43 protein-coding genes and 3 tRNA genes (1 of these 46 running past the window's edge) are annotated in these 57,671 nt (G+C 63.8%); 35 read left to right on the forward strand and 11 right to left on the reverse strand.

Annotated features, from left to right (window positions below):
• Positions 1-84: 84 nt before the first annotated feature.
• Together H6A15_RS07055 and H6A15_RS07060 are read right to left on the reverse strand one after the other, a co-directional pair.
• Positions 85-1,104, reverse strand: a complete 1,020-nt coding sequence (locus H6A15_RS07055) for a hypothetical protein (protein ID WP_204673051.1) — start codon at positions 1,102-1,104, stop codon at positions 85-87.
• Positions 1,095-1,979 (reverse strand): methylenetetrahydrofolate reductase, encoded by an 885-nt coding sequence (locus H6A15_RS07060; RefSeq protein WP_204673052.1) that lies wholly within the window; start codon positions 1,977-1,979, stop codon positions 1,095-1,097. Before H6A15_RS07060 ends, H6A15_RS07055 begins: the two co-directional genes overlap by 10 nt.
• Before the next feature lie 247 nt (positions 1,980-2,226).
• Here H6A15_RS07060 and H6A15_RS07065 point away from each other — a divergent pair, with 247 nt between their 5' ends.
• Together H6A15_RS07065 and H6A15_RS07070 are read left to right on the forward strand one after the other, a co-directional pair.
• Complete coding sequence (locus H6A15_RS07065; RefSeq protein ID WP_204673053.1) at positions 2,227-4,317, forward strand: glutamine synthetase III; 2,091 nt, start codon at positions 2,227-2,229, stop codon at positions 4,315-4,317.
• Positions 4,318-4,936: 619 nt separating this feature from the next.
• Positions 4,937-5,013, forward strand: a tRNA-Glu gene (locus H6A15_RS07070).
• Between the two features lie 521 nt (positions 5,014-5,534).
• Here H6A15_RS07070 and H6A15_RS07075 read toward each other — a convergent pair.
• The 5 genes from H6A15_RS07075 to H6A15_RS07095 form a co-directional block, all read right to left on the reverse strand.
• Complete coding sequence (locus H6A15_RS07075) at positions 5,535-6,314, reverse strand: 4Fe-4S binding protein (protein WP_239462439.1); 780 nt, start codon at positions 6,312-6,314, stop codon at positions 5,535-5,537.
• Positions 6,307-6,765, reverse strand: a complete 459-nt coding sequence (locus H6A15_RS07080) for an FKBP-type peptidyl-prolyl cis-trans isomerase (RefSeq protein WP_204673055.1) — start codon at positions 6,763-6,765, stop codon at positions 6,307-6,309. The genes H6A15_RS07075 and H6A15_RS07080 overlap by 8 nt, the downstream gene beginning before the upstream one ends.
• Before the next feature lie 138 nt (positions 6,766-6,903).
• On the reverse strand, positions 6,904-8,025 hold the full coding sequence (locus H6A15_RS07085; RefSeq protein ID WP_204673056.1) for a hypothetical protein: 1,122 nt from the start codon (positions 8,023-8,025) through the stop codon (positions 6,904-6,906).
• Positions 8,025-9,104 (reverse strand): hypothetical protein, encoded by a 1,080-nt coding sequence (locus H6A15_RS07090; RefSeq protein WP_204673057.1) that lies wholly within the window; start codon positions 9,102-9,104, stop codon positions 8,025-8,027. Before H6A15_RS07090 ends, H6A15_RS07085 begins: the two co-directional genes overlap by 1 nt.
• A 127-nt stretch (positions 9,105-9,231) precedes the next feature.
• Positions 9,232-9,621 carry a NusG domain II-containing protein gene (locus H6A15_RS07095; protein WP_204673058.1) on the reverse strand — a complete coding sequence of 130 codons (390 nt, stop codon included), beginning with the start codon at positions 9,619-9,621 and terminating at the stop codon, positions 9,232-9,234.
• A 358-nt stretch (positions 9,622-9,979) separates the two neighbouring features.
• On the opposite strand from H6A15_RS07095, the gene H6A15_RS07100 reads away from it, so the two are divergent.
• From H6A15_RS07100 to H6A15_RS07120, 5 genes are all read left to right on the forward strand, one after another.
• Complete coding sequence (locus H6A15_RS07100) at positions 9,980-11,194, forward strand: iron-containing alcohol dehydrogenase (RefSeq protein ID WP_204673059.1); 1,215 nt, start codon at positions 9,980-9,982, stop codon at positions 11,192-11,194.
• Between the two features lie 210 nt (positions 11,195-11,404).
• Positions 11,405-12,577 carry an N-acetyl-gamma-glutamyl-phosphate reductase gene (gene argC / locus H6A15_RS07105; protein WP_239462440.1) on the forward strand — a complete coding sequence of 391 codons (1,173 nt, stop codon included), beginning with the start codon at positions 11,405-11,407 and terminating at the stop codon, positions 12,575-12,577.
• Between the two features lie 96 nt (positions 12,578-12,673).
• On the forward strand, positions 12,674-13,942 hold the full coding sequence (gene argJ, locus H6A15_RS07110; RefSeq protein WP_204673060.1) for a bifunctional glutamate N-acetyltransferase/amino-acid acetyltransferase ArgJ: 1,269 nt from the start codon (positions 12,674-12,676) through the stop codon (positions 13,940-13,942).
• A 104-nt stretch (positions 13,943-14,046) separates the two neighbouring features.
• Positions 14,047-15,030, forward strand: a complete 984-nt coding sequence (gene argB / locus H6A15_RS07115) for an acetylglutamate kinase (RefSeq protein ID WP_204673061.1) — start codon at positions 14,047-14,049, stop codon at positions 15,028-15,030.
• Positions 15,031-15,225: 195 nt separating this feature from the next.
• Positions 15,226-16,506, forward strand: coding sequence for an aminotransferase class III-fold pyridoxal phosphate-dependent enzyme (locus H6A15_RS07120; RefSeq protein WP_204673062.1), 1,281 nt, complete (start codon positions 15,226-15,228; stop codon positions 16,504-16,506).
• Between the two features lie 536 nt (positions 16,507-17,042).
• Here the strand turns inward: H6A15_RS07120 and H6A15_RS07125 are convergent.
• Positions 17,043-17,118, reverse strand: a tRNA-Val gene (locus H6A15_RS07125).
• Positions 17,119-17,366: 248 nt separating this feature from the next.
• Here H6A15_RS07125 and H6A15_RS07130 point away from each other — a divergent pair.
• The 15 genes from H6A15_RS07130 (at position 17,367) to H6A15_RS07200 (ending at position 29,625) form a co-directional block, all read left to right on the forward strand.
• Positions 17,367-17,849, forward strand: coding sequence for an S-ribosylhomocysteine lyase (locus H6A15_RS07130; protein ID WP_204673063.1), 483 nt, complete (start codon positions 17,367-17,369; stop codon positions 17,847-17,849).
• A 128-nt stretch (positions 17,850-17,977) separates the two neighbouring features.
• Positions 17,978-18,883 carry an HAD family hydrolase gene (locus H6A15_RS07135; RefSeq protein WP_204673064.1) on the forward strand — a complete coding sequence of 302 codons (906 nt, stop codon included), beginning with the start codon at positions 17,978-17,980 and terminating at the stop codon, positions 18,881-18,883.
• A 15-nt stretch (positions 18,884-18,898) separates the two neighbouring features.
• Positions 18,899-19,870, forward strand: a complete 972-nt coding sequence (gene murI / locus H6A15_RS07140) for a glutamate racemase (protein WP_204673065.1) — start codon at positions 18,899-18,901, stop codon at positions 19,868-19,870.
• Positions 19,871-19,920: 50 nt separating this feature from the next.
• On the forward strand, positions 19,921-20,655 hold the full coding sequence (gene rph, locus H6A15_RS07145) for a ribonuclease PH (protein ID WP_428840700.1): 735 nt from the start codon (positions 19,921-19,923) through the stop codon (positions 20,653-20,655).
• 93 nt (positions 20,656-20,748) lie between these two features.
• The gene (rdgB, locus tag H6A15_RS07150; RefSeq protein ID WP_204673067.1) at positions 20,749-21,426 is read left to right on the forward strand and encodes an RdgB/HAM1 family non-canonical purine NTP pyrophosphatase; all 678 of its coding nucleotides are present in this window, start codon (positions 20,749-20,751) and stop codon (positions 21,424-21,426) included.
• Between the two features lie 6 nt (positions 21,427-21,432).
• On the forward strand, positions 21,433-21,879 hold the full coding sequence (gene dtd / locus H6A15_RS07155) for a D-aminoacyl-tRNA deacylase (RefSeq protein WP_204673068.1): 447 nt from the start codon (positions 21,433-21,435) through the stop codon (positions 21,877-21,879).
• 244 nt (positions 21,880-22,123) lie between these two features.
• Complete coding sequence (locus tag H6A15_RS07160) at positions 22,124-22,420, forward strand: Veg family protein (RefSeq protein WP_204673069.1); 297 nt, start codon at positions 22,124-22,126, stop codon at positions 22,418-22,420.
• A gap of 1 nt (position 22,421) precedes the next feature.
• Positions 22,422-23,315, forward strand: coding sequence for a 4-(cytidine 5'-diphospho)-2-C-methyl-D-erythritol kinase (ispE, locus tag H6A15_RS07165; protein WP_204673070.1), 894 nt, complete (start codon positions 22,422-22,424; stop codon positions 23,313-23,315).
• A gap of 37 nt (positions 23,316-23,352) precedes the next feature.
• Positions 23,353-23,429 (forward strand) — tRNA-Pro (locus H6A15_RS07170).
• Between the two features lie 238 nt (positions 23,430-23,667).
• The gene (locus tag H6A15_RS07175; protein ID WP_204673071.1) at positions 23,668-24,336 is read left to right on the forward strand and encodes a pentapeptide repeat-containing protein; all 669 of its coding nucleotides are present in this window, start codon (positions 23,668-23,670) and stop codon (positions 24,334-24,336) included.
• A gap of 315 nt (positions 24,337-24,651) precedes the next feature.
• Complete coding sequence (gene tatA / locus H6A15_RS07180) at positions 24,652-24,909, forward strand: twin-arginine translocase TatA/TatE family subunit (protein WP_204673072.1); 258 nt, start codon at positions 24,652-24,654, stop codon at positions 24,907-24,909.
• A gap of 107 nt (positions 24,910-25,016) precedes the next feature.
• A complete protein-coding gene (locus H6A15_RS07185; RefSeq protein ID WP_087409965.1) occupies positions 25,017-25,490 on the forward strand; it encodes a GreA/GreB family elongation factor in 474 nt (157 codons plus the stop codon).
• A gap of 116 nt (positions 25,491-25,606) precedes the next feature.
• The gene (gene lysS / locus H6A15_RS07190; protein ID WP_204673073.1) at positions 25,607-27,619 is read left to right on the forward strand and encodes a lysine--tRNA ligase; all 2,013 of its coding nucleotides are present in this window, start codon (positions 25,607-25,609) and stop codon (positions 27,617-27,619) included.
• A gap of 157 nt (positions 27,620-27,776) precedes the next feature.
• Entirely contained in the window at positions 27,777-28,244 is a 468-nt protein-coding gene (locus tag H6A15_RS07195) for a GNAT family N-acetyltransferase (protein ID WP_204673074.1), read from the forward strand.
• Positions 28,245-28,347: 103 nt separating this feature from the next.
• Positions 28,348-29,625, forward strand: coding sequence for an MFS transporter (locus H6A15_RS07200; protein WP_204673075.1), 1,278 nt, complete (start codon positions 28,348-28,350; stop codon positions 29,623-29,625).
• Here the strand turns inward: H6A15_RS07200 and H6A15_RS07205 are convergent.
• On the reverse strand, positions 29,590-30,588 hold the full coding sequence (locus H6A15_RS07205; protein WP_204673076.1) for a DMT family transporter: 999 nt from the start codon (positions 30,586-30,588) through the stop codon (positions 29,590-29,592). The genes H6A15_RS07200 and H6A15_RS07205 overlap by 36 nt on opposite strands.
• Before the next feature lie 296 nt (positions 30,589-30,884).
• On the opposite strand from H6A15_RS07205, the gene H6A15_RS07210 reads away from it, so the two are divergent.
• Positions 30,885-31,409: a DUF2798 domain-containing protein gene (locus tag H6A15_RS07210; protein WP_204673077.1), complete on the forward strand. Its 525-nt coding sequence runs from the start codon at positions 30,885-30,887 to the stop codon at positions 31,407-31,409.
• 170 nt (positions 31,410-31,579) lie between these two features.
• Here H6A15_RS07210 and accC read toward each other — a convergent pair whose 3' ends face one another.
• Both accC and accB read right to left on the reverse strand, forming a co-directional pair.
• Positions 31,580-32,935, reverse strand: a complete 1,356-nt coding sequence (gene accC, locus H6A15_RS07215) for an acetyl-CoA carboxylase biotin carboxylase subunit (protein WP_204673078.1) — start codon at positions 32,933-32,935, stop codon at positions 31,580-31,582.
• An 18-nt stretch (positions 32,936-32,953) separates the two neighbouring features.
• Entirely contained in the window at positions 32,954-34,849 is a 1,896-nt protein-coding gene (gene accB, locus H6A15_RS07220) for an acetyl-CoA carboxylase biotin carboxyl carrier protein (protein ID WP_204673079.1), read from the reverse strand.
• Positions 34,850-35,211: 362 nt separating this feature from the next.
• Between accB and H6A15_RS07225 the strand changes: the two genes are divergently transcribed.
• The 12 genes from H6A15_RS07225 to H6A15_RS07280 form a co-directional block, all read left to right on the forward strand.
• The gene (locus tag H6A15_RS07225) at positions 35,212-39,810 is read left to right on the forward strand and encodes an acyl-CoA dehydratase activase (RefSeq protein ID WP_204673080.1); all 4,599 of its coding nucleotides are present in this window, start codon (positions 35,212-35,214) and stop codon (positions 39,808-39,810) included.
• Positions 39,794-40,450 carry a TetR family transcriptional regulator gene (locus H6A15_RS07230; RefSeq protein WP_204673081.1) on the forward strand — a complete coding sequence of 219 codons (657 nt, stop codon included), beginning with the start codon at positions 39,794-39,796 and terminating at the stop codon, positions 40,448-40,450. The genes H6A15_RS07225 and H6A15_RS07230 overlap by 17 nt, the downstream gene beginning before the upstream one ends.
• 394 nt (positions 40,451-40,844) lie before the next feature.
• Positions 40,845-43,478, forward strand: coding sequence for an ATP-dependent Clp protease ATP-binding subunit (locus H6A15_RS07235; protein WP_204673082.1), 2,634 nt, complete (start codon positions 40,845-40,847; stop codon positions 43,476-43,478).
• A gap of 214 nt (positions 43,479-43,692) precedes the next feature.
• Positions 43,693-44,772, forward strand: a complete 1,080-nt coding sequence (gene disA, locus H6A15_RS07240) for a DNA integrity scanning diadenylate cyclase DisA (protein ID WP_428840701.1) — start codon at positions 43,693-43,695, stop codon at positions 44,770-44,772.
• A complete protein-coding gene (gene ispD, locus H6A15_RS07245; protein ID WP_239462441.1) occupies positions 44,769-45,611 on the forward strand; it encodes a 2-C-methyl-D-erythritol 4-phosphate cytidylyltransferase in 843 nt (280 codons plus the stop codon). Before disA ends, ispD begins: the two co-directional genes overlap by 4 nt.
• A 519-nt stretch (positions 45,612-46,130) precedes the next feature.
• The gene (locus H6A15_RS07250; protein ID WP_204673084.1) at positions 46,131-49,628 is read left to right on the forward strand and encodes a leucine-rich repeat protein; all 3,498 of its coding nucleotides are present in this window, start codon (positions 46,131-46,133) and stop codon (positions 49,626-49,628) included.
• Positions 49,629-49,718: 90 nt separating this feature from the next.
• Positions 49,719-50,084 (forward strand): hypothetical protein, encoded by a 366-nt coding sequence (locus H6A15_RS07255; protein ID WP_204673085.1) that lies wholly within the window; start codon positions 49,719-49,721, stop codon positions 50,082-50,084.
• A gap of 280 nt (positions 50,085-50,364) precedes the next feature.
• A complete protein-coding gene (locus H6A15_RS10450; RefSeq protein ID WP_239462442.1) occupies positions 50,365-53,781 on the forward strand; it encodes a right-handed parallel beta-helix repeat-containing protein in 3,417 nt (1,138 codons plus the stop codon).
• Between the two features lie 530 nt (positions 53,782-54,311).
• Positions 54,312-54,791 (forward strand): 2-C-methyl-D-erythritol 2,4-cyclodiphosphate synthase, encoded by a 480-nt coding sequence (gene ispF / locus H6A15_RS07265; RefSeq protein ID WP_204673086.1) that lies wholly within the window; start codon positions 54,312-54,314, stop codon positions 54,789-54,791.
• 242 nt (positions 54,792-55,033) lie between these two features.
• The gene (gene cysS / locus H6A15_RS07270) at positions 55,034-56,500 is read left to right on the forward strand and encodes a cysteine--tRNA ligase (RefSeq protein WP_204673087.1); all 1,467 of its coding nucleotides are present in this window, start codon (positions 55,034-55,036) and stop codon (positions 56,498-56,500) included.
• A gap of 295 nt (positions 56,501-56,795) precedes the next feature.
• The gene (locus H6A15_RS07275; protein WP_204673088.1) at positions 56,796-57,371 is read left to right on the forward strand and encodes a hypothetical protein; all 576 of its coding nucleotides are present in this window, start codon (positions 56,796-56,798) and stop codon (positions 57,369-57,371) included.
• Positions 57,368-57,671: the 5' portion of a type I restriction endonuclease subunit R gene (locus H6A15_RS07280; protein WP_204673089.1), read on the forward strand. The gene runs 2,924 nt beyond the window's last position; the window shows 304 of its 3,228 coding nt (coding positions 1-304); it begins with the start codon at positions 57,368-57,370; its stop codon lies beyond the right edge, outside the window. Before H6A15_RS07275 ends, H6A15_RS07280 begins: the two co-directional genes overlap by 4 nt.

Below are 57,671 nucleotides of genomic sequence, written 5' to 3' on the forward strand. Positions count from 1 at the left end.
AGATGTGTATAAGAGACAGAGATTGCAGGGGGCGTGGGCGCCGTTGCGGTCTCGAGGGGGATGCGAAGGGCGGCTGCGGCGTCACTACGTGCCAGGCGCGTGTAGGTCTTCTTGACGATAGCAGGTGGCGCCCCGCGCGCGGAACGAGCAGCCCGTCCTCAGGCGACAGGCCGCGCAGCCGCGCATGCCTGCCCGCGTCGGCTCCTGGTCAAAGATGCCGATGATGGCAGTGATGCTTTTCGTGGGCATGAGGAGGTTGGCGGGAGTGGTGGTGATGCCGCAGAGGCGCCCGGCGTTGACGGCGGCGAGCAGGGCTGGCTGCGCGTCGAGCGGAAGGTCCCCATAGCCAGGGCTAAACCTCCAAGTGGTAAAGAGCCCGGCGTCCCGCGCCCGGTCGGAGACGAGGTTATCCATGGCTTCGGCGGCAGCCTCGGCGTAGGCGGAGCATGCCGCGTCCAAAACGGCGCCCTCGAACGGTCGGCGACTTCCGGCAAGGCGAAGCATCCGCTCGCTCTCGTGTCCCAGGGTGCACGTGATGACGGCCGCCCATCGGGCATCTTTGAGATGGCGGAAGATATCGCGGCCTGAAAGGACGACCGTCGTTCCTCCGAGCCTGATGTGCGGCATGCCTTCCGGTGCGCTGTCGGCACCAGCCGCCACGGATGCATGGGGAGCTCCCGCGCCTTCTCGCTCGGGTGGGACGGGTCGCGGATTGGCGGCGCCGGCATCGCTGGGGGATACCTCCCCGGATCCGGTGGAGGCGATGACGGGGAAGACGCCCCAGGCCCCGCGCGGGGCCAGATCGCTCTCGACGCCCGCGGCGATGGCCTCGATGCGCGCTGCCAGTTCCGGCTCAAGATGCTGGCCGGTATGGCCTAGATAGCGGTACATCTCCTCGCGGTCGAGTCGCACGCCTCCATGCTCCGCAGCTCGCCATGGGGTGGGTGCCGCGGGCAGGGTCGCAGGCAGGCTCGCTGCCGGGGATGGGTATTGTCCGCTTTCTGGCGCGCGGGCGCGCGAGTGGGCGCCCGCGATGGCCGCCTCTCGGGGCAGGGCGTCGGCGTCGGTGCGGCCGTCTTCGCCGGGGCGCGTTATCACAGGCATCCGCCCCGGAGCGCCTGCACGGCGGCGCGCGCCACCGCGGGCCGGTTCATCGCGTAGACATGCAGTCCGTCCACGCCGTGCTCGGCAAGGTCTTCAAGCTGGCGGCAGGCATACTCCACACCTGCCTTCCTGAGGCTTTCCGGGTCGTCCTCGAAGCGCGCGAGGATCTTGATTACGGGCGAGGGCAGCGAGGCTCCGCACATGAACACCATGCGGCTGATCTGCTGCTTGCTCATGAACGGCATGATGCCCGCCGTCACCGGCACGGAGATGCCGGCTGCGTCCGCGAGCTCGCGGAATCGGTAGAAGTACTCGTTGTCAAAGAAGAGCTGGGTCACGAAGAAGCTCGCGCCGGCGTCTTGCTTCTGCTTGAGATGCTCCACCGAGCGCGCAAGGTCGTCGCAGTCGATATGCCCTTCGGGGTAGGCGGCCGCTCCCACGCAGAACCCGGCGTCGACGAGCTCGGGAATCAAATCCTTGGCGAAGGGGAAGGCACCTGTCGCCGCCTGGGCGGCATCGACGCCGGCGGGCAGGTCGCCGCGCAGGGCGAGCACGTTTTCCACGCCGGCGCGCTTGAGCTCGTTGATTTTCTCGGCCAGGTCATCATGCGTGAGCGACACACAGGTGAGGTGCGCCACGGAGGGCACGTCCAGCTCGTGCGAGATCATGGAGGCGATACGCGCCGTGGCGCCGGCGTTGCCCGAGCCGCCCGCGGAGTACGTCACGCTGATGAAGTCGGGGCCAAGCGCCGCGAGCTCGCCCGCGACGTCACGCGCCTGCTCAAGCGTGAGCTCGCCTTTGGGCGGGAACATCTCGAACGAGATGGGCGCGCGCCCCGTCGAGTCGGCCTGCTTGAAGATATCGTCGATGCGCATCGAGGTCACCCCTTCTGCCGTTGCGGGGCGTATGCCGGTGCGGTTGCGTACCGGGAAATCCCTGCAAGATGAGCGGATTGTCTTTACGCATGATACAGAATGGTCATGGTCCTGTTACACTTGCTTCTCGAAATGGTATCGAGCCGGCAATCCTCTGTTAATTCGGGTGAAACACGGTGTGACTAACCTGCTTGATATCCAATACGACCCCACCGGCGCCTCCGGTGTGCAGAGAAGGGAATTCCGCATGGCGAATCTTACCGACCGATTCGGGACCCTGGTGTTCTCCGAAAGCGTGATGAAGGAGTACCTCCCGAAAGAAGTGTATAAGCGCCTGTTCGCCACCATCGACGAGGGCGAGCCCCTTGACCTCGATGTGGCAAACGCGGTCGCTCATGCCATGAAGACCTGGGCGCTCGAGCACGGCGCCACGCATTACGCTCACTGGTTCCAGCCGCTCTCCGGCATCACGTCCGAGAAGCATGACAGCTTCCTCGAGCCGGTGGGCAATGGCACCGCCATCACCAAGTTCACCGGAAAGGCGCTCATCCAGGGCGAGCCCGACGCCTCGAGCTTCCCCAACGGCGGACTGCGCGCGACCTTCGAGGCCCGCGGCTACACCGCCTGGGACCCCACGAGCCCTGCCTTCATCAAGGACGAGGTGCTGTGCATCCCGACCGCCTTCTGCGGCTATAACGGCGAGGCCCTCGACAAGAAGACCCCGCTGCTGCGCTCCATGAAGGTGCTCGACGTCCAGGCGAAGCGCGTGCTGGCGCTGTTCGGCAAGACCCCGAAGCGCGTGGTGCCCAACGTCGGCCTCGAGCAGGAGTACTTCCTGATCAAGAAGGACGCCTATCGCCGTCGCCGCGACCTGGTCATCACCGGGCGCACGCTTTTCGGGGCGCCGCCCTGCAAGGGCCAGGAGCTCGAGGAGCACTACTTCGGCGCCATCCGTCCGTCCGTGTCCAAATACATGAAGGCGCTCGACGATGAGCTGTGGGCGCTCGGCATCCCTGCCAAGACCAAGCACAACGAGGTCGCGCCGTGCCAGCATGAGCTTGCGCCCGTGTATACCGAGCTCAACGAGGGCATCGACAACAACATGCTCGTGATGGAGAAGATGAAGCTCGTTGCGACGAACTTCGACCTCACCTGCCTGCTGCACGAGAAGCCGTTCGAGGGCATCAACGGTTCGGGCAAGCACAACAACTGGTCGCTCGGCACCGAGGACGAGAACCTGCTCGACCCGGGCGACACCCCCCTCGAGAACCTGCAGTTCCTGGTCTTCTTGACCGCGGTGATCGAGGCCGTCGACAAGTATCAGGACCTGCTGCGCATGTCTGTTGCGAGCTGCGGCAACGACCATCGTCTGGGAGCCAACGAGGCGCCGCCGGCAATCATCTCGATCTTTTTGGGCGACCAGCTCACCGAGGTCGTTCAAAAGATCATGGACGGCAAGGCGAGCGTGCACGCGCAGCACGGCGTTCTCGACCTGGGTGCCGACGTCCTGCCCAACCTGGAGCAGGACAACACCGACCGCAACCGTACCTCGCCGTTCGCCTTCACGGGCAACAAGTTCGAGTTCCGTGCGGTGGGCTCTGAGGCTAACCCGAGCGACCCCAACCTGGTGCTCGACACCGCCGTCGCCGAGACGCTCAAAGAGTTCGCCGACGCGCTCGAGGGCACGCCTGCGGACGAGTTCGCAAGCGCCGCGCTCGAGTACTGCAAGAAGACGCTGAACGACCATCGTCGCGTTCTGTTCTCCGGCGACGGTTACTCGGATGAGTGGCAAAACGAGGCGGAGCACCGCGGGCTCGACAACCTGCGCACCACCGCCGACGCGTTGCCTGCAATGGTCGCTCCCAAGAACCTGGCCCTCTGGACCAGCATGGGCGTGCTCTCTGAGACCGAGGCGTTCAGCCGCTACGAGGTGAAGCTCGAGAAGTACAACAAGCTCATGAACATCGAGGCAACGACCATGGTTCGTGAGGCTCGCCGCACCTATCGCCCGGCGATCACCGCCTACGCGACGAAGGTCGCCAAGGGCCTCGAGATCATCCATGGTGCCGGCGCCGACGCCGCGATGGACTGCGAGAAGAACACGCTCAACAAGCTGTGCCGCGGCATCACCGACATCAACGAAGGCATCAAGGCCCTCGACGCCGTCCATCAGAAGGCGGAGGGCATCCTCGATGCGCAGGAGCAGGCAAACTGCTATGCACATGAGGTGAATCCCGCCATGGAGAATCTCCGTGCAGCAGTCGACGCCATGGAAGAGATCGTCGCCGCCGACTACTGGCCGGTTCCCACCTACGACGACATCCTGTTCTACGTGTAAGGTTGGCGCCGGCAGCATCAGGAGGGGCTAGCATCAGGAGAGTCCTCCCGCGCTGAGGGCGATAGCTAAGCGAGCCGCCTCCCATCCCTTGGACTGAAAGCCAGCTTCAAGGGATGGGAGGTTTTGTCTCGGCGTTCCGTCCTGGGCCGATGGCGCCTGCTGCGATTTGAGTGCGTGTTGCCTGCGTTTGCGCAGGCGCTGCCTGCGGCATTCGTGTCCCTTGCATCTTCTGGTGCAAAATGGACGCCTTGTAGAGACTTCTGATGCACAATGGCCGCTAAGCCCCTCTTTTCTGGCCCTTATCGTCCGTTTTGCAACAGAAGTTTTTCAGGTGAGGCCATTCTGCACCAGAAGTTCTCCGCTAGAGATGTGGACGCCTCCAGTGGGCGGCAAGGGGTCCCAGTCGCCGCCGACCCTCTGCTCAAAAGATCGGTCCGGCGTGGACGCCACGGCCTGAGCGAGCGCGGGCGCCGCGTATGGCGAGATGGCCGGCAGTGGTGTCGGCCACGGTCGGAGCGCAACAGGAAGCTGCCCCGGCGGCGAGCGCGACAGGGCCATTTTCTCGGATGATTATGTTGTCTGTGAGAATTCCCCGGGGTCTGTTATACTTTTCTGCGCTGTCCCCATCGTCTAGCGGTCTAGGACGTCGCCCTTTCAAGGCGAAGATCGCGGGTTCGAACCCCGCTGGGGGCACCATCGAAGTTTCGGCCCGGTCTCCCTTTGGGAGGCCGGGCATTTTTCTGCCGAGACGCCGGGGTTCGAACCGAGAGGTCGCGAGACTGAGCAAACGCGTTCAAGCGTTTGCCAGCGAGCGTGCGAGGGCGCGAAGCGCCCGGAGCTGCGGCTGCCGCAGGCAGGCGCGAACCCCGCTGGGGGCACCATCGAAGCTCCAGCCCGGTCTTCCCTTGGGAGGCCGGGCTTTTCTCATGCCGTGCGCCGGGGTTCGAACCGAGAGGTCGCGAGTTCCGGGCGCGCTTTTCGCCGAAGCTCGGTTTTTTTACAGAATCGGGGCCCAAAATTGAAAATAACCGAGCAACGGCGAAATCGTTCTTCGTCGTTGCTCGGTTATTTTCGAAGTCTCTATTGAGGCGCCCGTGGCGCGACGTGCGATGGGCGCCGCACCACGGATGCAGCATCCAGGGCGAGGCACCTAGAGCGTGACATGCCGCGGGCATCGCGGCGGACGCAGCACCCTAGTCAAAACGCCGTCGGGCGCATCAGCAGCGTGCGGCCTCATAGCGGTTGGCGCGGCGCTCCTGGGGGGTCATGCGGGCTCGCGGCGAGAGAATCACATGCGTGCGGCAGTAGTCCACGCACAGGTCGCATCCCATGCAGGCGTCAGCGTCGATTGCCGCGCTGGGCGGCATGAAAGAGAGCGCGGGACAGCCGGTGATTTGGACGCAGCGCTGGCAGCCCACGCAGGAGAGGCGGTCGACCTCGGCGGGCTCTGCGGGGCGCGCGGTCTGCAGCCGCGCGCAGGGAGAGGCGAACACAAGGGCATGCACGCCGGCGACGTCGAGCATCTCGCGCACGATGTGCTGGCAGCCAAGCGTGTCGAAGGGGTCTGCAACCGTGACATCGGCTGCACCCGCCGCGCGTGCGGCCTCTCCGAGCTGCTCGATGGCCGAGTCCTCGAGATATGCCTTGCTGGAGGCCAGGATGCAGAGCAGCACGACCTCGCCTTCTTTGGCGAGATGGTCAAGCGGGCGAGCCACCTCGTTGCCTGCGCAGGCGCGTGCGAGCTGCTCGTCATGTATGAAGTGCGCGCAGACGGAGGCTCCCTCGCTCTCGGGGATTGCCTGGGCGTAGCGCGGCAGCAGCCGGGACATTCCTCCTGGACATGCCGTTGCCGCGGGATGTACCTCGCCCACAACGGGGCAGCCGGCGTCTCCGCAGAACACGCGGCCGCGACCACGGCCGATGGCGTCCTTGACCGCGACATAGGCTGCTCGGTGCGGGCATCCTGGGCAGCAGACGCCTTTCTCGGCCTTATTCATGCTGGTCATCTCCTGTATAGGGCTCACGCGAGATGAGCTCGAGCTCAAAGTTGAGCGGACAGCCCGCCATGGGATGGTTGAAGTCGAAAATCGTCATGCCGTCGTCCTCGACCTTCACGACGCGGGCAAGCTGCTGGTAGCCTTCCTCATTCATGAGATAGATCATCTCGCCTACAACCAGATCGTCGTAGTTGGGGATGTCGATGGTCGGCATCTGGTAGAGCAGGGCGGGGTTGGGCTCGCCGTACGCATCCTTGGGCTCGAGGCGAACTTTCTTCTTGTCACCGGGCTCCATGGTGCTCACCGCCGCCTCGAATCCGGGGATGACCTCATGGTTGTTTTCAATATAGGTCAGCGGGGTGCGCCCGATGGTGGTATCGAACACCTCCCCGTCATCGAAACTGCCCGTATAGTGCACACATACCTTCTGTTTGAGGGAGATGCTTGCCACAGATGCTCCTTGCTAGATGTCGCGTTCGACAGCGGTTATGCCGCGCGAACGGCGGCAGGGGTTACGTCGCAGTAACTATAGCGCATTGCAGGGTTTCGGCGTATTTTACGGAACCTGGCGCCTGTCGCGATCGAGTGGCTAGAACCCGTGGCGTTCTGCAAACAGCTCGGATGCGTCGAAGATTCCCTCGACCGTTTCTGCCCACGGCACAAAGTCGGGCGTGTCGTACACCGCGCCCTCTGCCTCCCACACCGCTTGGTGCGTGAGCTCCCATGCCTCCCGCACGGCCGGACGTACGGGCAGATAGGGGTCGATATAGGTTGGATTGAGCAAGAAGAAGGCGCCGCCGTCGCAGCGTTCTGCGAAGTCGCGCAGGGCGCGCCGCGCCGGACGCTCGCGGCCGCTCTTGAACAGCAGCAGCGTGCGGGCGAGCAAGAACCAGGGCGAGTCGTCCACAGGCACCCGGTTGACGGCGGCAAGCTCGTCGTCTTCGGGCGCGAAGGCATGCGAGACGCCCTTTGCTTCAGCGCCGGGGCCTTCTGCGTCTTCGGCCGAGTGCAGCTCGCGGACAAACTCGAAGAACCCGTCCTCGTCCTCGAGCCGGGCGAGGGCGAGCATGACGGTGCCCTCGGCGTGGCTCGGGTAGCCGGCGGCGCGCATGACGCAGCGGGCATAGGACGATGCGGCCTTATAGCGCGCCGTCGCCAGGCAAAGCTGAGAGATCGCCTCGAGCGCGTGGAGCCATCCGATCATCATGGGGTCGCTCTGTGTGAGCTGTGCCTCGGTAAGGCCCGACGACTCGAGCGCCTCTCTCGTCCAGAAGTGGGGGGCGTCGATATCGAAGCCGCAGCCTGATCCTTCGAGGTATTCGCGCGCACGCGCCTCGATTTTCATGAGGTCGCTGATGCAGTCATCAAGCGGCATGTCGGAAAGCATGGCGGCGACGAGATGGGCGTCGACCACCAGGCGGTCCGCCTCGACGATCTTGGCGAGGGCGAGGCGCGTCTCGTCGAAGAGCTGCCCGCGCCTGCGCTCGAATTCCTCGTCGGGAAGGTCTTCCATGCGGTCGAGCTCTGCCAGCAGATGGGCGTGGGTCCGGGTGTAGGCGACGAGCGCCTGGGCATGCTCGGTGACGGCATACTTTTCGGGCCGCTGCCACACGTCGTCGTGCACGAGCTCGCGTGCGGCAGGGGTGAGCTCGGGGTGCGCATCGAGGTAGGAACGCTCGAGATAGGCGGGGACGTAGGCGGACGGGTCCATCAGTTCTCTCCATCCATACGCGGCCTCATGGCGGTTTCTGCGCGAGACGTCTGCTGCTCGAGCGCTTCGCGCACCAGCTCGTGCGTCGCGACCCAGCTGGCAAAGCTCGCGTTGGTGGGCGATCCCATGCCCTCCTGCAGCAGCGGCGTCGCCTCGCTGATGGCAAGGATGAGCTCGTCCTCGCTGCCCGGGGTGACGTTTACGCGGGAATAGACCCCGTCGGGAAACTCGGCTTGGAAGTACAGGGCGTTTGCGGCGCGCGGATAGCTGCGCAGGATGGTCCTGAGCACGCGGGTCGCGCCGGCGAGGTCGAACTCATGATAGGCGACCGAAAGCTCCGCCATGAGCGACCAGGCGTCCGGCGCCTTCTCGGCAAGATGGTGCCGGCGGCGCAGCTGCACGGGCGGCAAGAACGAGGTGGCATGCTTGCCGCGGAAGCGCTTGAGGTCGTCACGGGTGCACTCGAGCTTTGCCAGGGCGAGCAGCGCGGTCAGGCGCACGTCGGCGGGGTCGTCGGCGGCAAGGGCGAGGCTCTCCTCGGCGGTTTGGAGCGCCAGGCGATAGCGTCCGGCGATAAGGGCGCGCGCCGCGAGCGCCGCAAGCCAGCGCAGATAGGGCCGGCGCGCGAGGTCGCCCGCATACTCGCGGCTATAGGGGTCGGACGCCTCGTTGCAGGCGCGTTCGAAATCCTGGCGAACCTCGTCGCGGTGGGCGAGAAGGTATTCCACGTAGGCGGTGTTCGACTCGGCCTCCAGCGCGGCGAGCATGCGTTTGGCGTCCCAGTTGGCGGGATCGAGCCCGCACGCCTCTTCGAGCTCGTGCTCGGCGCGGGCGGTCTCCTCTTCCGCCTGCGCCTCGTCACCGATCAGCGGCACGCGGTAGTCGACGATCTCGGTGGCAAGCGCTACCAGGTGAAACGAGCGGTCGCGGTCGGTGAAGACCAGGCTCGAGGGGTTGCTCTGGAAGGTTTCCATGGCCTTTTCGATGAAGACCGTGTTGTCGAGGGGATACACGCGCTCTCGGCGCATCGCTTCAAGGACGAGCCGGTGGCAGTCCTCTTGGATGGGGTCGAATGCCATGACTCCTCCTCCCTAGTTTCAAAAGATGACCGGCGCGCGCCAGGCGCCACGGGATGCCGCCTTTGCGAGCGAAATACGTTATCACAACAGTGTACCCCGCCGAGAGCTGCAGAGTCTCGTTGTAGCCCTACATCAACGAGGCGGCGTCTTCCTCGTGTGCCACGATTTCCACGACCATGCCATGGGGAAGGCACACGATCTGCTCGCCGACATGAGCGATGGGGTCGTGGTCGACGCACACCTGGTTCGAGCAGTCTGCCTCGGTTACATCCACCTGCCCGCCTTGAATGCGCACCGTATTGCGTCCTTCGGCGTCGCCCTCGCCTGTGACCACGGTGTACGTCGCGTCGGCATCGAGTGCGTCGACACGCCGAAAGCCGTCTTTGGTTTGGCAGACCACCACGGGCTCCTCAGGGTCAGGCATAAGGGCCCTTGAGGCGAACCATCCTGCCGCGCAGACGAGTGCGGCTGCTATCACGATGAGGAGTGCGCGGTCGCCCGTCCTGAGCCGTGCCATCTGGCTTCCTTTCTTGATATGGATGCCCATCTATCTGTCGCCTGCCCCCCGCATAGCGCCCGTGCGCGAGCCTTGTCCGTGAGACGGGCGGCGTTTGGTGTCAGCATCTTACCGCATGGGGGAACAAGGCGCCTTTGCTCCCCATGGCGCAACCGTTCGTCCGAATCGCATGTATAGCGACGGGCGACGGGCGATAAAATAACGTTGATGTGTGGCGAATTTCATGATCGGCTCGTCACATATCGTGCTTCTGACCCGGTCCATGCGGATCGCGGCGTCAGGGGCAGCCTTTGGTCCATGCGGGGTTCGTACGGGGCCCCGTGAAAGTGCCCGCAAGGGCTCGTGTTTGGAGGCATACATGGGACGTTTTACCAATCCTCGCGATCTGTATTTCGGTGAGGGCGCCCGCCATGAGGTCAAGAACCTCAAGGGCGAGCGCGCCATGATCGTCACCGGCGGCGGCTCCATGCGTCGCGGCGGCTTCCTGCAGGACGTCGAGGCGGACCTCAAGGAGGCCGGCTTCGAGGTTGAAATCTTCGAGGGCGTCGAGTCCGATCCTTCCGTCGAGACCGTCAAGCGCGGCGCTGAGGCCATGGAGAAGTTCCAGCCCGACTGGATCATCGGCATCGGCGGCGGCTCGCCCATCGACGCTGCCAAGGCCATGTGGCTGTTCTACGAGTATCCGAACGAGACCTTCGAGGAGGCCATCGTTCCGTTCAGCTTCCCCGAGCTGCGCACCAAGGCTAAGTTCTGCGCCATCGCTTCCACTTCCGGCACCGCTACCGAGGTCACCGCGTTCTCCGTCATCACCGACTACGAGAAGGGCATCAAGTACCCGCTGGCCGACTTCAACATCACCCCTGACGTCGCCATCGTCGACCCCGAGCTCACCTACACCATGCCGCAGAAGCTGTGCGCTCACACCGGTATGGACGCCCTGACCCACGCCATCGAGGCCTACGTGTCCACCGCGGGCTCCATGTTCACCGACGCCAACGCGCTGCACGCCATCCGCGAGATCGTCGAGTGGCTGCCCAAGTCCTACCAGGGCGACCATGAGGCCCGCCAGCACATGCACGAGGCCCAGTGCATCGCCGGCATCGCCTTCTCCTCCGGCCTGCTCGGCATCGTGCACTCCATGGCCCACAAGACCGGCGCCGCCTTCACCGGCGACCACATCATCCACGGGTGCGCCAACGCCATGTACCTCGGCAAGGTCATCCAGTTCAACGCCAAGGACGCCCGCGCCAAGAGCCGCTACGCCTACATCGCCAAGGAGGTCCTGCACCTCGCCGGCGAGACCGAGGACGAGCTCGTCGCCTCGCTGGTCCAGGAGATCCGCGACCTCAACGACAAGCTGGACATCCCGCAGGGCATCAAGAACTACGGCAAGGGCGGCGTCAAGGCCGACGAGTCCATCATCGACTACGCCGAGTTCGAGGAGAAGAAGTCCCGCATCGCCGTCGACGCCATCGGCGACGCCTGCACCGGCTCCAACCCGCGCCAGCCCACGCCCGAGGAGATGGAGCAGCTGCTCGAGTGCGTCTACAACGACACCCCGGTGACGTTCTAGTCGCCTTTCGCGCAATCGCGCGGCCTCATCTTTGAGCGCATCGCCCGGTTTCCGCGCCATGTGGCGCGGGGCCGGGCTTTTTGTATCGGCGCGTGGTGGCCGTCCGTGCCGCGCGTTCCTTCGTTTGTTGTATTACAAGTTCATGAATGTGCATGCATATGAGTAGATACGTGCTATTCTCTCGACCTGTTACATATTATGAACGCATGCATGCAGTTTGCTGCATGGCTGGTTTGGTCTACGAGTGACGAGGCGCCGGAGGGGAGTCCCTGGCTCATCGATGGCGCCTGGCAGGAGAGGGGAGAGGTCGAGATGGCCATCAAGGTGGGAGTTGTCGGGGCTGCGGGCTATGCGGGAGCAGAGCTCGTGCGTCTCATCATGGCGCATCCGGATTTCGAGCTCGCGGTCATCACCTCGAATGCCGACGCCGGCCAGTCGCTCGCTTCGGTCTATCCCTCCTTTGCAGGCGTGTCCGACCTTGTGTTCTCCACCCATGACGACCCGGCGCTCGTCGATCTTGATGCCGTGTTTTTGGCGGTGCCTCATACCGCGGCGCTCGCCGCGGCGCCAGGCCTGTTGGCTGCCGGCGTCACCGTGATCGACCTTTCGGCCGATTACCGCCTCGCGGATCCTGCGGTCTACAAGACGTGGTATGGCGTGGAGCACACCTCGCCCGAGCTCCTTGCAACGCGTGCCTTCGGTCTGCCCGAGCTCTTTGGCGACAACCTCGCACAGGTGGCCGCGCGACATGCAGCGGGCGAAGCGGTGCTCGTCGCATGCGCCGGCTGCTATCCGACGGCGACTTCGCTCGCTGCCGCCCCCGCCGTGCGCATGGGATGGGTCGCGGACGCCGGAGCCGTGGTGGTCGACGCCATCTCGGGCGTCACGGGGGCAGGAAAGTCCTGCAACGCCCGCACCCATTTCTGCCACGCCGACGAAAGCGTCGAGGCATACAACGTCTGCCGGCATCGGCATACCCCCGAAATCGAGCAGATCCTAGGCCTTCCGGGACGCGTGGTGTTCACTCCGCACCTGGCCCCCCTCAAGCGCGGCCTGCATTCCACCGTGACGCTTCCTCTCACGCCAGAAGCCGCGGCCTCGCTTACCGCGGAGGCGGCTGTCGAGGCGTACCGCGACTTCTATGCGGGGCGCGATTTCGTGCGCGTGCTCGATGCAGGCTCAACGCCCCAGACGGCCTCGGTGGCGGGTTCCAACGCCTGCCAGATCGGTCTCGCGGTCAACTCCCAGGTGGGCGTGCTGGTGGCTATGGGTGCGATCGACAACCTGTGCAAGGGTGCGGCCGGGCAGGCGGTCCAGTGCGCCAACGTCGTGTTCGGCATGGACGAGCGACGAGGCCTGCCGGGCGTCGCGCTCCCCGTGTAACGTGGTGGGGGTGCCATTGTAGCGGCGGGCGATGCCCGGTACACTGAACCCACAAGCATGTTACGGGCGCTATGCCCAAACCATAGGGGGAGCACCATGATTGACATCAACCGATTTGACGCAACGGTCCGTGCGGTGCCGGACGGTGGCGTGACGAGCGCCAAGGGTTTCCAGGCCGCAGGCGTCCATGCGGGCTTCCGCAAGAATCCCGATCGCCTGGATCTGGCCATGCTCGTCGCCGACGAGCCGTGCGCGGGCGCGGGCGTGTTCACCACGAATCGCTTCTGCGCCGCCCCCGTGACCGTGAGCCGTGAGAACTTGGGACCCGAGGGCTGCGGGCTTGTTCGCGGCGTGGTGATCAATTCGGGCAATGCGAACGCCGCCACGGGCGAGATGGGCATATCGGTCGCACGCGAAACCTGCGAGGTCGCCTCGCAGGTGCTGGCATGCGAGCCCAACCAGGTGCTTGTCGCCTCGACGGGCGTCATCGGCGTGCCGCTCGCCATCGACCTGTTTGAGACGGGCATTCCCGAGGTGTGCGATGTCTTGTCGCGCGCCGGCGGAGCAGATGCTGCGCGCGCCATCATGACCACCGACACCCATCCCAAGGAATATGCCGTCTCCTATGAGACGGAGACGCTGGAATACGTGGGCAGCACCTTTACGGTCGGCGGCATGTGCAAGGGTTCCGGTATGATCATGCCCAATATGGCGACCATGATCTGCTGCATCACCACCGATGCGCCGGTGGCGCCGCAAACTCTGCACCGCCTGCTTGTCGGTGCGGTGTCGCAGACCTTCAACAAGGTGACGGTCGATTCCGACACCTCGACCAACGATACGTGCATCATGCTCGCCTCAGGTGCCGCCGCGCCCGGCGTGCGTCCCATTGAGGAGAACACCGACGCCTACGACGAGCTCGAGCGCGCGGTGCGCATCGTGTGCGAGACGCTTGCGCGCGCCATCGCTTCCGACGGCGAGGGCGCATCGCGTCTCGTGACCGTCAACGTGACCGGCGCTCCCACCGACGAGGACGCCGACACGGCTGCACGCGCAGTGGCAAACTCCCCGCTTGTCAAGACCGCCATCGCCGGGCGTGACTGCAACTGGGGCCGCATCGCGATGGCGCTCGGCAAGTGCGGCGTCACATTTGACCAGCGCGACGTGTCGATTGACATCATGGATATTCCGGTGTGTCGCGACGGCCTCACGGTTCCCTTCGACGAGGACGAGGCGCTGCGCCGCTTCGAGGCGCCGGAGATCATCATCACCGCCGATCTGGGTGCGGGAGACGGGTCAGCGACCGTATGGACCTGCGACCTCACCCATGAATACGTACATATCAACGGGGACTATCGGTCCTAGCCACGCCTGCCGGGCCACGTGGGGCGAGCGCCTGCCCGCCCTGCCGCCTGGCTGCGCGTGGCGCCGGCGTCCCCTGACCCGCTGAAGGAGCGGAGGCAGGACCTATGAAATACGCACGCGACTCACGTCCATCGCTTTCGAACGAACAGACAGCAAAGCTGCTCTTCGAGGCGCTTCCCTGGATCAAGAACCTAACCGGCAAGACGGTCGTCATCAAATACGGCGGCTCGGCCATGGTGGACGAGAGGCTCAGGGCGGATGTCATGGGGGACATCTTGCTGCTCAAGATCATCGGCGTGAAGCTCGTGCTCGTGCATGGCGGCGGCGCGGCCATCAACGAGGCACTGTCGCACTATGACCTGCCGGTCATGTTCAAGGATGGCCAGCGCGTGACCACTCCAGAGATCATGGACATCGCTCGCGAGGTGCTGGGCGGCAAGGTGAACCAGGAGCTTGTCGCGTCGCTCAACCAGCACGGCAACGTCGCCGTGGGCGTCTCGGGCGGCGATGCGGGCACCATCATGGCCGAGCAGCTCGATCCGGGGTTGGGCCGCGTGGGCAAGATTACGCGCATCAATGCCGACTACCTCGAAAGCCTCATGGAAAACGAGTACATCCCGGTGGTGGCGACCGTTGCTCAGGGAGAAGACGGGGGCTTCTACAACATCAACGCCGACGTCGCCGCCGGGCATATCGCTGCGGCGGTGCACGCGCACAAGGTGATGTTCCTAACCGACGTCGACGGTCTCTACGAAGATTTCTCCGACAAAGACTCGCTCATCTCAAACCTCACGCTCGAGGAGACCGAAGAGATGCTTGCGGGCGGCGACGTTGCCAAGGGCATGATCCCCAAGCTGCAATCGTGCATCACTGCCCTGCGCGGAGGGGTGTATCGCGCGCACATCATCAACGGGACGACGCCGCACTCGCTGCTGCTGGAGCTTTTGACCAATGCCGGCGTGGGCACGGTGATCCATTCGACCACCGAGGCCTACGAGCACGATTGGAGCCCCCATCCGCTGGGCACGTTTGCGTCCCGCCTGTCCGAGAACATCGACGGCGCGTCGGAAGACGTCGAGCCGCTGTAGCGTCGGCGCCGTCTCCTCTGGGCGACCGTGCCGTCGGGCGTGGAGTCTTTCGTCGGGCGTCTTCCGGCTGGGGGCGCGCCACGTTGTTGCATCTGCGTCTATCGATAGCTTTTTCGGCATGCCCGCAGTCGCATCCATCGGTCCTGTCGTTTCTGTTTTCGTATCCATAGCTTCATATAAGGAAGGCTGGTTCCCATGTCTTTATCTCAGCAAAAGGCTCTCGAAGATACCTATCTCATGCATACCTATGGCCGCTCGCCCGTTGAGTTCGTGGGGGGAGAGGGCATGGAGCTCATCGGTGACGACGGCAGGACGTATCGCGACTTCTTGGCGGGCATCGGCGTGTGCTGCTTGGGACACGGCGGCCTTGTCGCCAAGGTGGTCCAGGAGCAGGCGGCAAAGCTCATGCACGTCTCGAACTATTTCTATATCGAGCATCGTGGCCAGGTTGCCGCCCTGCTCTCGAAGCTTGCCAACGACGACCTCGACGGCGCCCGGGCGGTTGCTGGCGCCATCGTGGCCGGGGATGCCGAGGCCGTCGCGCATGCGGCTGAGCCTGCGGAGGGCGAGCAGGTCTGGAAGACCTTCTTCTCCAACTCGGGCGCCGAGGCAAACGAGGGGTCTATGAAGCTGGCGCGTCTGTATGCGCACCGTGCGGGCAACGGCGGGAACACCATCGTCTGCCTGAGGGGCGGATTCCACGGGCGCACGCTCGAGACCATCGCGGCGACCATGCAGGATCGTCTGCAGGACAGCTTCAAGCCGCTCCCGGGGGGCTTTGTGGCCTGCACCCCCAACGACGTCGATGAGCTTGGGCGCATATTCGACGAGCTCGGAAGCGAAATCTGTGCGGTCATGCTCGAGCCAATCCAGGGCGAGAGCGGCGTCCATCCGCTGACGCGTGAGTTCGTCCAGACCGCGTACGACTTGGTGCACGGAGTGGGCGGCGTGCTCATCTCCGACGAGGTGCAAGCGGGACTGTTCCGTACGGGAAAGCCCTTCGCCGTGCAGCTCTTCGATGTCCATGCCGACATCATGAGCCTGGCGAAAGGCATCGCGGGCGGTGTCCCGGCGGGCGCTTTCGTGGCGAAGCAGGAGATTGCCGACGTGTTCCGCCCCGGCGACCACGGATCGACGTTTGGCGGCAGCTGCCTTGCCGTCGCGGCGGCCGAGACGGTGCTCTCGCGCCTCGTCGAGGGCGACTACGCAGCTCATGCCGCGAAGATCGGCGCCTACATGGCCGAGCGGCTTGCCGAGGTGCCGCACGTTGTCGACGTGCGCGGTGCCGGACTCATGGTGGGGTGCGACCTGGACGAAGCGGCAGGCGACGCCCATGACGTGGTGGCGCGGGCCCTCGAGGCGGGCTTCGTGATCAACGCGACGGGCGACCACACGCTGCGCTTCTTGCCGCCGCTCATCTGTGAGCGCACCGATGTCGACGACCTGGTCGCCTGCCTCGCCGAGGTGCTGGGGTAGGGGGCGCGTCTCCGACAAGGCGGACGATCACGCGCTCGGTTCGCGTCGAAGCGGGCGGGCGTCGTCCAGAATCCAGGGCGCCGCCCCATCCCCGCCGGCGTCGCGCGCCCTTTCGTCTCGAAGCCGCGCTGCGACACATCTTCATCTCGAAGCTACACAATTACCGAGCAACGGCGTTCGCATTTTTCGCCGTTGCTCGGTAATTTGCACAAAAATGCCCCGATTTTGTAAAAAGACCGAGCTTTGGCGAAATCGTGCAGAAGAAACGTGACGACAAGGCGGCAACGAGGCAGATGTGACGGCTGGGCGACGAGGTGGCGAGGCAGATGTAACGGCTGGGCGACGAGGCAGCGAGGCCGATGCGGCGGCACGACGATGGGGCAACGAGGCGACCATGGCGACGAGGCGCGCTCGATGTCGGCGGCGGCGCGGCGCCCGTTGTGGTGCGCGTAGAGATGGAGGACCCGGCTCGCGGAACAGAAGTCTCGAGATGACAAAAAGCCTCCCCGCCAACGGGGGGAGGCCTTCGGTGTCGGTGGTGGGCGATGAGGGATTCGAACCCCCAGCCTTGTGCGTGTAAAGCACCTGCGCTAACCGTTGCGCCAATCGCCCGTGACAGAACAGTATAGCGGAAAACATGATGTTGGGAAGACGGGCCGTCGTCTGCATGGTTTTTCTGGGCTTCGCCGTATACTCGGAGCATGATGCGTGCGCGCGGCACGCTCAAAGGGAGGTGCTGCCCGCTCACGCGCGCGGGGCAGCTCCACGAGGAACTGCGTGGCCGCCGATATCCGCTCGGCGCTGCCCGCTCACGCGCGCGGGGCAGCCCGGAATATGACAAGAGGTAGAAGGGGTTACCTATGGAAAAGATTGCTAGCTTTACCGTCAACCACCTGGTGCTCAAGCCGGGCGTGTACGTCTCGCGAGTGGACGCGGACCCTATCACCGGCGTGCAGGTGACCACCTTCGACCTGCGCCTCACCGAGCCCAACCATGAGCCGGTCATGAACACGGCGGAGTGCCACACCATCGAGCATCTGGGCGCCACCTTCTTGCGGAACCATCCGGCGTGGTCCTCCCGCGTGGTCTATTTTGGCCCCATGGGCTGCCGCACGGGGTTTTACCTGGTCGTATTCGGCAAGGTGACGTCCGAGGAAATCTTGCCGCTCGTGCGCGAGCTCTTTGAGTTCGTGCGTGACTTCGAGGGCGAGATCCCCGGCGCCCGGCCTGAAGAGTGCGGCAACTATCTCGACCAGAACCTGCCGATGGCGCGCTGGCTTGCAAGGCGTTATCTGGAGCGCGACCTTACATGCGCCGACGAGGGCCGCCTGCACTATCAATAGTCCCGTGTCCCCTGTCGACCGAGTCGAGGCTGCCCGGCGCTGCGTCCGGCTGCGTTTGTTCTGCGAGCGCTCTCGCCAGCGGCTACAATGGGATGCGTTTCAAGGCCTCTTCATAAGGAGCTGCTCTCATGCCCCACACCGTTTTGCCATCCGTTCCCACCGGCGAGCTGCGTGACCGCCTTCGCCGGGTGCGCTATGTGTTCACCGACCTTGACGGCACCATGCTGGCGCCTGGCTCGTGTGCGCTGGCAGATGCCAAGGGCAACCCGAGCATTGAGTTCGTGAGCACCCTGCTTGCGCTCAAGCAGGCGGGCATCGAGGTCATTCCCTGCTCTGGCCGCAACCGCTCGATGCTGCATGAGGACATTCGCTTGCTGGGCCTCAACTCCTTTATCGGCGAGATGGGCGGCTTGCTCATGATCGATAACAGCGAGAGCCGCTGGGAGTACTACACCGCCGACATGCCCTATAACCCCGCCTGGGGCTATTCTCCGCATGAGTGCATCGAGGCCACGGGCATTCTCGACGAGTTCTCGACCCGTTGGCCCGGGCTGCTCGAGTATCACAACGACATGTCGACGGGCTACAAGCATCGCGAGGTCACGGTCGGCCTGCGCGGCGAGGTTCCCGACGAGGAGGCCCGCGCCATCATCGAGGCCTCCGGCGCCGAGCTCGACTGGGGCGATAACGGATTCTTGAACTACATCTCCGCGCCCACCACCCTCAAGCTTCCCGAGGGCGTGAAAGGCCGTGCGTTCAACATCATGCCGCGCGGACTCAACAAGGGGCGCGGCATCGAGCGCTTCTGCCACCTCCGGGGCATCGACCTCTCGGAGACGCTCGCCATTGGCGACGCTACGTCAGACTTCCTCATGGCCGACTACTGCGACACGTTCTTCTTGGTGGAAAACGGCCTCAAGAATCCCACCGCCGAGGCGTTCCTCGCCAGCCATGACAACGCGTTTGTCACGCAGGGCCGCATCGTGGACGGTTGGGTGAGCAGCATGCGCTGCGTGTTGGCGGCCCAGCAGTAAGGCGGGGCGAGTCGCATGCAGCACCAGCCCACGTCTCAAGAGCGTATCGAGCAGGGCAGCCTGGTCACGGCCGAGCCTACGGTCACCGACCCGCTGGCGGCGGAGCGGTCGGGCAACAGCCGTCCCATCGGCGTCTTCGATTCGGGCCTGGGCGGCCTGACCGTCGCCCGCGCCATGGCGCGCGCGCTTCCGCATGAGTCCATCTATTACCTTGGCGATACAAAGCGCTGCCCCTATGGTCCGCGCAGCGAGGACGAGGTCCGCTCGTTTGTCATGCAGGCGGGCAGATGGCTTGAGGCCCATGACGTGAAGATCATGGTCATCGCCTGCAACACCGCCACGGCTGCGGGCCTGCACCTGGCCCAGCAGCTGCTGCGCGTCCCCGTGATCGGGGTGATCGCGCCGGGCGCGCGCGCCGCCATCAACACCACGCGCACGCGCAAGGTCGGCGTGCTTGCAACCGAGCTGACCGTCCGCTCCGGCGCCTATCGGCGCGCCATTCATAGCTTGGATGCGGGCGTAGACGTGTACGGGTGTCCGGCGCCGAGCTTCGTCGAGATCGTCGAACGCGAGCTGGCTACGGGCGCGCATCTGCAGGAGCGGTGGCTCGAGGACGGCGACATCTTCGATACGCCCGAGAACCGCGCCGAGGTGCGTCGCACGCTTTCTCCGCTTGCCGACCGCGATGTGGACACGGTGGTGCTGGGGTGCACGCATTTCCCGCTGCTCGCAGGGCCTATCGAGGCCGCGTTGGGACCGGGGGTGCGCGTGGTCTCGTCCGCGGAGGAGACCACCCGAGAGCTCACGGACATCCTTGAGCGGCGCGAGCAGCTCGCGTCGGAAAGCGTTACTCCGCGCCATCGCTTCGCCACCACCTCGGACAACATCGCCGAGTTCGCCGCTGCGGGGAGCTTCATCTTTGGCCAGCCGCTCCGCAGCGTCGAGTATGTTGGTCCCGAAGAGCTCGACGCCCTGTATCATCGCTAAGACGCCGCCCTTCTGCCGCGGCGGGACAATTTAGGAAAGGTTGAATGCCCATGGTCCTCACTGACCCCGCGCGCTCGTACGGGCGCGCCGCCAACGAGATGCGCCCTGTGAAGCTGACGCGCGATGTCATGAAGCACGCGCTGGGCTCCTGCTTGGTGGAGTTCGGCGACACGAAGGTGCTCTGCGCCGCCACGATCGAGGAGGGCGTGCCGGGCTGGCGCAAGGCGAGCCGTGCGGGATGGGTGACCGCCGAGTATGCCATGCTGCCGGCATCCACCAATCGCCGCACCAAACGCGAGACCGGCCAGCGCAAGGGTCGCTCCATGGAGATCGAGCGCCTTATCGGCCGCAGCCTGCGGACGGTCACCAACCTGCGGTCGCTGGGCGAGTTCACCGTCACGGTGGACTGCGACGTGCTGCAGGCCGACGGAGGCACCCGTACGGCAAGCATCACCGGCGCCTGGGTGGCGCTGCACGACGCGCTTATGGCGTGGGTCGAGGCGGGCAAGATCGCCCGTCTGCCCCTCACCGATCAGGTGGCGGCGGTTTCCATGGGCGTGGTCGACGGCGAGAACCTGCTCGACCTGGACTACTCCGAGGACTCCAACGCAGAGGTCGACATGAACCTCGTTGCCACCGGGTCCGGCGAGATCATCGAGATTCAGGGCACCGGGGAGCGCACCCCATTTGATCGCGCGCGTCTCAACACGCTGCTCGACTTGGGCGACGAGGGCATCCAGCACCTGTTGAAGCTGCAAGACGAGGTCACGGCTTTCAGGGACTGACGATAATCACGAGTGCCGGGCCGCCTTCGCGCAGGCGCGGACCGGCGTGTTGGCTCGGCGGGCATGGCCCGTGGCAAGAGAGGACGGCGCACCATGGCGCTTGATCATATAGACATCGCAGAGCTTGACCCGGCGCATACCGTGGTCGTTGCCACCGGTAACGCCCACAAGCTGATCGAGATCGAAGAGATCTTGGGGCGCGCGCTGCCGGGAACGCGTTTTGTCGCCCTGGGGCAGCTGGGTGATTTTGAAGATCCCGAAGAGACGGGGTCCACGTTCGCCGAGAACGCCATCATCAAGGCGGAGGCGGCTGTGGCGGAGACGGGCCTTGTTTCAGTTGCAGACGATTCCGGTCTGGTCGTCGATGCGCTCGACGGCGAGCCCGGCGTGTATTCTGCGCGCTACGCCGGCGTGCACGGAGACGATGCCGCCAACAATGCGAAGCTGCTTGCCAATATGCGCGATGTCCCCGATGCCGAGCGGACGGCGCGCTTTATGAGCGTGGTCGCACTGATCGAGCCTTCGGGCGTGGTCCGACTGGGCAAGGGCGTCTGCGAGGGAGTGGTGGGCCACGAGGGCAGGGGCGACCACGGCTTTGGCTACGACCCTCTGTTTCTGCCCGACGACACGCCGGGCAAGACCATGGCCGAGCTCCTTCCCGAGGAGAAAAACGCCATCAGTCACCGCTTCCATGCGCTGCAGGACCTTTGCGCCCAGCTTGCCTCCGAAGGTGCCTTGGTTGGGGACGACGAGGCTGCCGAGGAGGCGTAAGGCGTCATGAGGGCTGTCATCCAGCGCGTGCTGCGCTCAAGCGTCGTCATCGACGGCGAGACGGTGGGCTCGATCGGCCAGGGCTACCTCATTCTGCTCGGGGTGGGTCACAACGACGGTCACGCTGAGGCCGAAAAGCTGTGGCATAAGATCTTCGCCCTGCGCATCATGGAGGACGAGAACGGAAAGACCAACCGCTCGATCGATGACGTGGGCGGCGAGGTGCTCGTGGTGTCGCAGTTCACGCTCTTTGCCGACTGCCGCCGTGGCCGCCGCCCCTCCTTCACTGCGGCGGGAGCCCCCGATCTTGCCAATGAGCTCTACGAATACTTCGTCTCGCTCGCACGCGCGGATGTGTCGCATGTCGCCACGGGCTCGTTCGGCGCCGATATGAAGGTCGAGCTGGTAAACGACGGCCCCTTCACCATCGTGCTCGATACCGACGACCTCTAGGCTCGCCGCGCCGCCGCCTGCGTTTTGCGGGTTCGCGTGGCCGGTTGCCGCCCGGTCGTGCTCGACGGGCTTTCGGCCACGCGCCCCCGGGGGCGGTCTGCGTCGCGCCCCCGGTCCGCCACACCCTCAACACATGACGTCAAAAATCAAGCCCACCCTTGCCGAGGCTGCTATACTCTTGTCCGTTTGACTTTAAGTTGGGGATATTCTGCCCTGATTGCAGAGCATGCAGGAGGCATCGTCCATGGAAGAGTTGGCAGTCAACCACGTCGAGGAGATTCACGAGCATCTGAGCCAGATGGTCGGGCAGCGGGTGAAGGTGAAGGCCAACATGGGCCGCACGCGCGTCATTGAGCGCATGGGCACCATCAAGACGGTTCATCCTGTGGTTTTTATCGTCGAGGTGAACGAGCGCCGCGGCCGCACGTCGCGCCAGTCCTACCAATACGTCGACGTGCTCACTGGTTCGGTCGAGCTTTTCGACCCCGAGTCGGGCGAGCATATCTTCACGCCGCTGGGCAACCAGTCCGAGGAGCACTAACATGCCTGCGCGGTTTATGCTTGTCACCGCTCCGGCAAAGATCAATCTGTACCTGGGCGTACATTCTCAAAAAGATGAGCGCGGCTATCATCGCGTCGATTCGGTCATGACGTCGATCGACCTGGCAGATACGCTCGCGATCGCCCCTGCCGAAGAGCTTTCGGTGCACACCGTGCCCGAGGCCGATTTCCCCATGGAGCACAATACGGCCTACCGGGCGGCGGTCGCCATGGGCGAGGCGTTCGGCCGCGATCCGAACTTCACCATCCTGATCGATAAGCACATCCCGGTTCGTTCGGGCCTGGGCGGTCCGTCGACCGATGCCGCAGCGGTGATCATGGCGTTGTGCCGGGAATGGGGGCTCGATCCCACCGACCCCAAGATCGATGAGGTCGCACGCTCTATCGGGGCCGACGTCCCGTTCTTCCTGTACGGCCCTCCGGCGTACCTTGCTGGGGCCGGCGACGAGATGCGCGAGCTCTTCCGTCCGCTCACCGGAACTCCGGTTGCGCTTGTCAAGCCGTTGGCGAGTGGCGTGACCGCCCGCGATGCCTACGTGCGCTTCGACGAGGACCCTGTCGACGTGCCCGAGCTCGAGCCGATGCTCGAGGCGCTTCGCCAGCATGACGAGACCGCGATCTTCGACGGCGTCGCGAACAACCTCGCGCCTGCCGCCTGCGCGATCGAGCCCGAGATCGCCGAGATTCTGGATTGGATTCGCGAGCAGCCCGACGTGCGCGCCGCCGACGTTACCGGATCGGGCGCCTGCGTGTTCGCGGTGTGCAACACCCAGATGGCTGCAGATGCCATCGTGCTCGATGCGATCAAGGAGCACGGCTGGTGGGGCCAGTCGGCAAAAATGGAAAACTCGGGACCATATATCGCCGCGGGCTAGCATCCGGGTTCCCCTTGTGCTAAGATAGCCTCCGCTTCGGGTTGTGGCTCAGTTTGGTAGAGCACCGCGTTCGGGACGCGGGGGTCGCTGGTTCAAATCCAGTCAACCCGACCATCGCATGCAGACAGGCCAGAGTGGTTTTCCGCTCTGGCCTGTTTTGGTATGGAGGCACTTGAGGTTGGCGCGATATCGTATGGCGTCAGGGGATGGCGAGGTTTCCATTGCGCGGCACGCATCTGGCGGCAGTATGCTTTGTGTGCGAATCAGCGCGGCTGCCGGACAGCATGGCGGGCCGAATCCCTGGCGATTCATACCGTCAACACCGGGTTGGGTACAAAGGCAGGTGTTCGACATGACAGGCGCAAGGCGCGGCTACGCGAAGGTGAACGAGCGTATAGGCAGGCATGTGACGCGCGACGAGCTGCGCGAGCTGCTTGACGAGCCCGATGGCGAGGTGACGATGACCTCGTTCGACGGCGAGACCTTCTCAGACGCCGATGTCTCGGGGGCTACGTTCTCGAGCGTCGTGTTTCATGCCTGCACGTTTGAGCGGGCCGATTTGTCGGCGTGCACATTTACCGACGTGGTGTTTAGGGGCTGCAGATTCATATCGAGCTCGATGGAGCGCTGCTGGCTCAACCGCGTTGATTTCCATTCGTGTTCGGCGCCCGGGCTGGGGCTCGCCAAGGGCAGGCTCACCGGCGTGCTGTTTGAAGACTGCCAGCTGCGGTATGCAGACTTTTCCGAGACGACGGTGCGCGGCATGACGGCATATAAGACCAGCTTGAGAGAAAGTGCCTGGAGGGCTACAAAGCTGGGCAAGATCTCGTTGGAGCAGTGCGACCTCTCGCGTGCGGACGTCTTTCAGACCGCGCTTGCCGGCGTGGACCTTTCGAGCTGCGACATCGGGGGTCTTGTGGTCTCCAACTCATTTCGCGAGCTGCGCGGCTCGATCATTGCCCCCGAGCAGGCGGTCGACCTCATCGGTCTGCTGGGGGTTCGCATAAAGCAGGAGGAGTGACCGTGCCGGATGCTTCTAGGTTTGTCCCGCATGTAAAAGCGTGTCACAACTGACATGAAGGGCCTAAAACCGGTGCCCTCATGTCAGTTGTGACACGCTTTGAGGCTTGAGGCGTCGCGCCGCCGAAGGGGAGGCCTCGAGAAACGCCATGGACCGCGGCATGGCATAGGGGGCGCGCATCGCGACTTCGCCATATTTCCACACGGCTTTACACGCACATTACCTGCTCACGTGTAAAATGTGGCGGAGTTGTCCGTGCCACCCGCGCGCGGTATACTCGTTCGAGCACGTTTTGGCGTACATCTGGGAGGAAATATGTTCCCTAAGGGTTTTGAGTGGATTGTCATCCTGATCGTGGTTCTGGTCATTTTCGGGCCTAAGAACCTTCCAAAGCTCGGCAAGTCCCTCGGTTCCACCGTCAAGAACCTCCGCGAGGGCATGCAGGGCGATGACACCAGCGACCAGCCCGAGGAGAGCGAGGAGGATAAGGAAATCCGCGAGCTCGAGGAGAAGCTGGCCGAGGCCAAGAAGAAGAAGGAAGCCGATTCCGACGAGGGCCCCATCTCCGAGTAGGAACGCATAACGTCGGGTAAGCGGCGGCCGGTTGCCTCTTGGTCTGCCGGTCGCTTTTTTCTCCCGTGGGATTTAGACGCACATCGCTACAGCAAGGAGTTTTCTGCATGGATGCAAGCGAGATCGTACTGACAGCCGAAGGCCGCCAGAAGCTGGTCGACGAGCTTGAGTGGCGTGAGGGCGACCTCACGAAGGAGATTGTCGAGCGCATTCGCACCGCTCGCGACTTCGGCGACCTCTCGGAGAACTCCGAGTACGACGATGCGAAGGAAGAGCAGGCTAAAAACGCCGCCCGCATCGCAGAGATCCAGTCTATTCTCGCCAACGCCAAGGAGGCCGAGTCCCTCGACCACAACCTGATCGTGTCCATCGGCTGCACCGTTGGCCTGGTCGACGGCGACGGCGTTGCGACCGAGGTCACCCTGGTGGGCACCACCGAGACCAACTCGCTTGAGCACAAGATCTCCAACGAGTCTCCCGTGGGTCGCGCCATCATCGGTCGCGCCGAGGGCGATACCGTCGAGGTCGTGACTCCGTCCGGCAAGTCGCGCATCTACACCATCACGAAGATCACGCGCTAGGCCGCGGCCCGGTGCGAACAGCCTGTACGCTCCCCGGGACCGCAAGGCCCCTGGGGAGCTTTTTTGTTGAAGGCGCCCATTGATGAAAGGGCGCGAAGTCGCTGCAAGGAGCTAGCATGGCACAGAACCAGACCACCCCGTCCGAGGCCGCACAGGCCCCGGATACCCTGAACGACGAGCGCGCGCATCGACTCGCCAAGCGCGAGGCGCTCTACGCCGCCGGCCGCAATCCCTATCCGGAGCACTCTGACGTTCACGATCACGTTGCCGATATCGAGGCCTCGTACGCCGAGCTTGAGGCGGGAGTGGATACCGAGGACGTGGTTCGCATCGGCGGCCGCGTCATGGCGAAGCGCGGCCAGGGCAAGATCGCGTTCGTGGTCGTCCGTGACGCGACCGGCGACATCCAGCTCTTCTGCCGCATCAACGATATGTCCGAAGAGGACTGGGCGCTCATCCAGGAACTCGACCTGGGCGACATCGTGGGGGTCGAGGGCGTCGTGGTCCGTACCCGCCGCGGCCAGCTCTCCGTTGCACCCAAGCACATGAGTCTGCTTTCCAAGGCCGTACGCCCGCTTCCCGAGAAGTTCCACGGCCTCTCCGACAAGGAGACCCGCTATCGTCAGCGCTATGTCGACCTCATCGTGAACGAGGACGTTCGCTCGACCTTCTCCAAGCGCTCGGCAATCATCTCCGCCTTCCGCCGCTACATGGAGGACAACGGCTACATGGAGGTGGAGACCCCCATCCTGCAAACCATCCAGGGCGGCGCCACGGCAAAGCCCTTTATCACGCACTTCAACGCGCTCAACCAGGAGTGCTATCTGCGCATCGCCACCGAGCTCCATTTGAAGCGCCTGCTTGTGGGCGGGTTTGAGCGCGTCTTCGAGATCGGTCGCATCTTCCGCAACGAGGGCATGGACCTCACGCACAACCCCGAGTTCACCACGATGGAGGCCTATCGCTCCTTCTCCGATCTCGAGGGCATGAAGCAGCTCGCAGAGGGCGTCATCAAGGCTGCTGCAGCGGCGATCGGCGCGGGTGAGAAGATTACCTACCAGGGCACCGAGATCGATCTCTCCGGCACCTGGCCCAGCCGCCCCATGACCGAGGTCGTGTCCTCCGCGCTGGGCGTCGAGGTCACGCTCGACACGCCGGTGGAGGAGCTGCGCGCCCACGCCGCGAAGGCGGGCATCGAGGTGAAGCCCGAGTGGACCGCCGGCAAGCTCATCGCAGAGCTCTACGACGAGATCGGCGAGTCCACGCTGGTGAACCCCACGTTCGTGGTCGATTACCCCATCGAGGTGAGCCCGCTCGCGAAGCGGTTCGAGGACGACCCGCGCCTCACGCATCGCTTCGAGCTCGTGATCGCCGGCCACGAGTATGCCAACGCCTTCTCCGAGCTTAACGACCCGGTCGACCAGGCCGAGCGCTTCGCCAAGCAGATGGAGGAGAAGGCCGGCGGCGACGACGAGGCCATGGAGTACGACGAGGACTACGTGCGCGCGCTCGAGTACGGCATGCCGCCCGCGGGTGGCATCGGTATCGGCATCGACCGCGTGGTCATGCTGCTCACCGATTCGGCGAGCATCCGCGACGTGCTGCTGTTCCCGCACATGAAGCCCGAGGGCAAGGGCGCCTCTGGCGCCGCGGCAGCCCGAGCCAGGCAGGAGGCCGAGGTCGCCGCCGCAGCCGAGGAGGACGCGACTGCCCAGGCAGCGGCCTCCATCGCCCCCAACAAGGTGCCTACGATCGACTACGACAAGGTGGCTGTGGAGCCGCTCTTCGAGGACTGCGTCGACTTCGAGACCTTCAGCAAGAGCGACTTCCGCGCCGTGAAGGTAAAGGCGTGCGCCGCGGTGCCCAAGAGCAAGAAGCTGCTCCAGTTTACACTCGACGACGGCACGGGCGAGGACCGCACCATCCTTTCGGGCATCAGCATGTACTATGAGCCCGAGGACCTGGTGGGCAAGACCTGCATCGCCATCGTGAACCTGCCGCCGCGCAAGATGATGGGCATTGACTCCTGCGGCATGCTCATCTCTGCCATTCATGAGGAGGAGGGCGAGGAGCGCCTGAACCTGCTCATGGTCGATGACGCGATTCCCGCCGGCGCCAAGCTCTACTAGTGGATGATTGGGGACGGGTCCAAATCATCCAGATTAGGATGATCAGGGACGGATCCAAATCATCCAAATCGTCCAGATGATCGGGGGCGGGTCCACGTTTCTCTTACGTTTGCGTTCGAGAAATGCGGACCCGTTCCCTTTTCCTTGTGGGGGGCAGATGGAGATTCGCAAGGTGGCGGGTGATCGGCGACGGTACCTGTCGCTGCTTCTTCTGGCGGACGAGCAGGCCGATATGGTCGAGCGCTATCTCGATCGCGGGGACATGTGGGTGCTCGTTGAGACTGCTGGGGCGGACAACGCCGACGAAGTCCTTGCCGAGTGCCTCGTGACCGATGGGGGCGCGGGCGTGCTCGAGATCAAGAACCTTGCTGTGGTGCCAGAGCATCAGGGGCGCGGTCTCGGCAGGGAGCTTATCGAGCATGTGGCACGCACCTATGCGGGGCGCTACCATGCACTTCTCGTGGGCACGGGCGACAGCCCGCTCACCGTGCCGTTCTACGAGCGCTGTGGCTTCACGCGCTCACACGTTGTTCCCGACTTTTTTACCAGACACTACGATCACCCCATCTTCGAGGGCGGCGTGCAGCTGAGGGACATGGTGTACCTCAAGCGTCCTCTCGCATAACAAGGTGTAAAGCGACAGGGCTTTGTGCCGCGCTCGCCTGCCGAGGCATTCGTTTCTGCCCGACCTATAATGAACGGGAAACAAAAGGGCGGAGGCGGTCGAGTTGGCGGGAAAAGACGAGGCGCGGCTTACGCCGGCGCAGCTGCATGTGGTGGTGACGCTTGGGTTTTGCGGGTTGGTCTCGGCGGCGGACAACTGGTTCGTGTCGCCGGCGCTGCCTTCGATCGCGCACACGCTCGCCGTCGCGCCCACCGCGGCGGCTGTGGTGCTCACCGCCTACCTTTTGCCTTACGGCGCGCTGCAGCCGGTGTGCGGCAGGCTAGGGGATGGCGTCGGCCGCTTGCGCCTGCTCCGCATCATCGTGCTCGGTCTTTGTGTGGGCACCTTTTTGTGCGCGGTGGTGCCGAGCCTCGAGTTTCTGGTTGCCGCCCGTATCGTCACGGGCTGTTTTGCGGCGGGAATCATTTCGGTCTCGCAGGCGTTTGTAGGAGACGTGGTGGGTCCGCGTTCTCGAGCGGGAGCGGTCGGCATCCTCATGGGGATCACCTTCACCGGACAGGGCCTTTCGGCAGGTCTTGGAGGCATTCTGACCGATCTGGTGGGCTGGCGTGCGGCGTTTGCGGCCTTCGGCGTGCTTGCGGCGGTCGCGTGGCTGGGCCTGTTTACCTTGCGCGAACCGGCGCATCGCGGAGACGAGGCCGCGTCGTCGGACGCGGCGACGTCTGGACCAGAAGGCGCCGCCGCTGCTGGTACGAAGGCAAATCCCGTTCTTGCGTTCTTTCGTGATGCCCTGCTCATATTCTTCGGCCCGCATCGTGCCGTCTTTTTGCTCGCCTGCAGCACTGGCCTGCTGTTTTTGGGTGTCTACGGTCTTATGGGGACGTTTCTCGCCGAGGTCTGCGGGCTTACCCCGACGCAGGCCGGCCTCGTCATGATGCTCTATGGCGTTTTCTGCCTGATTGGCGGATCGGTTTCTGGAAAGCTTGGAGTCGGTCGCGGCCTCGCCGGCGTCATCGCTATCGGAGAGGTCGCCGGTGTTGTGTCGGCAGCGGCGCTCATCCTCTCGACGATCACCGCCTCATGGGTGCCTTCGCTGGTAGCGGCGGCATGCTTGGGGCTGGGCTATATCTTGGTGCAGCCGACGCTCGTCACGCTCTCCATGGAGGCGGACCCCTCGCAGGCGGGCCTCTGCACAGGGCTTATAGGATTCGCGGTCTTTGCTTTTGGAGGCGTTGGCTCGGCGCTCGGGGGCGTGCTCCTCGGGGCGGGTGGCTACCTGTTGCTCTGGGGCGCGGCGGCGTGCGCGCTCTTGCTTCAGCGTATCGCGAGCCCGCGCGCCCTTGCGTCAGAGCCGGCGGCGCAGGGCGGCAAGAGGCGATAGCCGATCCTTTTGGTTGGGGAGGTTCACGACAACGATCCCTGCTGCCACCAACAGGAGGGCGAGCGCCGTTTGATACCAAGGCAGCGAGTTCGCCTCGCCCAGCAGCAGGCTCGACAGCACGACGCCAAAGATCGGCAGGCTAAACTCATAGATCACCACGCGCGACGTCGGGTTGTGCTTGAGCAGGAGCGACCAAAGGGAATACGCCACGCCGGAGACGCATGCAAGGTAGGCGAGCATACCGATCCCGCGCGGGTCGATTTGTCCAAACTGCCCGCCCAGAACGAGGCCGATGCAGGTCAGGACCGTGCCTCCCACCACAAACTGCCAGCCGCTGAGCGCCACCGGGTCGTCATCCTGCGCGAAGATGTGGATGAGCGCGGCGGAAACGGCGCTTGAGACCGATGCGATGAGAATGAAGCCCTCGCCGGTAAACGTCATGGCGCCGCCCAGGTCTCCGCCCGTGAGGTTGGCAAGGACCACGCCCGTAAACCCTACGGCACATCCGAACACCTTGCGGGTATCGAGCCGCTCTTGATGGAATACGAGCGCCGCGACGAGAATGGCGAAGAACGTGCTCGACCCATTGATGATCGAGCCGCGCACGCCGGGCGCGTTCGCCACGCCGATGTAAAAGAAGACATATTGCACGATGGTCTGTGCCAGGGCGAGCTTTGCGACCTTGTGCCAAGAGCTGCGCGGAACGCAGGGCAGGCGTCGACGCCCGATGCCTGTTGCCGCAAGGGCGATTGCGCCGGCGAGCATGAAGCGCATGCCGGCGAAAAGCATGACCGAGGGCACATCGGACGTATCGATGGCGAGAAATTCGTACCCGAGCTTGATGCATGGTATGGCGCTGCCCCATAACAGGCAGCTCACCAGGGCGAGCAGGCATACGCACCAGCCCTGGGAAAGCAGGGACGCCCGTGCGCCCTCGCTCGTCGTTCGTGAAGGCGGTGTCATATGATGCTGCCGTTTCATCCGTATCCTCGCTGACCGTGTGACGTATCTTTAAGCTCTTGTTCTCGCCGTCTCTTGGGTGAACCCATTGTGAGGCATCGACGGGAGCGGCGGCATCACAAACCTTTCACTTACATGAAGCCGAAAAACTTGCTAGGCTAGACCGCACAGCAGCACAACCTATCACATATCAAGGCTGGCGTTTCCGCGCGAATCGGAACGCCGGCCTTTTCGTGTTGGCTGCATTGTCCGCCCGCTGCAGGAGCAGCGGGACTACGTCGAGAAAGGTGTTCAACTACATGCCTACCAACAAGCGAGAAAGCCTCATCTTCACCGTCATCATGTGTTTTTGCATGGTGCTGGGTATGTCTGTCTACAACGTGCTGCGCGTGCACGGCTGGCAGCCGAGCCTCAGCGTCATCGTTGACGCCTGGGTGGGGTTTCCGCCTGCCTACATCGTTGCCATGCTGCTGGACGTGCTTGTTGCGAGCCGTTTTGCCAAATGGTTCGCCTTTCGGTTCTTGGTGACGCCCGGCAAGAGCTCGCAGCGGGCTATGACGCTTGCCATCAGCACCATGATGGTGTTTCCCATGGTGTTCTTCATGTCTCTTTATGGAGCGCTTGAGGCGACCACGCATACCGGCGCACTCGAGATGATCCCCCTCGTCTGGCTCTCAAACATTCCTTTCAACTTTGTGGCGGCCCTGCCCCTCAACCTCGTCGTTGCCGGTCCGGTCGCCCGTTGGCTATTCCGTCGAGCATTTCCCGTCGGCACCGTGCTCGAGGAGCCGGCTCCGGCGCAAGCTGCCTTGGATGTTCGATAGCGGAACCCCGAATTCATGTCGTCCGCCTTCCGCCCGCCCATCTTCGTGCCGCTGGCCTGTGGGCTGTCGCCTTGTGGCAAGGGGGAGGGTCTCCCAAGGAAAAGCCGCACGTCCGAAAGGGGACGTGCGGCTTTGAAGGCTGGAATCAGGCCCTGGGTGCTCGGCTCACCCTATGCGAGGAACTGCGGCATATGGGTGGGGATGAAATCGGTGTACACGATGCCTGCCGCATAGTCGGGCTCGCGCACGACGGCACGGTGGAACGGCAGGGTGGTCTTGATTCCTTCGATCTGGAATTCGTCGAGGGCGCGCTTGGCGCGGGCGAGCGCCGCCTCACGCGTGGGTCCCCACACGATGAGCTTCGCTACGAGCGAGTCGTATGTGGGCGGAATCTTGTAGCCCTCGTACACATGGGTGTCTACGCGGACGCCGGGGCCGCCGGGGAGGCGCAGCTTGGTGATGGTTCCCGGGCATGGACGGAAGTTGTGCTCGGGGTCTTCGGCATTGATGCGGAACTCAAAGGCGTGGCCGTCGGGCGTATCGATGCCGCCGTCGGGAATGGTCATAGGTTCGCCGGAGGCGATGCGCAGCTGCTCGCAGACCAGGTCGGTGCGGGTGATCTCCTCTGTCACGGGGTGCTCTACCTGGATACGGGTGTTCATCTCCATGAAGTAGTAGCTGCCGTCCTCGTCGAGCAGGAACTCGATGGTGCCGGCGTTGGTGTAGCCGGTGGCGCGAACCGCCCTGACCGCCGTCTCGCACATCTCGTGACGAAGCTCCGGGGTGAGCGCGGGGCTCGGCGCCTCCTCGCAGAGCTTCTGGTGGCGGCGCTGTACGGAGCAGTCGCGCTCGCATACGGCTGCCGCGTGGCCAAAGTTGTCAGCCATGACCTGCACCTCTACGTGGCGCGGGCGTGTGATGAGCTTCTCGAGGTATACCTCGTCGTTGCCAAAGGCCACGCGCGCCTCGGAGCGGGCGGCGCTGTATTCGTGCTCGAGGTCGGCGGGGTCGTGCACTTCGCGCATGCCCTTGCCGCCACCGCCGGCGCTTGCCTTGATGAGGACGGGGTAGCCGACCTCCTCGGCAAACTTTGCTGCCTCCTCGACGGTCTCGACGGCGCCGTCAGAGCCCGGTACGGTGGGCACGCCCGCGGCCTTCATGGTCTGCTTGGCGTTGGACTTCTCTCCCATGCGGTCGATGACGTCGGGGTCGGGGCCGATGAAGGTGAGGCCGTTCTCAAGGCACTTGCGGGCGAACTCGGCATTCTCGGACAGGAAGCCGTAGCCGGGATGCACGGCCTCGCAGCCACGCGAGACGGCGGCGCCCACCAGGCGCGCCATGTCCAGATAGCTCTGGGCGGAAGGGGCGGGCCCGATGCAGACGCGCTCGTCGGCCTCCTCCACGGCGGCAGTGTTGCGGTCGGCGGTGGAGTAGGCGATGCACGAGGTGACGCCCAGGTCCTTGCAGGCGCGCACGACGCGCAGGGCGATCTCGCCGCGGTTGGCGATGAGAATCTTCTTGAACACAGCTATCGCCTCGCTCCCTTACGCGACGGGCTCATAGTAGAAGATGGGCTGGCCGAACTCGACGGGCTCGGCGTCCTTGACGCAGATCTCGCGGATGATTCCGGGCTCCTCGGCGGGCAGCTCGTTCATGAGCTTCATGGCCTCGACGATGCAGAGCGTCTGGCCGGTCTCGACGGTGTCGCCCAGCTTCACGAAGGGCTCGGCGTCGGGCGCGGGCGCCTGATAGAAGGTGCCCACCATGGGGGACTCGACGGCCTTCCAGGTTGCGGGGCGCGCGCCGGCGGCGGGCTCGGCGGGAGCGGGCTCTGCTGCAGGGGCGGCAGCTGCGGGCGCGGCGGGCGCCGCGGGTGCGGGCGCGGCTGCAGGTGCCGGGGCGGCGACGGCGCCGGCGGCGGGCTTGCGGATAGCGACCTCGGTGGTGCCGTCCTTGATGGTGACCTCTGCGACTGAGCTGCCGTCAAGGGCCTCGATGAGTTCGCGAATCTGGTTGACGTTCATATCGGAATCCTCCTCGGTTTCCATCTGGTTGTCTTCTTCGGTCTCGGCGTTCATGTCCTCGGCGATGGGGTGGACCTGGCCGGCGGCACGGCGCTCAAGGTAGGAGCGGGCCTCGTTGGGGAACAGCGCGTAGGAGAGCACGTCCTCTTCGCTTTCGGCGAGGTCGCCGATCTCGGCGGCAGCCTCGTCGTAGGTCTGCAGGTGGGCCCCCTTGACCTCTTCCTGCATCTTCGCGACGTCGACGTTGCCCAGGACCTTCTCCTGGATGGCGGGGTCGATGGGAGCGGGCGTCTTGCCGTAGAAGCCCATGAGGTAGTCGCGCATCTCTTTGGAGACGATGCCCCAGCGCTTGCCGGTGAGCACATTCATCACGGCCTGGGTTCCCACGATCTGGCTCATAGGGGTCACGAGCGGCGGATAGCCGACCTCTTTGCGCACGCGTGGAATCTCGGCGACGACCTCGGGCAGGCGGTCGTGCATGTTCTGAAGGTCGAGCTGGCCCACCAGGTTCGACATCATGCCGCCGGGAATCTGATGCTTGTAGATGCGCATGTGGGTGAGCGTGGTGATGCCGCGCTGGTGCTTGCCGCGCTTGCGCACCACATCCCAGTAATCGGCGATCTCGAAGAGCAGGTCGAGGTCGAGCCCGGTGTCAAAGGGCGAGCCGGACAGCGACGAGACGGTCATCTCGACTGCGGGCTGCGAGTTGCCGAAGGCGAGCGGCGCGTGGGCGCAGTCCACGATCTCGGCGCCTTCCTCGGCTCCGCGCAGATAGTTGGTGCTCGCCATGCCGCCGATGAAGTGGCAATGCATGTGTACGGGCAGGCCGATTTCCGTGCGCAGGGCGCTCACAAGCTGGGCAGCACGATAGGGGACCAGAAGGCCTGCCATGTCCTTGATGCACAGCGAGTCAGCGCCCAGTTCGGCGAGCTGGCGAGCGTATCCGATGTAGCTGTCCAGCGTGTGGACCGGGCTGCGGGTATAGGAGATCGCCGGTTCAAAATGCGCGCCGACCTTTTTGATGGCCGCCGCGCAATCCCGGATGTTGTCTATGTCGTTCAAAGCATCGAAAACACGGAAGACGTCCACGCCGTTCGCGTGGGCGCGCTCGATGAAACGCTCGACCACGTCCGTCGAATAGTGCTTATAGCCCACAAGGTTTTGGCCGCGTACCAGCATGGCAAGCGGGGTGTTGGGGCAGCGTTCCTTGATGAGCCTCAGGCGCTCCCAGGGGTCTTCATCAAGAAAGCGCAGGCAGGTGTCAAACGTCGCACCTCCCCACGCTTCAATCGCCCAATAGCCTGCCTCGTCCATCTTGGGCAGAATGGGCAACATCTCTGCGGTTGTCATGCGTGTCGCCCAGAGCGACTGCTGACCGTCGCGGATGGTGGTGTCCATGATGCGAAGTCCAGCCATAGACCTGCCTCCTCTCATAACCGAATCCTCTCGTTCGTAAGGAGGGTCGGGGCTCCTATGGTCTGTGGGGTCTCGGCCCAGCCTTCTACCAACTATAGAAACATTGCAACCGTTGGATGCCCATTTATCGGTGAGCGCCCGATGCACTCCGCGACAGGCTGTTGCGGTAAGGCTGCGAAGAAATAAAACTCAACAGTATGTTGTATTTCGGTTGGTGGTATATATACGCGGGAAGAAGCCGCCGGCCTGCAGTCTCGGGGGAAGACGGGGCGCCTTCAGGCAACGTGGGCGCCTTGGTTTGCGCTCGGCCGGCGACTCGGGCGCATGCATGCGCGTCCGAGACCGAGCTAGATGAGGGATGCATGACGCAGACAACCGACTATGCGGGCCGCACGCTTCATGTGGGGCTTGATATCGGGTCCACCACCACCAAGGCCTTCGTGCTGGACCCTTCCGACAACACAACGCTGTTCTGGCGCTACAAGCGTCACAACGCCCGCCAGGCTGCGAGCGCGGCGGAGGCGCTCTCCGACGTGGGCGCGCGCTTTCCGGGCGCGCGCCTGCGCGTCGCGGTCACCGGGTCCGGCGCCCGCGACATCGCCCGTGCGCTCGACGCCGCCTACATTCAGGAGGTGGTGGCGAACTCCATCGCCATCCGCGAGCTCTATCCGCGGGTCCGCTGCGCGATCGAGCTGGGCGGGCAGGATGCGAAGATGATCTTCTTCCATGCCGACGACTCCGGTGTGCCCGCGGTGTCAGACATGCGCATGAACGGGTCGTGCGCGGGCGGCACCGGTGCCTTCATCGACGAGATGGCCAAGCTCTTGGGCGTTCCGAGCGAGGGCTTCGAGGAGCTTGCCGCCCAGGGGACGACGGTCTACGAGATATCCGGACGCTGCGGCGTCTATGCCAAGACCGATGTTCAGCCCCTGCTCAACCAAGGCGTGTCTCGGGCAGACCTGGCGCTTTCCGCCATGCATGCCGTTGCTCGCCAGACCATCGGCGGCCTTGCGCAGGGCATCGACATCGAGGCGCCGGTCATCTTTGAGGGCGGCACGCTCGCCTACAACCCCACGTTGGTCAAGGTGTTTCGCGAGCAGCTCGATCTGTCCGACGACGACGTGGTCGTGCCCAGCGACCCGCAAGTGATGATCGCCCGCGGGGCGGCCCTTTCGCTCGCGGGCCTCTTTGCCGACGAGCAGGCGGATGTCGACCCTGCCGGCGGCGTGGAGGCGCTCGAGGAGCTGCAGCGCAACCCCGTGTCCGACGACGACGTTGCCGCTGCCGTCCCCTTCTTTGAGACCGAGGCGGAGCGCGCCGAGTTCGAGCGCCGCCATCCCGCCGAGGCTGCTGCGCCGGGACCTGCCGGCTATCATCGCGGCGAGGTGGTCCATGCCTACCTCGGCATCGACTCGGGCAGCACGACCACGAAGTTTGCGCTCATAGACGCCAGCGGCGGGCTTATCGATTCGTTCTATGCATCGAACGAGGGCAAGCCGCTCGATGTGGCGCGTCAGGGCCTGTTGGATTTAAAGAGGCGGTGGGACGACGCGGGCGTGTCGCTCGCCATCGATGCGGTGGGGACCACGGGCTATGGCGAGCTGCTCTTCGCCCGGGCGCTTCACGCCGACTATCATACAGTCGAGACGGTGGCGCACGCCCGCGCCGCCGCCATGTGCGTGCCCGACGCCACCTTCGTGCTCGACATCGGCGGCCAGGACATGAAGGCGATATGGCTCGACGGAGGCGTGCTCACCGACATCGTGGTCAACGAGGCGTGTTCGGCGGGCTGCGGGTCGTTTCTCGAGGGCTTTGCGGCGAACCTGCACATTCCGGTCGACGAGATCGCGAGCGCGGCCTTTCGTTCGGCGGAGCCTGCGAGCCTCGGCAGCCGCTGCACGGTGTTCATGAACTCCAGCGTGGTGTCCGAGCAGCGTCGCGGCAAGGGGCCAGACGACATCATGGCGGGACTTTGCCGCTCGATCATCGAAAACGTGTTCACCAAGGTCATTCGCGTCTCCAACCTCGATCGGCTGGGGGAGCGGATCGTCGTGCAGGGCGGCACGTTCCGCAACGACGCCGTGCTGCGCGCCTTCGAACAGTATCTGGGGCGTCCCGTCACGCGCGCCCCGCACCCTGGCCTCATGGGGGCGATCGGCGTGGCGCTGCTCGCTGCGGAGAACGCCGCCGGGCAAGAGGAGCGCGGCGGAGAGGCGTGCGCGTCGAGCTTTATCGGCCTCGACGCCATGGAGGGCTTCGCGCACCAGGAGTATGCGGGCGTGACGTGCCGCCGCTGCGGCAACCATTGCGCGCGCACCGTCATCGCCTTTTCGGACGGCTCGCTATATGTGACGGGCAACCGCTGCCCGCGCGGCGAGGAGATCGATTGGGACGAGCTGGTCCGCGAGGTTCCCGAGGCGTCTGCCCCGGTGCAAGATCCCAAGGGTAGCGACGAGCCGGCCTCCGGCACCCGCGGCGTGCCTGCCGACGATGCCCCCGCGCGCACGGGCGCCCCTGCGGCGAATCTCTTCGACGAGCGCGAGCGGCTCCTGTTCCAGAATTGGCCCTGCACGCCCGTCGCCCCTGATAGGGGGCAGACCGTTGGCATCCCCCGGGTGCTGGAGTTTTGGGACACCATGCCCTTCTGGTCCACCATGTTCCGCGCGCTGGGCTTTACCGTGCGCATCTCACGGCCCAGTACCCGCCGCACCTTTGAGCGCGGGCTTGCCCACGTGACGTCCGACACCATCTGCTTTCCGGCAAAGCTCGTGCACGGCCATGTCCGCGAGCTCGTCGACGCCCACGTCGACCGCATCTTCATGCCCATCATCACCACCGTGCCGACGGAAAACGTCGCCAAGACCAGCGAGTGGATGTGCGCCGTGGTGAAGGGATATCCCTATGTGATGCGGAATTCCGACAACCCCGAGGAGCGCTACGGCGTGCCCTTCGACACGCCGCTGTTCCATTGGTACACCGATCGCGACCGCACGCATCAGCTTGTCGGCTGGCTGCATGAGACATTCGGCGTGACCGAGAAGGAGGCTCGAGCGGCCATCTCGCAGGGCGACGACGCGCAGCGCTCCTTTACCGAGCGCCTGCAGCAGCGCGGTCAAGAGGTGCTCGACCAGGTCCACGATGCGGGCGGCTATGCGGTGGTCATGGCGTCGCGCCCCTACCACAACGACCCGCTGGTGAACCACGGGCTGCCCAAGCTCTTCTGCAGCCAGGGCATTCCGGTGCTCACCCCCGACGCCGTTCCCGGCGTGCGCGAGGTCGACCTCTCGAGAAGTCGCCTCGACATCGTGAACAACTTCCATGCGCGCATGCTCTCTTCGGCGGTAATCGCCGCCGGCTCGCCCGACCTGGAATATGTGCAGCTGGTCAGCTTCGGCTGCGGGCATGATGCCTATCTGTCCGACGAGATCGTGCGCCTGATGCGTGAGGTCTCGGGCAAGGCGCCGCTGATCTTGAAGATTGACGAAAGCGACGCCACCGGCCCCCTGCGCATCCGCGTCCGCTCGTTTATCGAGACGACCGAGCGTCGCCGTCGCGACGAGGCGGGACGTGCCGCGGCGGCAAGCGCCCCGCGGGAGCTGCCCGACCCCTACGAGGTGAAGTACACGCGCGCCGACCGCAAGCGTCGCGTGGTCCTTGTTCCCAACACGAGCCATGCCTTCTGCCGGCTCATGACGGCGGCGATGCGTCGCGAGGGCGTGCGGGCGGATCCGCTTCCTGTCGGGCGCGAAGAGGCCATCCGCCTGGGCAAGCGCTACGTGCACAACGACATCTGCTTCCCCGCGCAAATCACCATCGGAGAGGCGCTCGAGGCGCTTGAGAGCGGCCGGTATGCGAGGGACGAGGTCGCCATCGTCACCGGCAAGTACATCGGCGACTGCCGCCTCACGCACTATATGCCCTTGCTGCGCCGCGCGCTCGACGATGCGGGGTATGCCGACGTGCCCGTGCTCACCAACGACGACGTAGACGCTCACGGCGCCTATCCGGGCTTCAAGTTGGGTCTGCCGGCATGCCTCGAGATCATGTGGGGCTTGCCCATGATCGATGCGCTCGAAGCCTTGCTGAGGCGCATGCGTCCCTACGAACTCGAGCCGGGGTCGGCCGAGCGCGCGTTCGACGAGGCGCTCGACGAGGTGATTCGCGGCATCGAGGAGCACGGCCTGCGCGGGGCGGAAGAGGGTTTCAAGCGCGCTATCGAGATTATGAAGCGGGTCCCCTACGACCGCTCGCGCCCGCGTCCCACGGTGCTCATCGTGGGCGAGTACCTGCTCAACTTCCATCCCGGGGCCAATCACGAGATCGAGCGCTATCTCGAAGCAAACGGCCTCGAGATCATCGAGGCGCGCATGACCGACGTCATCCGCAAGAGCTATTTCTACAAGCACGCGCAGTCGCGCGAGTATCGCGTCGACATCCCGCTTGCTGACAAGGTCTGGTACGCCACGGCCGACAATCTCTTCGATGTGGCCCACGACCGCTGTGACCGCATCGCGGGCTCCCATCCGCTCTACGAGCCGCCGGTTCGCATGCCCGAGCTCGTTCAGGCCAGCGACGAGGTGCTTCACCATACCTTCGATGCGGGCGAGGGCGTGCTCATCCCTGCCGAGATCCTGGAGAACGCCGCACGGGGCTGCCGCGCGTTTGTCATCCTGCAGCCTTTCGGCTGCCTTCCCAACCACGTGGTGGGTCGCGGGCTGGTGCGCGCGCTCAAGGAGCGCTATCCCGACGCGCAGATCCTGCCGCTGGACTACGATCCGGACGTGAGCTTTGCCAATGTTGAGAACCGTCTGCAGATGCTCATCATGAACGCGCGCGAGCGCGGGGACGCCCCCGGCGGCGCGGCAGACACCGGAGACGGACCGGCCGGCGTCGGCTGCACCGGGGCGGGGCAGGGAGGCCCGAGGCAAGACGGGGAGGTGGACCGTGGCTCGACCGCGTAAGGATGCCGAGGGCGCGACCGCCCGCCAGCGCATCATCGATGCGTTCTGGCATCTGCTCGAAGACCGGCCCGTGCACGACATCGTGGTGGGAGCGGTTTCCGACGCCGCCTGCTGCAACCGGGGGACCTTCTACTACTATTTTCCCGATATGAACGCCCTCGTTGCGAGCGCCATCCGCGAAGAGTTCTTCTCGGACGACGCCCTCGCCCGGGCGGTGTCGGGGATTCTCGCCGGCGGGGACGCGAAGTTCATCATGCGTTCGATCTCTCCGCGCCGTACGCGACGCATCTCGCTCATCATGCGGGCGGGTGGCGAGCGCATCGTCGAGGTCGCCGTTCGGGATGCCGTCCATGCCCGGTGGCGTGAGCGGCTGTGCGAAGCGGGCTGCGACCTCGAGCCGGCGTCGGTCTTCGCCATCCAGTTCATGGTCGGCGGATTGCTCGGCTACTTCTCCTATATGGTGCAGGCAGACGACGCGGCGGTCCCGCTCGACGCGGATGCCCGCCGCTACCTGAGGCAGGTGGCGCGCGCCACGGTCCAGGCGGTGTCTGATGCGCAGGGCTTGGATCCCCAGGACGTGAAGGCGCGCTTGCGCTGCGGCGTTCCCAAGGAACCCATGGACGACGCGGCGGCATCCTAGGTTTTGCGCTGCGGGGCTGCGCAGCGCCGCGTGTCGGGCGCCAGTTCCGGCTCGCCCAAGCGCATTCGTTTCGGTTTGATGCAGATTTTTTCCTGCTGGTCGAGTAGACGCGAAAATCCTGCAACAAAATGCCTGGATTTGACCTTGCCAAATCGGTCTCTACTCGGTGGTTCTGGAATTATCTGCATAAAACCGAAGCGAACTGATTCCGACGGCAAACATGCGCCCTTCACGCCCTGTTGACATTCTCGCAGAACGGCCATTCGTTCGATTATTATGGTACGTCCTTGGGTACACATCCGGGGAACGAACATCGCTATGAGGGGAATGCGGCGCTGGGGGCGCCGCCGATTGGTCATGCCAGGAGAGTCCCCGCACAAAAGAGGTGTAGAGCATGCTAGACAGATTTACCGACCGCGCCCGCCGCGTCATGGCCATGGCGAAGGAAGAGGCGGTCGCGCTTTCGTCCACCAAGGTGGGCACGGAGCACCTGCTGCTGGCCCTCGCCAAGGAGGAGGAGGGTATCGCGGCGGAGGCGCTGCGCTCGCTGGACATCTCCTACGACGACATCCTTGCGCAGCTCAAAGAGACGCTTACCACGCAGCCGGGCGACGTCGACGAGGACGCCGGGCAGGCGAAGCTCGCCTTCACGCCAGCGGTTATCGAGGTCATGGAGCGTTCCTTCCGCCTGGCGCGTGAGAACAACCAGACCTACGTTTCCACGGAGCACCTGCTGCTGGGCGTTGTCGACGAGTCGTCCTGCAAGGGCGTCGACCTGCTGACGCGCCTGGGCGTTACCGCCGCATCGGTGCGCTCGGCGGTGGAAAAGCTCACGTCGAAGGACCAAAGCAGCAAGCGCCCCATGGCGGGCGCCGGGGCGGGCCGCCCGGGCGCCGGGCTTCCGTTCTTTTCTGGAGAGGCGGCACAGGGCAAAGGCGGCGAGACGAGCGTCTTGAAGCAGTTCGCCACCAACCTCACCCAGGAGGCGCGCGACGGCAAGCTCGATCCGGTCATCGGCCGCGAGCGCGAGATCTCGCGCATGATGGAGATTCTCTCCCGCCGCACAAAGAACAACCCGCTCATCTTGGGCGATCCTGGCGTGGGCAAGACCGCCATTGTCGAGGGGCTCGCGCAGGAGATCGCTTCCGGCAACGTGCCTGAGAACCTCATCGATCAAAACATCTGGTCGCTCGACCTGCCGGGTCTTGTCGCCGGGGCAAAATACCGCGGCGAGTTCGAGGAGCGTCTGAAGGGCGTCATCCAAGAGGCGACCGAGGCCGACGACGCGATCTTGTTCATCGACGAGATGCACACGCTCATCGGTGCAGGCTCCGCTGAGGGCTCCATCGATGCGAGCTCCATGCTCAAGCCGGTGCTTGCGCGCGGCGCCTTCCAGATCATCGGCGCCACCACGGCCGAGGAGTTCCGCAAGTACCTCACCAAGGATCCCGCCTTCGAGCGCCGCTTCCAGTCCATCGATGTGGAAGAGCCGAGCGTCGAGGACACCATCAAGATCCTGAACGCGCTGCTGCCTCGCTACGAGGAGCATCACCACGTCCACTACACCCCCGAGGCGGTAGAGGCCGCGGCTAGGCTCTCGGCTCGCTACATCCAGGACCGCTACCTGCCTGACAAGGCTATCGACCTCATCGATGAGTCGGGCGCCCGCGCCCGCATCGCGGCAAATCGCGCGCCCGAGCCGGTGCGCGAGGCCGAGGCTCGCGTGGCCGAGCTCAAGGGAGAGGTCGCCGAGGCCACGGATCGCGACGACATGAATCGGGCCGCCGAGCTGAAGGAGCAGGAGGGCGCCGCCGAGATCGCCCTCTCCGAGGCCCGCGCCGCCTGGAACGCCCAGATGGACGCAAGTCCGATCGAGATCGATGTTCCGCAGATCGCAGACATCGTATCGGTCACCTCGGGCGTGCCGGTCTCCTCGCTCACCGAGGACGAATCGCGCCGCCTGCTGAAGTGCGAGAGCGTGCTCAAGACGCGCATCATCGGGCAGGACGAGGCGGTCAACGCCGTGGCGAAGGCCATCCGGCGTTCGCGCTCGCCGCTCAAGGATCCCCGCCGTCCCGGCGGCTCGTTCATCTTCCTGGGTCCCACCGGCACGGGAAAGACCGAGCTCGCCAAGACGCTCGCAGAGTACCTCTTTGGCAGCAAGGACGCGCTTATCAGCTTCGATATGTCGGAGTTTGCCAGCCAGTACGAGGTCTCGAAGCTCATCGGTAGCCCTCCGGGATACGTTGGCCATGAAGAGGGGGGCCAGCTTACCAAGGCGGTCCGCCGGCATCCCTATTCGGTGGTGCTCTTCGACGAGATCGAGAAGGCACATCCGGACATCTTCAACATTTTGCTGCAGGTGCTCGACGAGGGACGTCTCACGGACGGCCAGGGCAAGACGGTCGACTTCCGCAACACCGTGGTCATTATGACCTCCAACGTGGGCGCCCGCGAGATCGCCCAAGACGCGAGCGTCGGCTTCGGCACCACCGGCGAGGCGGGTCTCTCCTCCAAGGAGATCAAGAGTCGAGCCATGGGAGAGCTGAAGCGCCTGTTCCGTCCGGAGTTCTTGAACCGCGTCGACGACATCGTGGTGTTCCAGAAGCTTTCGGGTGACTCGCTCGTCTCGATTGCCGAGCTGCTGGTGGACGACCTGCGCCAGCGCCTCATCGCCAACGGCATGAACATCGTGACCACGCCTGCCGCCATCGACAAGATCGTCTCCGAGGGCACCGACCTCACAAACGGCGCTCGCCCGCTGCGCCGTGCCATCCAGCGCCTCATCGAGGACCCGCTGTCCGAGGAGCTGCTCGCCGGCGAGTGGAGCGAAGGCGATACCGTGCTGTGCGACGTGGTCGACGGCGAGTTCGTGTTCAGCCATACCACGGGCGAGATTCCTGCGCCGCGTCACACGGGTGCCCTGGGCGGCTCGTTCGAGAGCGCTCCGCGCTCAGGCGGCGGCTCTCCCGCGCTCACGGGAGGCGGCCCCGGCGGCATCTCCCAGATGGGTGCGGGCGCCTGCTAGGCGTGCATGAGAACAAGGGGCGGCTCCTCAGGGTCCGCCCCTTTTTCTGTGCCTCGCTTTGCGCCGTTCTGCGTCGCGGATGTGCCTTTGTAAGGCGAGGGCATGATTTCGTCCAGTTAATTCTGTTGCATTGCGCAATTGTCGGGTCGGCCGGGAGCATCTCCATGCGAAAATACCTGTATGACTGTGACTGATTGACACGTTATGCGAGCGCATGGGATGGGAGAGCACATTGGATAAAGAGCAAGTGCAAAAGCGTATGAACGAGGCGATTCGGCTGACCGCGCCGGGGCAGCCCATTCGCGCCGCCCTGGATATGATCATCGCGGGGCATCTGGGTGCGCTCATCTGCGTGGGCGACTCCGAGCATGTGCTGGCGGCGGGCAACGACGGCTTCCCGCTGAACATCTCGTTCACCAGCAACCGCTTGTTTGAGCTCTCCAAGATGGACGGCGCCATCGTCATCGATGACGACGTCACCCAGATTCTGCGCGCCAACTTCCATCTGAATCCCGACCCTTCGCTTGCCACGAGCGAGACGGGCATGCGCCACCGCACCGCCGCGCGCATGAGCGTGCTCACCGACGCCATCGTCATCTCGGTGTCGGCGCGTCGCGCCGTGGTAAACGTGTATGTGCATGGAAAGTCCTACACGATCCAGCCGGTCTCCGACATCATGAGTTCGGTGAACCAGCTGGTCTCGACCTTGCAGACCACGCGCGCCTCGCTTGACCGCGCGCTGCTGCGCCTGACGGCGTTGGAGCTTGACGACTACGTAACGCTTGCCGACATCACGGACATCTTCTCGAGCTTCGAGATCCTCCAGCAGGCAAAGGGAGAGCTCGAGTTCTGCATCGTGAAGCTCGGCACGCAGGGCAAGCTCGTGCAGATGCAGCTCGAGCAGCTCGCGGGCACCAGCATCGACAACGACTACACCCTCATGATTCGCGACTATGCAAGCGATTCCTCCGAGGAGAACGCGCTGCGCATCCGCGAGCAGTTCTCGTCCATGACGCCGCGCGACCTCACGAATCCCCAGCGCGTGGCAGAGGTCTTGGGCTATGACGACCTGGACGAGGATTCGGTCATGACGCCGCTCGGCCTGCGCACCCTCTCGCAGGTTTCCGTGGTGCGCGACGGGGTCGCCGAAAAGATCGTGGATGAGTACGGCTCGCTTCAGGACCTGATGGATGACATCCGCAAGGATCCCGAGCGTCTGGGCGACTTCGGTGTGAACAATCCCACGATCCTTGCCGATTCGCTCTACCGCATGCAGGGCAAGCGGGGAGCATGATGGCTCGAGACGAGGTGTCTTCCAGCGTGTTTGCAGGGTTTGCTGGGCAGCATGCGGCATGCGCTTCTGCGTCCGGAGGCGCGGTCCCGATGCCGCCGGTGTGTGCCGTGATCGTTGCGGGCGGTTGTGGGTCCCGGTTTGGCAATCCCGGCGGCAAGCAGCTGGTAAACGTGGCGGGACGTCCGCTGGTCGCCTGGTCGATCATGGCGTTTGACCGCTCCTGCCTGGTCGGCCACATCGTGGTGGTCTGTCCGGCCGAAAAGCGCGCCGAGATGCGCCGTCTCGCCATCGACCCCTTTGATTTCAAGACGCCCATCACCTTTGCCGATGCCGGCGAGACCCGTCAAGACTCGACCGCCTCGGGCATCGACGCCGTGCCCATGGGCTTTGAATACGCGGCCATTCACGACGGGGCGCGCCCGCTCATCACCACAGGGGCCATCGACAACGCGATACAGGTGTTGCTTGCCGACCGTTCGCTCGACGGCGTGGTGTGCGGACAGCCCGCCATCGATACCCTGAAGATCGTAGACGGCGAGCGCATCGTGGAGACTCCGCCGCGCAGCATGTACTGGGCGGCGCAGACCCCCCAAATCTTTAGCGTCGAGGTCATGCGGCGCGCCCATGCCGCCGCCGTCGCCGAAGGGTTTGTGGGCACGGACGACGCCTCGCTTGTGGAGCGCATGGGCGGCGCGGTGCAGTGCGTGGCAAGTCCGCGCGACAATCTGAAGGTCACGGTGCCTGAGGACCTGCGCCCCGTGACGGCGATCCTTTTGGGTCGCATGAGCGACGCGGAGAGCGCGCAGGACACGGGCGTCATGCCTCGCGTGCAGCTCTGACGGACGCCCCGAGACAAAGGAGTTCAACCTACGCCGCTGCGCATCGGACATGCGCCGCTAGCACGGGGCGCAGGCGAAGCTGTGGCGGCGTTCGCCAAACGTATGAACTTATGACGCCGAGGTGCGGGCGCGAGGCCCGTTGCCGCCGAAAAATCCAACCGTAGACCCCATTTTTAGCACACGTTTCCCCATCTGCCGCGTTGACAAAATGAGCGGGGGGGGGGTATGCTTTTCAAAGTGTATCTGGACGTGTCACATAGGGGGACGAATGGGAAAGGTGCGTTTGTCGGCATGGGGAACCCGGCGCCGCGCCGCGTCAGGATGCAGAAACCCGCAGCCGCTGGCTCAATAAGCTCACGGCTGCCGCAGCTCTATCGGGGTTCTCGCCTTATGGCGGGCAGACCTGGGGAGTCGGATGGAGCATCGGACATAAAACGCAGCAACATCAAACGAAGGACGGGATTTAACATGGTGCAAGCGATACGGCGGGTTTTCGCAGCTTTGTGTGTCATCGCATACATGGCGCTCATGCCTGCAAATGCCTGGGCAGAGGAGCGGGAGGTGACCTTCGAAGACGGGGGCGCCTCATATGAGGCAACGATCGACACCGAGGCCCTCACGGCGACGCTCACCGGGCTGAAGCTCACCGAGCAGGTCGCCGAGCTCTCCCTTCCTTCGAGCATCGTCAGTGATGGCGTCACCTACACGGTCAGCGAGCTTTCTGCCGCGTTAGGTTGGGGCACCCAGTGCGCAGGGGTGACCTCTCTCGTCATCCCCGAGACTGTCACGAGTGTCGACGGCATGCGCTTTTCAAAGTTTCCCGACCTTACCTCGCTCACCATTCCTGGTTCCGTAAAGAACTTCAACGGCTCGCTACAGAGCATGAGCAAGCTTCAGACCCTTACGTTTGAAGAGGGTGTTGAAGAGATCTCTTCAAACTTTATGGTGAACAACTGTTCAGCGTTGTCAACCGTTAACCTTCCGAGCACGCTCAAGCGCCTGAGCCAACCTGCCACCTTCGAGAATGCCATCTCGCTAACGTCTATTACGTTGCCCGAGGGCATCCAGATAACCGAAGGCAGCACCTTTAGTGGTTGCACATCGCTGACGAGCATCGTTCTGCCTGCATCGATCGACGAGATTGTATCCAGCATGTTTGCTGACTGCACCGCGCTCACAACGGTCGAGGCGAAGGGTGTCATCACATCCGTTGGGCAGGGCGCCTTCTCAGGGTGCACAGCGCTCACCACCATACCTTCGCTTTCTTCGGTGACATCTATCGGGCACTCTGCATTCAAAGAGTGCAGGGCGCTGACGGGGCCGATCGATCTCTCGCAGGTCACCACGCTCGGGTCGTATGCGTTTTATAACTGCAGGAACTTAACGGGAGACCTTGACTTGGGTAACGTCACGTCTATCCCTACCTACGCGTTCTCGTATGTGACGGCACATGTGACCGCGCTCAACCCTGCCATCACCTCAATCGGCACGTGGGGTTTTGTGTGGACCGACCTTTCGGCGGTGGGGTTGCCCGAACGTTTGAAAAGCATCGGATCGTATGGATGCTACGGTGCCGATCTGCCCGACCCGTTGGAGGTGCCGGATGGCGTTACCTCTCTGGGCGCCGGCGCGTTCGATAATACGGGTCTCACTCAGATTGTGCTCGGCTCAAGTATCGAGACTGTCAATGCCAACGTGTTTCCCAGCACACTTAAGAAGCTCACCATCAACAATAGCGAAGACATCGTGAAGATCGAAGGCGCGCTCCCAACGAGCTGCAAGGCGAATTACACGGTGCCATCGCTCAAAGATGCGGGCGATACGATAGCTGAGAACGGAAAAGCTCTTCAGGAAGCGGTGAAAGATGCCGCCTCGGGCGAGGTCATTGTGCTGCGCAAGAACGTGACCCTTAAGGATGGGCTGACCATCCCCGCGGGCAAAGACATCACCATCAAGTCCGATGGCGAGACCCGGTACCTCTTTGCCTCGAAAGATGGCTCCATCAACGACCTCATTGTCGTTGGAGCAGGTGCGCATGTGACGTTTGCGGGGGAGGGCTCCGGCGAGCTCGTCCTGTTTGGACGGTACAACGAGCACAGCGTCGTATCTTCTCAAGGTGTGGTGACGCTCTCCGAGGGAGCCCGTGTTACCCGTGCTTCGATTTCGACTGATAGCACAGGTGTGGTGGAGGCTTCGGGTGAGGGCGCGAGCATCGAGGTTGCCGGCGGTGTCATCGACTCGTGCAAGGTGCTTGATGATGCCGCTTACAGCGCGCCGGTGCGTGTGAGCGACGGTGCCTCGTTCATTATGACGGCAGGTTCTATAGAGCAGAACATCGCAACGGATGCAGACCCGCTCAACAGCTCTTCGGGCGTCCTCATGTTGGGGAATGCCACGGGCTCCATGTCCGGTGGCGCCATCCGGGGCAACAGCGGCGTGCGCGGGGCGGCCCTTATGCTGTTCGGCAATGAAGATGATGCCAGGACAACCTTCACGTTATCCGGCACGGCGCAAATCGGTGGCAACGTGTGCTCCGCTGCTAACAAGGCCAACGTAAGCGCCTCGGGTGCCGTGCATGTCGAGAGCAATGCAACATTCACCATGGATGGCGGCGCCATTGACGGGAACCGCGGCGGCAACGGCGCTGGGGTGTGCGTGGTTGACGGAAACCTGCAGAACGATGAGCAGGAGTACAAGACCGCATTTGTCATGAACGGCGGTTCGATCTCGAACAATCATGGCTTCACGGGTGCTGGCGTGTACTCATATACCAACGGAGTGACGCTCAACGCAGGCTCCATCACCGGCAACACCGCCACCAAGATGGGCGGCGGCGTGTATAGCGAGGGAAACTACGATCACTACAGCACGCTTCATATGAGCAATGTCCTGGTGACCGAGAATACCGCGCCCCAGGGCGGCGGCATGTGGTTCTGCGCGACGGGGATCGCGCGACTGTATGTGTCCGAGGGCGCTGCAGTGTTTGGAAACGCTGCCGTGGTGGACGGGTTCTGGCGCGCAGCGGGTGATGACTTCGTATTCTCGGCGTTTGCGAACGACGCTGGCAGATACGATGCAGAGGTCGCTAGCAGGATGCTCGGCGGAGGTGCCGTGTCGTGGATGGAAGACGGCAGGGTTAGACTTCAGGCTAGTTCTGGCGTCTACCCATCGGTGAATCCAGACGTCCCTCGCTATGGTGAAGAAGGGGCTAGCACAGAGCCGATCGATACCACGCGCATCACGTCGTGCATGGCGCTCAAGGCCGTTTCCACTACGGATGCTCAGGATCTTGCCAAGACCCAGGCAAAGCTCATCATCTCGGGTAACACTGCGGGCTGGTACGGAGGCGGCGTGGCTTCGAACGGCGGCATTACCGTCGGCAATGATGAGGAAACGCTTTCGGTTGAGGTCTCCAAGGTCTGGTGCGACAACGATGACGCCGCTGGCAAGCGTCCCGAATCGGTGACCGTTCATGTGCTGAATGGCGAGAAGAGGATAGATACGGCTGTGCTCAGTGCGGCCAACAATTGGAAGGCGACGTTTACCGGCCTTCCCGCCAGGGGCGCCTACAGCGTCGTGGAGGACGTTCCCGCAGGATACCAAGGGACCGTGACAGGCAATGCGGGCGACGGCTTCGTGCTTACGAACACCTATGTCCCAAGTACGACGCCGGACGACGGCCCCGACAATCCGCCGACGTCCCCAGATGAGCCAGATGAGCCGGATACGCCTGACACGCCGGACGAGCCGGATACCCCGGATACGCCTGACACGCCGGACGAGCCGGATACCCCGGATACGCCTGACACGCCGGACGAGCCCGACACTCCCGACACTCCCGACACGCCGCAGAGTCCTAACGAGCCACAAGCTCCGGATGATTCAGGCGATGCTGAGGAACCCGGGCTGCCCAAAACGGGCGACTCGTCTGTCGCGCTCGCGCTTGTTGTGGGCTTCGCCGGTGTCGCGGCGATCGTGGTGGCTATCGCCGTTTGGAGGCGTGCCCGTCGTCGATAAGGTCGATTGCGCTTTGGCCTGCAGGTCAGTGCTGCCGAGTTATGAAAGCGCCTCGGCACCGATGCGTGACTCTGGGAAGGAGGGTTTCGTATGGCAGGGCGAAAGCTCGCAGATGACGTGCCGCGCATACACGGCAGGCACGCGTTCTCGTACGAACGCGTGCTCGTCCTGATTGCGTTTGGTACGGCGGGCAGCAGTGCCCGAGGTCCGGTGCCTGCTGCCGACAACGCAGACGGGCTCGTCATGGCAAAGGCCGATATGGCCAAGATGCTCGGCGTGTGCGAGCAGTCCATCAACCGATCGATTTCCAAGCTCGTCAAGTTGAAGCATGTCGAACGCGTGCCCCGCGCGGGCGACACGGGTGCCTCGCTTGCCAACCTGTATCGCGCTACGCCCGATGGCGTTCGGGAGGCGTCGCGCCTGATGGCTGCCATGTTGGGTACGGGCGACTCGTAGCTCGGCGCTCGCTACATAGCCGGTCGGTTGGCGTCGATATGACGAGGACGACGTATGGGATGGAAGCTGAAAGATCTGGGGAGGAGATTGTGGATACGTTGAGGCTCAAACTGGTAAGAGACAGCCATGCCAAAAGGGTGTTCCAAGACTAAGATTACGCTCGTTCGGGAGCCTTGTCGCATGCACGCTGACGCTTCTGTGCGCGCTGTGCTTTGTCGGCGTGCCGGCGAGGGCGTATGCGACGGAATCCGTGACCACGTGGGATGACCTTGCTAACGCAGTGGAAAAGGTGTCTTCCGAATCGCCGGTCGATATTTCCGCGTCTGGTACCTTGACCGCGGACAGCTCCGTTTCGATTCCTGAGAATGCCGACGTCACCATAACCTTCGCAGACGACGCCGCTATCGACCGCGGGCAGTCGGACGACAAGGATGACAGCCCGACGTTCATCGTTGCCAAGGGTGCGAGGCTCACCATCACCGGCAGCGTTACCGTTAACGGTGACACGGGTATGTTCGTACAGGTAGCAGAGGGCGGCTCGCTCACCCTCAACGGCAGCATTGCCGCCGACGAGGTCAATGGAGAAGAGAGCTTCATTGACGTGGCGGGCAGTCTTACCCTAAACGCCAACGGCTCCGTGAGCGGGTGGAAAGGTGTCGAGGACGGCGCCTCTGCCGTAGAGGCAAGCGGCGAGAATGCGAGCATCACCGTGAACGGTGGCAGCATTACCGATAACTCGGGCACCTCGCGCGGCGGCGTGCAAGTGCTCAAAGGTGCCACCATGACTATGGAGGGCGGCTCGGTCACCAACAACAGGCTCACTGGCGGTAACAGCTATAGCTATGGTGCGGGCATCTATCTTTCGGGTGGCAGCACGCTCACTGCAGAAGGCGCTGCCATTACTGACAACTGCGGCAAATATGAAGGCGACTGGAGTAGACGCCAGCAGGCAGGCGGCGGTATTGCCGTCACGGGGGTTGGCAGCACGGTTACTCTTACCAACTGTAAGGTTGAGAGGAATCGCGTGGCGAACAACAGCGGCTGGGCTGGCGGCGGCATCTACGCCGCGAACAAAGCCCGCGTCACCGTTACGGGCGGCAGCATCTCGAACAACTCGGCCTTCACGAGCGATGACCACACGCAGCATGAGAGCGGTGGCGGTGGTGTCTACGCCACGGGCGATGCGGTAGTTTCTCTCACAGACGTTACGATTAACGGCAACACCGCTCTGCTGGGGGCTGGTCTATACCTCAACGGCGTTGCGGGTGCGAGGATCGAGGACTGCACCGTTTCGGGTAATATGACGCTGCGAGATAGCAGCCCGAGCGAGCCCTACAGCAACTCCAGCGTTGGCGGCGGCATCCTCGCCCGGACCTCCGGTGGCGGCCTCACGCCCCCGGGCGGCGGGTCCGATGCTGAACCCACAGGCATCCAGATCGTCGACACCACGGTGAGCGGCAACACCGCCACGCAGGGCGGCGGTGGCGTCTGCGTGCTGGGCGGCGACGTCGCCATGCGAAACGTAAAGGTTACGGGCAACGACGCTCCGCAAGGTGGCGGCATGTGGATTCAGGGCAGCTCCGATGTGACGCTCGACAACTGCACCGTGGGCAGCAACGAGGCGTCTGCCGCCGGTGGTGGAATCGGTGCTGGCGCAGGCGAGCTTACGCTTACCGAGACCTCGGTAAGCGAGAACACGGCGGGCGAGGCCGGTGGCATTTATAACGGTGGCGCCGACATTACCCTCGTGAGCGGCTCCATCGCCAACAACATCGCTCTCAGGGCGGGCGGCGTAGAGAACGTTGGGGCCTTCACCCAGGAGGGAGGGGATATCACCGGCAACCAGGCGACAGCGGAAGAGGGCCAATCTGAGGATCAGGCCCTCGCCGGCGGCGTGGCTAACATCACGGGCACCTATACCATGGAAGGCGGCCGCATCTTTGGTAACACGGCTGCGTATGGTGCGAACGACTTCTATAACTACGCCGAGCCCACCGAGGAAGGCGGCGACGAAGGCCAGGGCGGAGGCATCGACGTCGACGACAGCTGGGAAGGCGACCACGACATGGGTCTCGACTCGGTAGGGGGAGAGACGCGGCCTGGTCTCGCCGCCGCGCCGGCGCCTCGAGCCAACGAGCACGGCACCTTCACCCTTATCGACCCCTCCGGCTTTATCCTGGGCGTGGACGGCTGGTACGAGGACAAGCCGGACGCTCGCTATAAAGACACCGATGAGGCTGACCGCGTTAAATACGAGATTGTCGAGAACGACACTTCCGAGCAGTACCTCACGCTCGGCGAACCCGTAATTGCCGGCACCCTTACCTTGGAGCCTCGGGACATGGTTGCCTATACGGGTGGCGACTCTATGGACAACGACAACTTCCCCGAGGTCCGCTATCGCGTGAGCGCTGATGACGATCTTTCTAAAGCGCTTGATGAGGGGGACGTTGGGCTTGCGCTGCTGGTTGACGGCGATTCCGTGTCACTCGATGCCGAGGATGCGACCGTAGGTGATGGAACCATCGTCATCCCCGAGTTGGACGCCGCTTTCTCGCTTGAGGAGGGCTCTGCTGCCGATGATGACGAGGTGGCGGGCGTCTACGATGTGGTCATCTCGGATGACGACGTTGCGGCAACGCTTTCCGACGGCCGTCTTGTGAATGTCAAGGTCGCCACATCCGATGAGGAGCCTGCCACGCTTACGGTACGCACCGTCTCAAACGCCAGCGAGGCTGCGGGCGAGGAAGGCACCGCTGATGTGGTGGCCGCCAATCCCGTTATTGTGGGCGAGACGGCGACCGGCGAGCAGGATAGCGCGCTTGCCACCGCTACGGTTGCTGCTGGCGCCACGTTCTTCACCAACGGCGACGACTCGATGGGCCTGCTCGGCATCGATGGCGCCGACCCCGATAGCGGCGCACAGGTGTCGCTGCTCTTCGATGACTTGCTTCCTGTTGAGAACGGTACGACCGCCGACACCGAGGCGCTGCTTGCCAAACATGCCGGCATCGACGCATCATCGACCGAGTTCAAGTACCTCGACTTGGTGAATGAACACGACGGCAATGTTTGGGTGAGCACGGACTCTGACATCACGATCTCTTGGCCTGTTCCCGAAGGCGTGGACCCCAGCAATGTCACGTTTGCCGTGCATCACTTCAAGGGCCTGCATCGCGAGTACGGTGGGGCCGGATCTCCTGACGCCGCCGATCAGATTGCCAAGAGCGAGGTGGAGGTTATTCCATGCAGTGTCGTAGACGGACGTGTGGTCTTCACGCTTGACGGCGATGTCGAGGACGGCAGCTTCAGCCCGTTTGCACTCACGTGGACGAAGGCGTCTGATCCGGGTGGCGACACGCCGGATCGTCCTCCGGTGAATCCCGGTGGCGATGACGATCCCGATACGCCAGATACCCCCGACACTCCGGTGGATCCTGAAGATCCTGACACCCCGGATACCCCTGATGAGCCGGATAGCCCCGAAGATCCGGATACGCCTGACGCCCCAGTTACCCCGGAGACTCCCGAGGAGCCCCAGGATCCAAACGTGCCCGAAGATCCGCAAGACTCCTCAGGCTCAACGGATCACATTCTGCCCTCCACCGGCGACGTGGCCCCCATAGTCGTGCTTATAGCCGCCGTCGGAGGAGCTGCCGCCCTTGTCGGCTCTGCCCGGATGCGTCGTAAGAGATAGTCATCGCTCGCGTGCCCACGCTGTCGTGCGCATAAGCTGACCGGCGCTTCGCTGTGGCCCTGCGCGGTATCCCATGAAGCCTTTGCGGCAATGGGTACCGTGCGGGGCCGTTGCTCATATCTGCATAGCTCAGGTAGTCCATCTAGGTACGACGAGGCTCCGAACGTGCCCCCGGCTCTTCCAGGGTGGCTGCGTTCCTCTATACACGCCTCGACGGCGTGCCTGCTTGCGGGTTCAAGCGCTGCCCGCGGCGGCTTCGCTGGGAGATGCGGGCTATGCTGCCGGATGCGCGGGGGAGGGCATGCCGCCTGCTCAAAGTGAGACTAGGCTGCCCATAGTCTCGGTCTGAGCCCGTTTCAAGCCCGAAACTGAGACCACATCGCCCAAGGGCTCAAACGCCGCGCCGTTCTCCCGCACAATCCGAGCCTAGGGTGCGTCTGGTCTCAGAATCGTCGCCAGCCCGTGGATTCCCCGCGCCGCGCTCCATGCGCTATGATGCCAGTCAAATGCCGACACTGGGAAGGATTACAATGCTGCGCATCGGACATGGTTATGACGTGCATCGGCTTGTGGAGGGCCGGCGCTGCATCATCGGCGGGGTGGACATCCCCCACGACAAGGGGCTGCTGGGCCACTCCGACGCCGACGTGCTGGCGCATGCCTTGGCGGATTCGATTCTCGGCGCCTGTCGCGGCGGAGACATCGGCAAGCTCTTTCCCGACACCGACCCTGCGTACGAGGGGGCGGATTCCCTCAAGCTCCTCGCCGCGGTCATGGAGTATGCCCGCGAGCGCGGCTACGAGTTCGTAGACGCCGATTGCACCATCGCCTGCCAGGAGCCCAAGATCAGCCCGTTTCGCGAGCAGATGCGAGCGAACCTTTCGCGGGCGCTCGGCGTCGACGTGGAGCAGGTGGGGGTGAAGGCCACGACCACCGAGCGTCTGGGCTGGGAAGGCAAGGGCGAAGGTGTCGGCGCGTGGGCGGTCTGTTTGCTGGAGAAGCGGGCATAAGGGCCGCCGCTCGAGGTTCGGCTCGAACCCCGCTCCTCTTCACGAAGCCGTTGTGGCGCCTCAGCCGGCTCGATGGGCTGTCAAAGGAGTTCTTCCTGCCCATGCGCCAGTCGAGTACCATATTCACCATACAAGCAATGTTTGGGCGGTGCGCCCCATCGTTCGCGTGGAGTTTCGCGCCGGGCGCGGCGGGCACCGGTTGAGCAGCGAATGACGGGGCGAGTTGCCCCTCGGAGGATGTCATGAAGATTTACAACAGCGCCACGCGCAAAAAAGAGGAGTTTGCCCCGATTGAAGAGGGCAAGGTCCGTATGTATGTGTGCGGCCCTACCGTCTACGACAACATTCATATCGGCAACGCCCGCACGTTCATCTCCTTCGATGTGATTCGTCGCTGGCTCATCGCTTCGGGCTATGAGGTCACGTTTGCCCAGAACCTGACCGATGTCGACGACAAGATCATCAACCGTGCCAACGAGCAGGGGCGCACCGCTGCCGAGGTGGCAGAGGAGTTCTCGGAGAAGTTCATCGGCATCATGCGCGCCGCGAACGTCATGGACCCCGACATTCGCCCCCGCGCCACGAAAGAGATCGGTCCCATGATCGGCATGATCAAGAGTCTGATCGAGCAGGGGCATGCATACGCGGCGGAGAACGGCGACGTGTACTTCTCCGTGCGAAGCGATCCCAGCTATGGCGAGGTGTCCGGACGCAAGATCGACGACCTCATGGTGGGCGCGCGCATCGAGGAGAACGAGGACAAGCGCGATCCGTTGGACTTTGCCTTGTGGAAGGCGGCCAAGCCCGGGGAGCCCGAGTGGCCGAGCCCGTGGGGCAAGGGCCGTCCCGGCTGGCACACCGAGTGCGCCGCCATGGTCCATCGTTATCTGGGCACGCCGATCGACATCCACGGCGGCGGCTCCGACCTCGCCTTCCCGCATCATGAGAACGAGTGCGCCCAGGCAAGCTGCTGCTGGCACGAGGGCTTTGCCAACACATGGATGCATACGGGCATGCTGCTTGTCGACGGCGAGAAGATGAGCAAGTCCCTGGGCAATTTCTTTACGCTCGAAGAGGTGCTGGAGAAGCACTCGGCCGCGGCGCTGCGCCTGCTTATGCTGCAGACGCACTATCGGTCGCCGCTCGATTTTAGCTGGGAGCGCCTTGAGGGCGCGGAGAACTCGCTTGAACGTATCGCGACCTGCGTCGAGAACCTTGTCTGGGCGGCGAACCACGCAACGGGCGAGGCCGATGCCGAGCGTGCGGCCGCGCTCATCGCTGCCGCCGAGCGGGCGTCAGCCGAGTTCGAAGAGGCCATGAACGACGACTTCAACACCGCCAGCGCCGTTGCTGCTTATTTCCAGCTGGTGACCGAGGCAAATACATATCTCGATGAGGTTGCGGGCGCTGCCGATCCCGAGGCGTGCTTCGCTTGCTCTGCCGGCATCGCTGGCGCCTTTGCCATCCTTGGCGTGAAGCTCCGCGAGCCCAAAGAGGAGCTTCCCGTCGGCCTGCTCGGGGTTGCTGGCGGGCTCTGCGGCTACACGGGCGATAGCGTGGACGATGCCGCCGAGGCGATCCTCGCTGCTCGTGCCGAGGCACGTGCGGCAAAAAACTGGGAGCTTGCCGACGCCATCCGCGACCAGCTGCGCGACATGGGGCTTGTCATCGAAGACACCGCTGCCGGCTCGCGCCTCAAGCGGGCGTAGCATGACAACGGCCGCCTAGGTCGAACTCGGCCTGGGCGGCCGTGCCGCATCGATATCGTTTATAGATGCTTGCGTATGCTGTTGGGCGCCTGCCGTTCGATAACATGTAGGATATGGCTCGCGGGGTTTATCTTGAAAGACGAGGGCCGCTGGCGTTTACTAACGGTGGCCCTCACTGCTATCTAAGGTAATTAGTAATTTTCAAAAGGCACAAATCTACTTGACCTCTCATGCTAGCCGGTATATTCTTCTTAGTAGGCTAATTGATTTTGTAATTTTTAGGAGGCACAAAATCATGGCGCTGCTAAGAGATGCGGCTCAATTAATTAGCGGAACGCCGCAATTCCGTATCACAGAGGATTGGGGAGACGCTGCGCCGCGTTACGTCATTTACTCCCAGATGGATTTGGAAGATGATTCAAGGGGTCTGATTACCCAGCGTGCTGGAGGTAAGCAGGTAAAGACATGGGATGTCGTTGTAACGGCATCGACAGGCGATGTGATATTCAGCCTTCTGTCCGGGACAGCTGTCATCGCGCAGGCTGAGCATCATGGCTACTTGTTAACGCAAAACTATATCAAGCTCATTCCTGTTGGCGAGATTGATGCTTTCTATCTCGTATACCTGCTAAACGAAAACCGATTAATTAGGCGGCAGCTTAGGGTTGGCCAGCAGGGGTCTAGCACCATGAAGTACACGTTAAGGCAGCTGCGCGAACTGGAGCTGCCGCAGCTTCCCAGCCTCAAAAGGCAGGAGCTTATTGGTAGGGCGTACGCATGCCAGCTCAAACTTGACGCTCTAAGAAAGCGAATGTCCGAGCGCGAAACTATTCTGGTACGAGAAATGATGAGAAGGGCGGACCGGCAATGAACAACACTATCGACAAGAGCGAGCTGCAGTTTGAGTCCGACCTGATTCAGTACCTGTGCAGCGGTGCCATCACGCAGCCTTCTTCCGCGACATGGGGCATCGTGCGAGAAAAGCCCGTTGACTACGTGGTCAAAACCAAGCTATGGACCTACGAGCCCGCCATCAAGACTACCGAGCAGCTCTGGGACAACTTCAAGAAGATTTTGGAGCGCCACAACCAAAGCACACTCGACCATCCCCTGAGCGCGCTCGAGTTTGCCCAGGTGAAAAAAGCAATCGCTGATCTTCAGACGCCCTATC

This window comes from Enorma phocaeensis (assembly GCF_016901575.1).
GTDB lineage: Bacteria > Actinomycetota > Coriobacteriia > Coriobacteriales > Coriobacteriaceae > Limicola > Limicola phocaeensis_A.

Bases quoted from the DNA above. Each gene is read 5' to 3' on its own strand.
- H6A15_RS07055 (WP_204673051.1), bottom strand. From the start codon at position 1,104: ATGCCTGTGATAACGCGCCCCGGCGAAGACGGCCGCACCGACGCCGAC.
- H6A15_RS07060 (WP_204673052.1), bottom strand. From the start codon at position 1,979: ATGCGCATCGACGATATCTTCAAGCAGGCCGACTCGACGGGGCGCGCG.
- H6A15_RS07065 (WP_204673053.1), top strand. From the start codon at position 2,227: ATGGCGAATCTTACCGACCGATTCGGGACCCTGGTGTTCTCCGAAAGC.
- H6A15_RS07075 (WP_239462439.1), bottom strand. From the start codon at position 6,314: ATGAATAAGGCCGAGAAAGGCGTCTGCTGCCCAGGATGCCCGCACCGA.
- H6A15_RS07085 (WP_204673056.1), bottom strand. From the start codon at position 8,025: ATGGACCCGTCCGCCTACGTCCCCGCCTATCTCGAGCGTTCCTACCTC.
- H6A15_RS07090 (WP_204673057.1), bottom strand. From the start codon at position 9,104: ATGGCATTCGACCCCATCCAAGAGGACTGCCACCGGCTCGTCCTTGAA.
- H6A15_RS07095 (WP_204673058.1), bottom strand. From the start codon at position 9,621: ATGGCACGGCTCAGGACGGGCGACCGCGCACTCCTCATCGTGATAGCA.
- H6A15_RS07100 (WP_204673059.1), top strand. From the start codon at position 9,980: ATGGGACGTTTTACCAATCCTCGCGATCTGTATTTCGGTGAGGGCGCC.
- argC (WP_239462440.1), top strand. From the start codon at position 11,405: ATGCAGTTTGCTGCATGGCTGGTTTGGTCTACGAGTGACGAGGCGCCG.
- argJ (WP_204673060.1), top strand. From the start codon at position 12,674: ATGATTGACATCAACCGATTTGACGCAACGGTCCGTGCGGTGCCGGAC.
- argB (WP_204673061.1), top strand. From the start codon at position 14,047: ATGAAATACGCACGCGACTCACGTCCATCGCTTTCGAACGAACAGACA.
- H6A15_RS07120 (WP_204673062.1), top strand. From the start codon at position 15,226: ATGTCTTTATCTCAGCAAAAGGCTCTCGAAGATACCTATCTCATGCAT.
- H6A15_RS07130 (WP_204673063.1), top strand. From the start codon at position 17,367: ATGGAAAAGATTGCTAGCTTTACCGTCAACCACCTGGTGCTCAAGCCG.
- H6A15_RS07135 (WP_204673064.1), top strand. From the start codon at position 17,978: ATGCCCCACACCGTTTTGCCATCCGTTCCCACCGGCGAGCTGCGTGAC.
- murI (WP_204673065.1), top strand. From the start codon at position 18,899: ATGCAGCACCAGCCCACGTCTCAAGAGCGTATCGAGCAGGGCAGCCTG.
- rph (WP_428840700.1), top strand. From the start codon at position 19,921: ATGGTCCTCACTGACCCCGCGCGCTCGTACGGGCGCGCCGCCAACGAG.
- rdgB (WP_204673067.1), top strand. From the start codon at position 20,749: ATGGCGCTTGATCATATAGACATCGCAGAGCTTGACCCGGCGCATACC.
- dtd (WP_204673068.1), top strand. From the start codon at position 21,433: ATGAGGGCTGTCATCCAGCGCGTGCTGCGCTCAAGCGTCGTCATCGAC.
- H6A15_RS07160 (WP_204673069.1), top strand. From the start codon at position 22,124: ATGGAAGAGTTGGCAGTCAACCACGTCGAGGAGATTCACGAGCATCTG.
- ispE (WP_204673070.1), top strand. From the start codon at position 22,422: ATGCCTGCGCGGTTTATGCTTGTCACCGCTCCGGCAAAGATCAATCTG.
- H6A15_RS07175 (WP_204673071.1), top strand. From the start codon at position 23,668: ATGACAGGCGCAAGGCGCGGCTACGCGAAGGTGAACGAGCGTATAGGC.
- tatA (WP_204673072.1), top strand. From the start codon at position 24,652: ATGTTCCCTAAGGGTTTTGAGTGGATTGTCATCCTGATCGTGGTTCTG.
- H6A15_RS07185 (WP_087409965.1), top strand. From the start codon at position 25,017: ATGGATGCAAGCGAGATCGTACTGACAGCCGAAGGCCGCCAGAAGCTG.
- lysS (WP_204673073.1), top strand. From the start codon at position 25,607: ATGGCACAGAACCAGACCACCCCGTCCGAGGCCGCACAGGCCCCGGAT.
- H6A15_RS07195 (WP_204673074.1), top strand. From the start codon at position 27,777: ATGGAGATTCGCAAGGTGGCGGGTGATCGGCGACGGTACCTGTCGCTG.
- H6A15_RS07205 (WP_204673076.1), bottom strand. From the start codon at position 30,588: ATGACACCGCCTTCACGAACGACGAGCGAGGGCGCACGGGCGTCCCTG.
- H6A15_RS07210 (WP_204673077.1), top strand. From the start codon at position 30,885: ATGCCTACCAACAAGCGAGAAAGCCTCATCTTCACCGTCATCATGTGT.
- accB (WP_204673079.1), bottom strand. From the start codon at position 34,849: ATGGCTGGACTTCGCATCATGGACACCACCATCCGCGACGGTCAGCAG.
- H6A15_RS07225 (WP_204673080.1), top strand. From the start codon at position 35,212: ATGACGCAGACAACCGACTATGCGGGCCGCACGCTTCATGTGGGGCTT.
- H6A15_RS07235 (WP_204673082.1), top strand. From the start codon at position 40,845: ATGCTAGACAGATTTACCGACCGCGCCCGCCGCGTCATGGCCATGGCG.
- disA (WP_428840701.1), top strand. From the start codon at position 43,693: ATGGGATGGGAGAGCACATTGGATAAAGAGCAAGTGCAAAAGCGTATG.
- ispD (WP_239462441.1), top strand. From the start codon at position 44,769: ATGATGGCTCGAGACGAGGTGTCTTCCAGCGTGTTTGCAGGGTTTGCT.
- H6A15_RS07250 (WP_204673084.1), top strand. From the start codon at position 46,131: ATGGCGCTCATGCCTGCAAATGCCTGGGCAGAGGAGCGGGAGGTGACC.
- H6A15_RS07255 (WP_204673085.1), top strand. From the start codon at position 49,719: ATGGCAGGGCGAAAGCTCGCAGATGACGTGCCGCGCATACACGGCAGG.
- ispF (WP_204673086.1), top strand. From the start codon at position 54,312: ATGCTGCGCATCGGACATGGTTATGACGTGCATCGGCTTGTGGAGGGC.
- cysS (WP_204673087.1), top strand. From the start codon at position 55,034: ATGAAGATTTACAACAGCGCCACGCGCAAAAAAGAGGAGTTTGCCCCG.
- H6A15_RS07275 (WP_204673088.1), top strand. From the start codon at position 56,796: ATGGCGCTGCTAAGAGATGCGGCTCAATTAATTAGCGGAACGCCGCAA.